This window comes from Pseudomonas sp. 58(2021) (assembly GCF_017491585.1).
Taxonomy (GTDB): domain Bacteria; phylum Pseudomonadota; class Gammaproteobacteria; order Pseudomonadales; family Pseudomonadaceae; genus Aquipseudomonas; species Aquipseudomonas fluorescens_BT.
Genome location: NZ_JAFGYZ010000012.1, coordinates 1 through 55,459, shown reverse-complemented (window position 1 = coordinate 55,459; position 55,459 = coordinate 1). Strand labels below are relative to the sequence as shown.

The window sequence follows — 55,459 nt, the reverse complement described above, 5'->3', positions numbered from 1 at the left end:
TGTCTTGCTCTAAGGCGGCATGGGCAAAAAATCACAGGCAAAAGAAAACCCGCACTTGGCGGGTTTTCTTTTTTGCCAGCGAGAAGCGGTTTATTGCTTCTTGGCAGCTTCTTCTTGCGCTGCAGCGTTCGATTCAGCCTGAGCTTTGGCAGCTTCGGCGTTTTCTTTCGCTGCGTCGTTCACTTTATCCTGAGCTTTGTTCATGTCTTGCTGAGCTTGTTCAGCATGTTGGTTGGCATCTTGAGCTTTGTCCTCGGATTTTTTATCGCAGGCAGCGAGACCGAGGGAAGCGGTCAACATCAAGGCAATAGCTAAAGTCTTACGCATGGGGTGTTTCTCCTTATGGAAAATAACTACTGGCCTTAAGAGCTCGGGCCCAAGGGTTAAGTTCCTCATTTCTCACAGATATAAGTTTGTTTTGCAATGGAACTTTTGCTGTTCTTGCCACTACCGGGAGCAGTGATTAACAAGAGTAATTATCAAATGGCCGAAAACCCTGTTTTTGAGCGCGCGACACGCTTTCTCTCGGCCCTGCGCCACTGCCAGGTACTGGGTTTGAAAGTGCACAGCGCCAGCAGCGAAGGCCTGACCGTGGTCCTGCCGTACAGCGCACAGATCGTTGGTAACCCGCTGACCGGCGTGGTTCACGGCGGGGCGATCACGTCGCTGATGGACACAGCGTGTGGCATGGCCACCCTGTGCGTGCTGCCGGAATTCGAAGTCTGCCCGACCCTTGATCTGCGCATCGACTACATGCACGCCGCCGAGCCGCATAAAGACGTCTATGGCTTCGCCCAATGTTATCGAGTCACCACCGATGTGATCTTCGCTCGCGGCTTCGCGTATCAGGATGATCCCGAGCAACCGATTGCGCATGTCGTCGGCACCTTCATGCGCATGGGCAAGGGTCTTAAAGGCACAAAAGGCTTTGGTGGCGCGATCAAGGGAGAGAACCCATGAGCGATGATTTCAAGCTGCAACTGCTAGAAGCTCACGAGAAGGGTGACTACGCGCCGCTGCTCAAACTGATTCCCTACGCCGGACTCATCGGCGTCGAGTGTTCGCGGGTCGGAGATGACCTGCTGTTCAAGCTGCCGGCCAACAAGGACAACATTGGTAACCCTTTATTGCCGGCGATCCACGGCGGAGTGATCGCCGGATTCATGGAGCTGTCTGCCGCCCTGCACTTGCTGATTTTCACCGGTGCGCCCGGTGTGCCGAAAATCATCGATTTCTCCCTCGATTACCTGCGGGCCGGGCAGTTTCGCGACACCTGGGCCCGGTGTCAGGTCTGCCGTCAGGGCCGGCGGGTGGCCAACGTCGCGGTCACGGCCTGGCAAAGCACCGAAAGTGAACCGATTGCTACCGCCCGCGCGCATTTCAAAATCGATGAGCCCTTGAAATCCTGAAGCACGCCCCCAACTCACAGAACAACCCGCCGCCGACCAGCAGGGTCGCGGCCAATGCCATCTGATTGGAGTTTGATGACCATGAGTGTGGAAACTCAAAAGGAAACCCTGGGCTTCCAGACCGAGGTGAAGCAGCTGCTGCACCTCATGATCCATTCGCTGTATTCCAACAAGGAAATCTTCCTTCGCGAATTGATCTCGAACGCCTCTGACGCCGTCGACAAATTGCGCTTCGAAGCCCTGGCCAAGCCAGAGTTGCTCGAAGGTGGCGATGAACTGAAAATCCGTGTGAGCTTCGACAAGGACGCCAAGACCGTCACCCTCGAAGACAACGGCATCGGCATGAACCGTGACGATGTGATCACCCACCTGGGTACCATCGCCAAATCCGGCACCGCCGATTTCATGAAGAATCTCTCGGGCGATCAGAAAAAGGATTCGCACCTGATCGGTCAGTTCGGTGTGGGCTTCTACTCCGCATTCATCGTTGCTGACAAAGTTGACGTGTACAGTCGTCGCGCCGGCACTGCCGCCAGCGAAGGCGTGCACTGGTCGTCGAAAGGCGAGGGCGAATTCGAAGTCGCCACCATCGACAAGCCAGAGCGCGGCACCCGCATCGTCCTGCACCTGAAACCCGGTGAAAACGAGTTCGCCGATGGCTGGCGCCTGCGCAACATCATCAAGAAGTATTCCGACCACATCGCGCTGCCGATCGAGCTGCCGAAAGAAGTGGCCGCTGCCGAAGGCGAAGAGAAGCCTGAAGTTGAGTGGGAAACCGTCAACCGCGCCAGCGCCCTGTGGACCCGTCCTCGCACCGAAGTGAAGGACGAGGAATACCAGGAGTTCTACAAACACATCGCTCATGACTTCGAAAATCCGCTGTCGTGGAGCCACAACAAGGTCGAAGGCAAGCTCGAGTACACCTCGTTGCTGTACGTGCCGCGTCGCGCACCGTTCGATCTGTATCAGCGTGAAGCGCCGAAAGGCCTGAAGCTGTACGTACAGCGCGTGTTCGTGATGGATCAGGCCGAGTCGTTCCTGCCGCTGTACCTGCGCTTCATCAAAGGCGTGGTCGACTCCAACGACCTGTCGCTGAACGTGTCGCGGGAAATCCTGCAGAAAGACCCGATCATCGACTCGATGAAGTCGGCGCTGACCAAGCGTGTGCTGGACATGCTGGAAAAACTGGCGAAGAACGAGCCTGAGCAATACAAGGGCTTCTGGAAAAACTTCGGTCAGGTCATGAAAGAAGGCCCGGCAGAAGATTTCGCCAACAAGGAAAAAATTGCCGGTCTGCTGCGTTTCGCATCGACCAACGGCGACGACGGCGAGCAGATCGTCGGTCTGGCCGAGTACCTGGCGCGCGCCAAGGAAGGTCAGGACAAGATCTACTACCTCACCGGCGAAACCTACGCGCAGGTCAAGAACAGCCCGCACCTGGAAGTCTTCCGCAAGAAAGGCATCGAAGTGCTGCTGCTGACTGACCGCATCGACGAGTGGCTGATGAGCTACCTCAACGAGTTCGACGGCAAGAGCTTTGTCGACGTCGCGCGCGGTGACCTGGACCTGGGCAACCTGGACTCGGAAGAGGACAAGAAGGCCGCAGAAGAAGTCGCCAAGTCGAAGGAAGGTCTGGTCGAGCGTCTGAAAACCGCACTGGGTGATTCCGTGGCCGAAGTCCGGGTTTCCCATCGCCTGACCGATTCGCCGGCCATTCTGGCGATCGGCGAGCAGGACCTGGGTCTGCAAATGCGTCAGATTCTCGAAGCCAGCGGGCAGAAGGTGCCGGATTCGAAGCCGATCTTCGAATTCAACCCGAGCCACCCGCTGATCGAGAAGCTCGACAACGAGGCCAGCGAAGATCGCTTCAGCGACCTGTCGCACATCCTCTTCGACCAGGCCGCGCTGGCGGCTGGCGACAGCTTGAAAGACCCGGCCGCTTACGTGACCCGTCTGAACAAGCTGCTGGTCGAGCTGTCCGCTTGATCAAACGGTAGAAAAACCCGCTTCGGCGGGTTTTTTCATTCTGGAATTCAACCAATCTGGAGTCAGAAATGAGCCAAGTCACTGTACGTTCCGTGGTCTATCAGATTGACGGCCAGCCTTATGAAGGGCGCCTGGCGTTCGACGCCGAGCACAAAGGCGCGCGTCCGGGCCTGCTGATGGCGCCGAACTGGATGGGTGTCAGCGCTGGCGCTGAAGAGATCGCCAAATCGGTGGCGGCCAAGGGGTATGTGGTGCTGATCGCTGACGTGTACGGCCAGGCCGTGCGTCCGCAGAACGCCGATCAGGCCGGTGCGGCGATGATGCCGCTGAAGAATGATCGCGCACTGCTGCGCAAGCGTATGCAGGCCGCGTTCGAACACTTGCAGAAGCAGGGCGAGGCGGCGGTCGATACCTCGAAACTGGCGGTGTTCGGTTTCTGCTTCGGCGGTTGCTGTGCACTGGACCTGGCCCGTACCGGAGCCCCGGTGAAAGCGGCGGTGTCGTTCCACGGCACACTGGATTCGCCGAACCCGGCGGACGCAAAGAACATAAAGGGCTCGGTGCTGGTGCTGCACGGTGCTTCCGATCCGTTGGTGCCGAAAGAGCAGTTGCCGGCATTCGAAGACGAGATGAACGCCGCTGGCGTGGACTGGCAGTTGTTGAGCTACGGCGGCGCGGTGCACTCGTTCACCGATCCGCACGCCAATGTGCCGGGCAAGATGATGTACGACGCGAAGACCGCAGTGCGGGCGTTCAAGTCGATGCATGACTTGCTGGATGAAGTGTTCAAGGGCTGATTCGGTTGAAAGCACTCCCACGCCTGGCGTGGGAGTGCTGGTTTAAAGCGGTGTCGGCTCGCTGCGTGATTTCGGCAGCTCGATCCGCTCGACTTCCCCCGGCACTGTCGGCCAGTCACCGGCCGCCCACTTGCGCCGCGCCTCATCGATTGCCGCCGGATCGCTCGCAACAAAATTCCAGTTGATCCGCCGTGGCCCGTCCAGTGGCGTACCGCCGAACAACACCGCGTGGCTGTCGCTCTCGGCGAACAAACTCATTTCTTCCCCGGTCGGCAATACCACAAGCGCATGGGGTTCGACCGCTTCGCCGTTCAATTGCACATCACCGCTCAAGACATACAGCGCCCGTTCTTCATGCTCGGTCGGGATCAGCAGTGTGGTCGCGGTTTGCATCTTCAGTTCGGCATAGAGCGTAGGAGAAAGCACCGGCACCGGTGATTCCAGACAAAAGCCTGACCCGGCGATCATGCGGATCTGCACGCCGAGGTTATCGCTGACCGGCAAGGTCGAGGCCGGGTGATGGCTGTAATGCCCCGGGCCTTGTTCGTGATCTTTGGGCGACGCGAGCCAGATTTGCAGGCCGTGCATCTTGAAGCTCTGATCCCATAGCGGTTCGGGTGTGCGCTCGACGTGAGCGATCGCCGTGCCGGCCGTCATCCAGCTGACATCGCCAGCACTGACCACCTGATCCGAACCCAGGCTGTCCTTGTGCTGGATCTGCCCTTCGAACAGATAGGTCAAAGTCGACAGACCGATGTGCGGGTGCTGTCGGATGTTCATGCCTTTGCCCGCCGGATAAACCGTTTCGAGCATGTGGTCGAAAAACACGAAAGGCCCGACGCTGCGGCATTTGGCTGACGGCAGCGGACGCAGGATCGGCTGGCCTTCGACGTCTTCGGCGCGCGGGCGGATGATCAGGGGTTGGGTGTCCATGGTCCATTCCAGGCTGAGCGGGTGATGCATGAAGCATAACCCGCCGGTGTCGTCGGGGTGATTACTGGCTGTCGAAGCCGACTGGCGCGTGGGTTTCGATGGTGACTTCGCTGGTGGTCATCAGCTTGTGAATCGGGCATCGATCGGCGACGCGCAGCAGTTCTTCGCGCTGGGCATCGGTGAGCACGCCCTTGAGGGTGAGGGTCACGTGCAGGGCGTATTTGCCTTTCTGTTCCTGGCTGTTGTCGCGTTTGACTTCAACACCGACGCCGGTCAGCGGGATGTCCTTTTTCTTAGCGTACAGCTTCAGGGTCAGGGCCTTGCAGGCGCCGAGGGCGGCGTCGAAGTAATCGTGCGGCTCCGGAGCCGAGCCTTCGCCGCCGGCGGTCGTCGGGACATCGGCGAACAGTTCATGTTCATCGATCTGTACAGTGTGGCGAAAACCTTCGGCAGACACGGTATTGACGGTAACGGTCATATGAACCTCGCAAGCTGTAGGAAAAGGGATTCGATCAAAAAAGACCTTGCAGGTATAGAGCATTCCCACACAGGCGCGTTCCACTTTCTTGCCGGGTGAACCCTCGTTGTCCGGCGAGGGTCTAGGCTATGCCTGTCTGCCGGAGAATGCTTGTGTCCGTGTTTCGTTTGAGTCTTGCCTGCCTGATGGTTTTCACCGGCGCCGCCAATGCCCGGGAATACATCTACAGTGACGCGCACCTGCATTACGTGGATTTTTTCCAGGAAACCGCCGGCATGCCGAAATTGCTGACGGCCATGAAGGAAAACTCCATTGAGCATGTGATGATTTCCGGCATTCCCGTGGCGAAGAAATGGCACGAAGACGAGCCGAAGCGCCCACGTTATTACGCTGGCGATGATGCCGATGCCTATTGGTACAGCGCGACTGACGTGATCGTCGCCGACGCGGTGCAGAAACTCGCCCCGGAACAGCGCCAGTACTTTCACCCGTTCCTTTCAGGCTTCAATCCCAACGACAAGAACTCCGCCGCGCACATCCAGCGCATGCTCGATCTGTATCCCGGCTTGTGGCAGGGCATCGGCGAAGTCTTCACCCGTCACGACGACCTGACCGCGCTGACCTCTGGCGACACGCCACGCGCCAACAACGAAGCCATGACTCGCATCTATCACCTGGCCGCCGAAAACGATCTGCCGGTGATGTTGCATTCCAACATCACCTCCAAGCGTGAGAAGAATCCGCTGTACCTGAAGGAAATCGAAGAGCCGCTGCGTAATCATCCGCACACCCGGTTCATCTGGGCCCATGCCGGTACCAGTGCCGAAATCCATCGTCATCAAACGCAACTGGATTTTCTGCTGCCGACCCTCGCGCGAATGCTGGAGGCGTACCCGAACCTGTTCATTGATCTGTCGTGGAGCCTGCTGACGCCTTATCTGCTGGATGAAAAGGGCCAACCGCGAGCTGAGTGGGTGCAACTGGTGGAACGTTATCCGGATCGCTTCATGCTCGGTTCGGACGTGGTCGGGCGATTCAACAAACTCGGCAAGGAAATCCACGGCTTCAAGCCGTTTCTCGACGCCTTGCCGGAAGCGGTGGCGAAAAAAGTCGCACGGGACAACTTCCTGGCGATATTGCCGCGAACAGCGCTCAAGTCCGGCAAACCCGCGCTGAATCGATAATGCCGGAGGTTCGTAGGATCAAGGCCTTTTGATATCGCGTTTTGGTCTTACGCATTTTTTAAAAGGGCCGATACCTTCTAGAGCAACCAGCTGCAGGGTTGATGCAGCGCTTTTGGAAGGAACCAGAGCAATGAGTATCCGTAGTCTCAATATTGCACCCCGGGCCGGGCTGGGTTTTGGCGTGCTGGCGCTGATGGTGTTTGCCCTTGGCGCATTCGCCCTGCTGCAGATGTCGAACATGCGAGCCCAGTCCGACGAGGTCGACAAGAACTGGCTGCCCAGCGTGATGGCCGTGGGTGAAATGAGTCAGGACATGCTGCGTCTGCGCGCCCTGACCATGCGTCTGTTGCTCAATCGCGATCCGCAGGCCCTGGACCAGAATGTGGCCAAGCTCAATGAGCTGCGCAGTGTGTTGAGCGAAGCCCAACAACGTTACGACATCCTGATCGTATTGCCCGAAGAGCGCGCGCTGTTCGACCGCTTCAAGGTCGCCGAACACAAATATCTGGAGTTTCAAGCGCAGGTGATGACCTTGTCCGCTCAAGGACGAGTGGAGGAGGCGGCCGCCATTCTCAACGGGCAAATGAGCCCGCTGGCGGATGAAATCGCAGTGACCCTGCGTGAACTGGTCGAGCTGAACAAGCACAACGCCAATCTGGCCACTGAGGCCGCACGGCTGGTGTTCACCAATTCGCGGGTCTGGGTCGGGGTGATGATCGGCATCACCGCGCTGATTACCATTGCGCTGGCGTTATTGCTGACCCGCAGCATCGTGCTGCCGCTGTCGCAATCGCTCAATGTCGCAGAGGTGGTGGCCGGTGGCGATCTGACCGGTGATATCAGCATCTCCGGCAAGGACGAACCGGCGCGGCTGCTGCACGCGCTCAAAAGCATGCAGCACAATCTGCGTGACACCATCCGCCGAATCTCGGAGTCGTCCAGTCAACTGGCTTCGGCCTCGGAGGAGTTGAGCTGCGTTACCGAAGACGCGACGCGAGGGCTGCACCAGCAGAGTCTGGAAATCGAGCAGGCCGCCACGGCGGTCAACCAGATGACCGCCGCCGTGGAGGAGGTAGCCAGCAATGCCGTCGCGACTTCCGAGGCTTCCCGTGAGTCTGATCGCATTGCCCAGCATGGTCGCGAGCAGGTGCAGCAGACCGTGTCGTCCATCGAGCTGCTGGCGGATGACGTAACCGCCAACGCTACGCAAGTTGAGGATCTGGCACAGAAGGTCTACAGCATCAGCAAGGTGCTGGACGTGATCCGCTCGATTGCCGAACAGACCAATCTGCTGGCGCTGAACGCGGCGATCGAAGCCGCGCGGGCGGGGGATGCCGGGCGGGGTTTTGCGGTGGTGGCAGACGAAGTGCGGGCGCTGGCCCATCGCACTCAGCAGTCGACCCAGGAGATCGAGCAGATGATCGGCGGCATTCAGCAGGGCACCGATTCGGCAGTCAGCTCGATGCAGCAGAGCAACATTCGCGCACGCTCGACCCTGGAGCTGGCGAAGGCCGCTGGCGTGGCGCTGGAGGAAATCGCTTCGGCGTTTACCTTGATCAACGAGCGCAATCTGGTGATCGCCAGTGCGTCGGAAGAGCAGGCCGCCGTGGCGCGGGAAGTGGACCGCAACCTGATGAACATCCGCGATCTGGCGATGCAGACTTCGGCGGGGGCCAATCAGACCAGCGCTGCGAGCCAGGAGCTGTCGCGGCTGGCGGTGGACCTGAACAGCATGGTGGCCAGGTTCTCGGTCTGATCAGCGTTCGACAGGCGAAAAAAGCCCCGCGTTTGCGGGGCTTTTTGTTGAATCAGCTGCCTTTGACTGTTTTGCCGTTGACCGTGCCGTCCTGGAGCATGATGTTGTACTCCTTGCCGTCGGTCTCGACCTGTTGCAGGCGAACCAGCAGGTAATCCCAATCCTTGGCGAACCACATGACAGTGGTGCGCTTGCTTTGTGTCGGATCACGCACGCGTTCGACCTTGATCGCATCGATCTGGCCGGCTTTGGTTTCGACCTTCTCCGAACCCAGCACACGGAAGTCGTAGGTATCGACTTCGCCATCATCGACTACCTGATAGCTCATGCTTTTCTTGCCGGCGGCCACGTCATGCTGCAGCGCCAATTGATAGGTGGACTTGTCGACCATGCCGCGGTTGAGCGGGACTTTCACCGCGTCGCCACGGTCGGTGCCGGTGACGAGCTTGTTGTTCCAGTCGAAGTCCAGATCAGCCTTTTTCGCCTTGCCCAGGCCACCACGTTCGAAGTGGTAGGACTGTGGCAGCAGGGTGTCCTTGTCCAGGGTCAGGGTGCTTTCTTCAGTCAGGCTGGCGATCATCATCGAAGCCTTGAAGCTGAGTTTCCAGACGCCGTTCGCTTCCTTGGTCAGGCTGCGTTCGGCGGTTCCGCTCATGGGCAGCTGCTTCCAGTCGGCGGTGTAGCTGGCGGAGAACGGTTGAAGGTCTGCCGCCTGCGCAAAAGGCAGGGTGAGCAGAGCGCAAGCGAAGAGCAGGGCGCGACGCATAAAATCTCCTAGTTTCGAATCAAGTGACCGCTGGCCCCGAGTAACTGGCCATCCAGTAAAGCACCTTGCTCGCCGAGGGCCAGCCGTCCTTCGGCAAACCAGTGTACGGCCATCGGGTAGATCAGGTGCTCCTGAACATGAACCCGTTGCGCCAGACTCTGTGGCGAATCGTGCAACTCTACCGGTATTACTGCCTGTACGACCAGTGGCCCGCCATCGAGTTCCTCGGTGACGAAGTGCACGGAACAGCCGTGTTCGGCGTCGCCGGCTTCCAGCGCGCGCTGATGAGTGTGTAACCCTTTGTATTTGGGTAGCAGCGAGGGGTGGATGTTGAGCAGGCGACCCTGGTAGTGACGGACGAAGTCAGCGCTGAGAATGCGCATGAAGCCTGCCAGTACCACGAGTTTCGGATTGAATTCGTCGATCAGTTCGATCAGGGCGGCATCGAAGGCCTCGCGACCTTCGAAACCCTTGTGATCCAGCGAGCGGGTGGCGATACCCGCGTCACTGGCGCGTTGCAGGCCATAGGCGTCGGCGCGGTTGGAAATCACCGCAGCGATGCGGACCGGGCTGTCGCCGGTCCGCGTGCTGTCGATCAGGGCCTGCAAGTTACTGCCGGTGCCGGACAACAGCACCACGACATCACAGGTATTAGGCATTAGTGAGCCTTGAGGTTTTTCAGCTCGACCTGGGCCGCGCCTTCGGCAGCGACACCGATCTGGCCGATGACCCAAGGCTGTTCGCCGGCTTCACGCAGGTTGCTCAGTGCAGATTCAACGTGCTCCTGAGCCACGCAGATGACCATGCCCACGCCGCAGTTCAGTACGCGGTGCATTTCGGTTTCGTCGACGTTGCCTTGCTCTTGCAGCCAGTCGAAGACGGCCGGGCGAGTCCAGCTGGCCACGTCAACCACGGCTTGAGCGCCTTTTGGCAGAACGCGCGGGATGTTGTCCAGCAGGCCGCCACCGGTGATGTGGGCCATGGCCTTGACGGCGCCGGTGTCCTTGATCAGCTTGAGCAGCGGCTTCACGTAGATGCGGGTCGGGGCCATCAGCAGATCGGTCAGCGGCTTGCCGTCGAGCTGAACGGTTTCGATGTCGGCGCCGGAGACTTCGATGATCTTGCGGATCAGCGAGTAGCCGTTGGAGTGCGGGCCGGACGATGGCAGGGCGATCAGGGCGTCACCGGTGGCGACTTTCGAGCCGTCGATGATTTCCGCTTTTTCTACAACGCCGACGCAGAAGCCGGCCAGGTCGTAGTCTTCGCCTTCGTACATGCCAGGCATTTCAGCGGTTTCGCCGCCCACCAGCGAGCAGCCAGCCAGTTCGCAGCCTGCGCCGATACCGGTGACGACGGTGGCGGCAACGTCGACGTTCAACTTGCCGGTGGCGTAGTAATCGAGGAAGAACAGCGGCTCGGCACCGCATACCACCAGGTCGTTGACGCACATGGCGACCAGATCCTGGCCGATGCTGTCGTGCTTGTTCAGGTTCAGTGCCAGACGCAGTTTGGTGCCGACGCCGTCGGTGCCGGAAACCAGTACGGGCTGTTTGTAGCCGGCCGGGATTTCGCAGAGGGCGCCGAAACCGCCCAGTCCGCCCATGACTTCCGGGCGCGCAGTGCGCTTGGCGACGCTCTTGATGCGTTCGACCAATGCTTCACCGGCGTCGATGTCTACACCGGCGTCCTTGTAGCTCAGGGAGGGTTGCTTGCTCATGATCCAGGCCTTTAGGGGAGGGGATTCAGGGGTAACGACCGAGTCCAGCGGGAACGCCGAAACCGACGGGGGCGATTGCCTCACGCGAATTTCGATGTGCCCGGCTGTTGCCGGTCTGCGAAGGCGCGCGATTTTATCAGGCTTGAGGGGCAGCGGCCATCCTCGCGCCGACGGGCAGGGCCATATCGGCCGAAAAATTTTGCAATTGAAGCTGTGGGTGACATCACGGGTGCCTGTATAAGGAACCGTCTATCGTTAGGACTGTGCAAAAACTTACCGCCAGCGTGTGAATGTTTTGCAACGGCTTGTGGTCACAGGCTTGCTCTATCCGGTTCACGCGGCCTGTTCCAGCCGCTCTTGTCGACGGGAATTCTCCATGCGTTTGTGTAAATTGCTGTTTGTGGGCTGCTTGTCTCTCATCAGTCTGGCGAGCCAGGCTGAAAACCTCAAAGGTCTTTATCAGGTTCGCGAGCCGGTTAATGGCCAGTCGCCCGAGGAGCGTGATCGCGCTACCCAGGCTGCACTGGATACGCTGGTGTTGCGTCTGACCGGTGACCCGAAGGCGCCACAGAACCCCGGCCTGGCGCCGATTCGCAAGGATCCGCAGCAGATCATCAGTCAGTTCGGTTTCGATGCCGGGCCGCCGGAAGTATTGAAGGTCGATTTCGACCCGGCTACCACCGAGCAGGCGCTGCGCCGTGCCGGGTTGTCGCTGTGGGGCGCCAGTCGGCCGTCGATCCTGGGCTGGTGGCTGAACGACTCCGCTGAGGGGGCGAGTCTTGTGGGTGATGGTCAGGCCAGTGCCGCGCCGTTGCGACGTGCCGCCCAACACAGAGGTTTGCCATTGCGTTTGCCGCTGGCGGACCTGAGTGAGCAATTGGTTGCAACCGCTCCGACGCTCGAAGGTTCCGACCCCGCGCCGCTGAATGCCGCGTCGGAACGTTACAGCGCCGATGCACTGCTCGCCGTGCATGCCCGTGAAGAAGGCGGTCAGTGGCAGGCCAAGTGGCATTTGTGGCTGGGGGATCAAAAAGAGGCGGGAAGCGTGCAGGGGGCTGATCAGGCCGCTGTTGCCGATGCTGTGATGCTGGCGGTCGCCGAGCGCCTGGCGCCTCGCTTTGTCGCCAAACCGGGTGCCTCGGGGCAGCAGACTCTGGAAGTGCAGGGCATGAATCTGGAGCATTACGCAACGTTGCTGCGGATGCTCGAACCCTTTGGTGTGCGGCTGCAGAGTGTCGATGCCGATCGTATCGTCTATCGGGTCAACGGCAGTGCCGATCAGTTGCGGGCGCAGTTGTCGCTGGCGAAGTTACAGGAAATGCCGGCCGAGGCGCCGGCTCCGGTGGCTCCGCAGCCTGCGGTGCCAGGCGGTGCGCCTGCCGTTACACCGGCACCGGTTCCTGCGGCGCCGTCGTTGCGATTCCGCTGGTAGGTTTTTCTTTCATATATAGAAGCAATGGAGTGTTACATGGCCGATACGCGGCGTTGGTTCTGGCTCGGTGGGGTGCTCCTGCTTTGCGCGTTTGTCTGGTTGCTGCATCCGATCCTCACGCCGTTTCTGGTGGCGCTGTTGCTTGCGTATCTGTTCGACCCGCTGGTGGACCGTCTGGAGCGCCTCGGACTGTCCCGCACCTGGGGCGTGATCGCGGTATTTGCCGTGTTCACTCTGATCGTCACCACGTTGTTGCTGGTGCTGGTGCCGATGCTCGCCAAGCAACTGCTGCGTCTTTACGAGCTGGCACCGCAGATGCTCGACTGGCTGCAGCACACGGCGCTGCCTTGGGCGCAGTCGAAGCTGGGGCTGGCGGATGGCTTCTGGAAGTTCGACAAGGTCAAGGCTGCGATCACCGAGCACATGGGCCAGACCACCGACATCGTCGGCGTGGTGCTGAGTCAAGCCACAGCCTCCAGTCTGGCCCTGATCGGCTGGCTGGCGAATCTGGTGTTGATCCCGGTGGTCAGTTTCTATCTGCTGCGCGACTGGGACGTGATGATGGCCAAGATCCGCAGCCTGTTGCCGCGTGATCGTGAAGAGCGCGTGGTGGCGCTGGCGGGTGAATGTCACGAGGTGCTCGGCGCTTTCGTGCGGGGGCAGTTGCTGGTGATGCTGGCGCTGGGCGTGATCTATGCGGCGGGCCTGATGATTGTCGGTCTGGAACTGGGCCTGTTGATCGGCCTGATCGCCGGGCTGGCGGCCATTGTGCCTTATATGGGGTTTGTGATCGGGATCGGCGCGGCGCTGATTGCCGGGCTGTTCCAGTTCGGCGGCGACCTGTACCCGATGATCGGGATTGTCGCGGTATTCATGGTGGGGCAGGCCCTGGAGGGTATGGTGCTGACGCCATTGCTGGTCGGTGATCGAATCGGCCTGCATCCGGTGGCGGTGATCTTTGCCATTCTGGCTGGCGGCGAGCTGTTCGGTTTTACCGGTGTGTTGCTGGCGTTGCCTGTGGCGGCGGTGATCATGGTGCTGGTGCGTCACGTTCATGACTTGTACAAGGACTCTGACATGTACAGCGGAGTGGATGATCCGAAGCTGTAACGTGAGGGAGGGCCGCCCGGTGGATTGCCGGGTTGGCCCGTCTCGTGCAAGCAATGCTGACGCCTGTGCGCCAAAGAAACTGTCATAAAACCAGCGTGTTAACGCAAACCTTTGATTTTGCTTGGGGTCTGTCGCATTGTGCGCTCCGCTTCACGGGTATAAACTTCGCACACTTTACACAGAGGCCACTAACGGTTCCTTGGGAACTGTTCAGTCAGCATGAAACCGATTCAGCTGCCCCTAGGTGTGCGTCTGCGTGACGACGCCACCTTCATCAACTACTACCCAGGCGCCAATGCCGCTGCACTCGGCTATGTCGAGCGTCTATGCGAAGCCGACGCCGGCTGGACCGAAAGCCTGATCTATCTGTGGGGCAAACACGGGGTGGGGCGTACGCATCTGTTGCAGGCCGCGTGCCTGCGTTTCGAACAGATGGGCGAACCGGCGGTGTACCTGCCGCTGGCCGAGTTGATGGATCGCGGCATCGAAATCCTCGACAACCTCGAACAGTACGAGCTGGTCTGCCTGGATGACCTGCAGGTGATTGCCGGCAAGCCCGATTGGGAAGAGGCGATGTTTCACCTGTTCAACCGTCTGCGTGACAGCGGTCGCAGGTTGCTGATTGCCGCCTCCACCTCGCCACGTGAATTGCCGGTGAAACTGGCGGACTTGAAATCGCGCCTGACCCTGGCGCTGATTTTCCAGATGCGTCCTCTCTCCGATGAAGACAAATTGCGCGCCCTGCAATTGCGCGCATCCCGTCGCGGTCTGCACCTGACCGACGAAGTCGGGCATTTTATTTTGACTCGCGGTACCCGCAGCATGAGCGCGCTGTTTGACCTGCTCGAGCAGCTCGATCAGGCCTCTTTGCAGGCTCAACGCAAGCTGACCATTCCCTTTCTGAAAGAAACCCTGGGCTGGTAAAACCGGGGCTCTCAGCCGGTTTCGGCATATTTCAGGCGCCAGAAAATCCGCTTTCCTGTGCATTGCGCAGGCCGCGTCTCGATTCAAATAGGCTTAAGCGCTTAGATGTAAACGAGAAACCGAGAAGTCACAAAAAGATCGATTGAATTTGCAAATGAGGCTGATAGCGGGCATAGTCTCGGCTTCTTTACAACTATCAGCCACGGTCGTGCCCATGCTAAAGCGCTTCGCACCCCTCGTGCCTCTCGCACTCGTCACCCTGTTGTTCGGTTGCGCTGCTCATTCACCTGTTACTCAAGAGCAGCAACAGCAGGCTAAAAATTCTGCTACCGCCCAGTCTTCCGTTATTTATCAGGAAGAGCTGGACACCGAAAAGGAACTGGCCGACTTCAACGGCAAGAAGCCTTACCAGCTTCCGGTTCTGGCCGACAGCATTCTTGAACGCGGCATGTCTCTGATCGGTACCCGTTACCGTTTCGGCGGCACCTCTGAAGCCGGGTTCGATTGCAGCGGTTTCATCGGCTACCTCTTCCGCGAAGAAGCCGGCATGAACCTGCCACGCTCCACTCGCGAAATGATCAACGTGGATGCCCCGCTGGTTTCGCGCGGCAACCTCGAGCCGGGCGATCTGCTGTTCTTCGCCACCAATGGTCGTCGCGGTCGTGTAAGCCACGCCGGGATCTATCTGGGCGACAATCAGTTCATCCACTCCAGCAGTCGTCGCAGTGGCGGTGTCCGTATCGACAGTCTGGGTGACAGCTACTGGAGCAAGTCCTTCATCGAAGCCAAACGTGCTTTGGCGAACGCTCCAACCGTGGTTACCGCTCGCAAGTAATAACGCCTATGTCGCCACGCTCGTGGCGACAAGCGGTCCTTCAGGGGCAATAGACTTAAACTTTACAAGGTGAAGTTAAAGTCTTACTTGAAGTTTGCCGCGTAGCCGCTAGAATCCTGATCTATATTGATGGCAAACCGCCTGCGTTCCCCCGCAGGCGGTTTTGTTTTCTGTCGAATCGGCAGTAAAAGCCGCAGCCAGATCAGGATGTTCTGCTTATGACGATGACGGCCCGCCTTGCCCTGATGTTCTTCGCAGCGCTGCTCAGCGCTTGCGCCAGTCGCACTCCGCCGCCAGCCCCCGTGGTTCGCGCGCCGGTTGTGTTCGGATCCTCCCAGGCTTTTTCTCCCGCTGCCGAAGACGTGCTGTTCCGTGCGCTCGGGCTGGTTGGGACGCCTTATCGCTGGGGCGGCAACACGCCGGATTCCGGTTTTGATTGCAGCGGCCTGATTGGCTTCGTCTACCGCGATGCTGCCGGCATCAGCCTGCCGCGCTCTACCCGCGAGATGATCGTCATGCAGGCGCCGAATGTCGGCAAGGAAGGGCTGCAGACCGGCGACCTGATCTTCTTCGCTACCAATGGCGGCTCCCAGGTCAGTCATGCGGGGATTTACGTCGGGGAGGGGCGCTTCGTTCATGCGCCAGCCACCGGCGGTACCGTGAAGCTGGACAGCCTGTCGAAGGCCTATTGGCAGAAGGCCTATCTGAGTGCCAAGCGCGTTCTGCAGCCGGAGCATCTGGCGCATAACCCTTAGTCATTCGAAGCAATAAAAAAACCTGTGGGAGCGCATCGGCTCTCACAGGTTTTTTTGTTTCAGGGTCGGGCTATTTGGCTGCCGACACTCGCCAGACCTTGTTCCCGACGTCGTCTGCCACCAGTAAGTCGCCTTGTCGATCAATCACCACGCCAACAGGGCGTCCCAGGGCGTTTTCATCCTTGTCGAGGAAGCCTGTCAGTACGTCTACAGGTGTTCCATTCGGCTTGCCGGCGCTAAACGGTACGAAGATCACCTTGTAGCCACTGTGGGGCTTTCGGTTCCACGAGCCGTGCTGACCGATGAACGCGCCTTCCTTGAATTGGGCCGGCAGCGTGTTGCCCTCGGCAAAGGTCAGGCCCAGTGAGGCGGTATGCGGACCGACGGCGTAATCCGGGGCGATGGCCTTGGCCACCAGGTCCAGGTTTTGTGGCTCGACGCGGACATCGACGTGCTGGCCGTAATAGCTGAACGGCCAGCCATAGAAACCACCGTCCTTTACCGAGGTGATGTAGTCCGGCACCAGATCGCTGCCGATCTCGTCCCGCTCGTTTACCGCTGTCCACAGCGCGCCGCTTTTCGGTTCCCAGGCGAGGCCGTTGGGGTTGCGAATGCCTGAAGCGAAGATCCGGTGATTGCCGGTGGCGCGGTCCACTTCCCAGATCGCCGCGCGGCCCTCTTCCTGATCCAGGCCGTTTTCGCCGACGTTGCTGTTCGAGCCGACGGTGACGTAAAGCTTGCTGCCGTCCTTGCTGGCAATGACGTTCTTGGTCCAGTGATGGTTGAGCGGGCCGCCCGGCAGGTCCACGACCTTGATTGGCTGGCTCTTGATTTCTGTTGCCCCGGGTTCGTAGTGGAAGCGTAACAAACGGTCGGTATCAGCGACGTACAGGTCATTGCCGACCAGTGTCATGCCGAACGGCGAGTTCAGGTTCTGCAGAAACACTGTGCGCGTTTCCGCCACGCCGTCGTGGTCGGCATCGCGCAGCAGGGTAATGCGGTTCGGGCTGGGAACCCCTGCGCCCGCACGGCCCATGACTTTCTTCATCACCCAGCCGCGTATGCCCTTGCTGTCGTCCGGTTTCGGCGGGGCATTGGTTTCCGCCACCAGTACATCACCGTTGGGCAATACGTAGAGCCAGCGCGGGTGATCGAGGTTTTCGGCGAATGCGGCCACTTGGGTGCCGGCGGCTCCCGTTGGTTTCGCACCGGCCGGCCAGCCGATCGCCGGGGCGATGTTCACCGTCGGAATCAGGGTTTTATTCGGTTCGGGCAGTTTGGGGGATGGGCCGGTGCCGTCCGAGACTTGCAGGCTGGAGGATTCACCACAGGCGGTGAGCCCTCCGGCGAGTGCGATGACGAAAACGAGCTGGGGCTTGCGCATTACTGATCTTCCCTATGAATGCATTCCTAATCATAGAGAAGTGCGCGAGCCCGATGGTTCAACCGCTCAGCCGCGCGCCTCCTTGAACAGCACGGCAATGCCGGGATGGTAGTTGCCGGCCTCGCTGCGCAATTTGCGGTAGGCGTAGGGGAAGTACCAGGCGACGGCGCACGTGTGTTCCTTTTGCAGGTCGTCGACCATGTCCTGCAGTTCTTCCGGGCTGGCGCTGTGCTGGGCTTTCTGTGGAGCGACGAACAGGCAGCCGAGTTTGAGATCGCTGGCGTAGCTGATGCGCTTGGCATCGCTGGTGATATCGGCCAGGGCCTGAGTCAGATTCAGGTTGTTGACGCGCGGCCAGCGTTGGGTTGCCTGAATGTAAGCGCGATCTTCGGCGCCGGCCAGGAACAGGTCGGCACGGGCATTGCGTTCGCCTTCCTCATTTTGTTTGCGGGTGGCGGTGTCACGCAGGGTGACCAGTTCGGCCATCCATGCGGCGGCGGACAGCAGGCCGAGGTTGGCTTTTTCGTCGTGCCAGTAGGGCGTGTCGTTGTCGCCACGCACGGTGTTGTAGCGGTCGATACAGTCAAACCAGCGTTCCAGCACCGGGCGCAGGAATTCCAGCCGCGGATTGCTGATGATCATGCCTTGCATGGTGCTCTCCCTTGTTATTGTGATGTGCTCTCTGCAGTCAAAAAGCATGGCTCTTTGATATCACTGCTGGCAGTGTGGCACAAGATTGGCGTCAGTTAATTGATCGGCGGCAGTTATTCGCCGCACAAGCCCCTCTTCAATTGACGCTCCACCCCCAACCCTCTAACCTTCGCGGCTTGTTTCAGGTGCTCTGTGGCGCATGTCGACAGAGTGAAACAGGGAAGCCGGTGAGGCGGGTCTTCAAGTGATGAACCCTCACGATCCCGGCGCTGCCCCCGCAACGGTAAATGAGTAAAAGCTGCGTCGGATGCCACTGCTTAACAGCGGGAAGGCGCGCAGCCAGGCACCAGCCGCTCATGAGCCCGGAGACCGGCCTGATCCATCCAGCGGCATCACGGTGGGCGATGCCAGGCTTGTTGCCGTCTGTTCTTGTGCCTGCCCGCCGTTATCCAGCCTCAACGGAGAGCTTCCCCATGACTGATTCCCCCGAACGCGACGAGCGTCACCTCGCGCGCATGCAGCGTAAAAAAGCCGTGATCGACGAGCGCATCGCCAATTCGCCAGACGAATGCGGCCTGGTGCTGGTGCTGACCGGTAATGGCAAAGGCAAAAGCAGCTCGGCATTCGGCATGCTCGCCCGCGCCATGGGTCACGGCATGCAGTGCGGTGTTGTGCAGTTCATCAAGGGCCGCAACAGCACCGGTGAGGAACTGTTCTTTCGCCGCTTCCCGGAGCAGGTGCGCTTCCATGTGATGGGTGAGGGATTCACCTGGGAAACCCAGGACCGCCAGCGTGACATCGCCGCCGCCGAAGCTGCATGGGAAGTGTCCCGCGAGCTGCTGCGTGATCCGTCGATCGGTCTGGTGGTGCTCGATGAACTGAACATCGCCCTCAAGCACGGTTACCTCGATCTGGATCAGGTGCTCAGCGATCTGCAGGCCCGCCCGCCGATGCAGCACGTGATCGTCACCGGTCGCGCCGCCAAGCCGGAAATGATCGAGATGGGCGACACCGTCACCGAAATGGGCATGATCAAGCACGCCTTCCAGGCCGGCATCAAAGCGCAGAAAGGCGTCGAACTTTGAATCAACCACGTCACTGCCCGGCGGTACTGATCGCCGCGCCGGCCTCCGGTCAGGGCAAGACCACCGTCACCGCCGCGCTGGCCCGTTTGCATCGCAATCAGGGGCGCAAGGTTCGCGTGTTCAAGTGCGGTCCGGACTTTCTCGATCCGATGATCCTCGAGCGCGCCAGCGGTGCGCCGGTCTATCAACTGGACATGTGGATGGTCGGCGAGCAGGAAAGTCGACGTCTGTTGTGGGAAGCCGCCGCTGAAGCGGATCTGATCCTGATCGAAGGCGTGATGGGTTTGTTTGACGGTACGCCGTCGAGCGCCGATCTGGCGCGGCATTTCGGCGTGCCGGTACTCGGCGTGATCGATGGTACCGCGATGGCCCAAACGTTCGGCGCACTGGCCCTGGGCCTGGCGCGTTATCAGCCGGACCTGCCGTTCGCCGGGGTACTGGCCAACCGCGTTGGCACCGTGCGCCATGCGCAATTGCTCGAAGGCAGCCTGACCGAAGGCCTGCGTTGGTACGGCGCGCTGTCCCGTGAAACCGGGATCGAACTGCCAAGCCGTCATCTCGGTCTGGTGCAGGCCAGCGAACTCAATGACCTCGACGTGCGCCTCGACGCCGCCGCCGAAGCGCTGGCCGGCACCTGCGAGGTAGCGCTGCCGCCGGCCGTGGAATTCGCCGCGCCAGAAATCGTTGAGACTGAAAAGTTGCTCGAAGGCGTGCGAATTGCCGTTGCCCGTGACGAAGCCTTCGCGTTCACCTACGGTGCCAGTCTCGATCTGTTGCGGGCGATGGGCGCCGAGTTGAGTTTCTTCTCGCCGATCCGCGATGCGCAATTGCCCGACGCCGACAGCTTGTACCTGCCCGGCGGCTACCCGGAATTGCACCACGTTGCCTTGTCGCAGAACGCCGACATGCTCAACGCGATCCGCGCGCATCACGCCGCTGGCAAACCGCTGCTCGCCGAATGTGGCGGCATGCTGTACCTGCTCGGCTCGCTGACCGATGTCGAAGGCACCCGCGCTGACTTGGTCGGCCTGTTGAGTGGCGATGCCGTAATGCAAAAGCGCCTCGCCGCGCTGGCCTTGCAAGAGGTCGACCTGCCGGAAGGCCTGTTGCGCGGCCACACCTATCACCACTCCCTGACCACCACCGAACTGACGCCAATCGCCCGTGGCCACAGCCCCAATGGCGGGCGCGGTGCCGAAGCGGTGTATCGGCAAGGGCGGATGACCGCCTCGTACGTGCATTTTTACTTTCCATCGAATCCGTCGGCGATTGCCGCACTGTTGGTGCCATGACCGACAACGCATTCACTGAAACCGAGCGCGAAGCGGTCTACCGCGCCATCGCCGAACGCCGCGACATGCGCCACTTCAGCGGTGGCACGGTCGAGCCTGAGCTGTTGCGTCGTTTGCTGGAGGCCGCGCATCAGGCGCCGAGCGTCGGCCTGATGCAGCCGTGGCGCTTTATCCGCATCAGCGACCGCGCTTTGCGTAGCCAGATCCAGAACCTGGTTGAAGAAGAACGCGTGCGCACCGCCCAAGCCCTGGGCGAGCGCAGCGACGAGTTCATGAAGCTCAAGGTCGAAGGCATCAATGACTGCGCCGAAGTGTTGGTCGCCGCATTGATGGATGATCGCGAGCGGCATATTTTCGGCCGTCGCACGCTGCCGGAAATGGACATGGCCTCATTGTCCTGCGCGATCCAGAACCTGTGGCTGGCCGCGCGCGCCGAAGGCCTGGGCATGGGCTGGGTGTCGCTGTTCGAGCCGCAGGCGCTGGCCGATCTGCTGAAACTGCCGGCCGGGGCCAAGCCGCTGGCAGTGCTTTGCCTGGGGCCGGTCAAGGAATTCTATCCGGCGCCGATGCTGGTACTCGAAGGGTGGGCGGAGGCGCGTCCGCTCAATGAGCTGCTGTATGAAAATTTCTGGGGAGTGAGTCAATGAGTGTGGCGTTGTTGAGTGTCGCCGCGGTCGCGCTGGATGCGCTGCTGGGTGAACCGAAGCGCTGGCATCCACTGGTGGCGTTCGGCAATTTTGCCGGGCGCATCGAGCAACGTTTCAACACCGGCGGGCGTGGGTGGCGCAGCCATGGTGTCACTGCTTGGGTGATCGCGGTGCTGCCATTGACGTTAATTGCCACGGCATTGTCCTGGGCGCCTTATGTGGGCTGGGTTGTCGAGATCATCGCGCTGTATTGCGCCCTCGGCATGCGCAGTCTCGGTGAGCACGTCGAGCCGGTGGCCAAGGCTTTGCGCAGCGATGACCTGGAAGAGGCGCGCAAGCGCGTGGGTTACCTGGTCAGCCGTCAGACCAGTGAGCTGGACAGCACGGCTGTCGCCCGTGCCGCCACCGAGTCGGTGCTGGAAAACGGCAGCGATGCGGTGTTCGCTGCAATCTTCTGGTTTGTCGTGGCCGGTGTTCCGGGCGTGGTGCTCTATCGTCTGAGCAACACCCTCGACGCGATGTGGGGTTATCGCAACGAACGCTTCGAGCGTTTCGGCTGGGCCGCGGCAAAAATCGACGATGTCCTCAACTACATTCCCGCGCGGCTTGTGGCGTTGACCTACGCGCTGCTCGGCAACACCCGACTCGCGCTGAAATGCTGGCGCACCCAAGGCCCGAAATGGGACAGCCCGAACGCCGGCCCGGTGATGGCCGCCGGCGCAGGTGCCTTGGGCGTGGAGCTGGGCGGGCCGGCGATCTATCACGGCGAGCTGCACGAGCGTGCGCAACTGGGCGAGGGTGCGCCGGCGGATGCCGATTCCATCGATCGCGGCTGGCAATTGGTTCAGCGCGGGGTATGGTTATGGCTGCTGATTCTCTGCGTGGGGGCTGAATTCTATGCTTGAGCACGGTGGCCGGCTGCGCAGGGCGGCGCTTGAATACGGCATCGCGGAAGAAGACTGGCTCGACTTGTCCACCGGTCTGGCGCCGTGGCCGTTTCCGGTTCCGGAAATTCCGCTGCGGGCCTGGGCGCGCTTGCCGGAATCCGATGACGGTCTGGAGCAGGCCGCGTGCGACTACTACGGCGCCGCGCAGGTTTTGCCGGTGGCCGGTTCGCAGATGGCCATCCAGTTGTTGCCGCGATTGCGCCGGGCCGGCAAGGTTGGCGTGCTGTCGCCGTGTTATGCCGAGCATGGCGAAGCCTGGCGGCGCAGCGGTTACATCGTCCGCGAAGTGTTGGAGCAGGAAGTCGATTTCTTCCTCGACGGCCTCGACGTGCTGGTGGTGGTCAACCCGAACAATCCCACCGGCCTGAGCCTGACTCCGGCGCGCCTGCTCGACTGGCACGCACGGCTGGCCCAGCGCGGCGGCTGGCTGGTGGTTGATGAAGCGTTCATGGACAACACGCCGCAGTTAAGCCTTGCCCCGCATGCGCATCAGGTGGGGTTGATCGTGTTGCGCTCGTTCGGCAAGTTTTTCGGTCTGGCCGGTGTTCGACTCGGGTTCGTGCTGGCGGAGCGCAAGCTGCTCAGATTGCTGGCCGAGCAGGTCGGGCCCTGGGCCGTCAGCGGGCCGACCCGGGTATTGGGGCAGGCCTGCCTGCAAGACACTGAAGGTCATACCCGCCAGCGGATCCGCAGTGACGAAGCCAGCGAACGGCTGGCTGCACTGCTCGAACGCTATGGCTTCAAGCCTCAGGGCGGCTGTGCGCTGTTTCAGTGGCTGATCACCGAGCATGCTCACGCACTGCACGAATTCATGGCCCGTCGCGGCATCCTCCTGCGTCTCTTCACGCACAACAGCAGCCTGCGTTTCGGTCTGCCCGCCAATGTCGCCGATGAAGCGCGTCTTGAGCAGGCCCTGCAAGCGTTTGCCATGGACCGCTCTATGGACAAGAAACCCGCATGACTACGTTAATGGTGCAAGGCACCACCTCCGACGCCGGCAAAAGCACGCTGGTGACGGCGCTGTGCCGTTGGGCAACCCGTCAGGGCGTTGCCGTAGTGCCGTTCAAACCGCAGAACATGGCGCTCAACAGCGCAGTGACCGCCGACGGCGGCGAGATCGGCCGGGCGCAAGCGGTGCAGGCGCAGGCGGCGTTTCTCGAGCCACACACCGACATGAATCCAGTGCTGCTCAAGCCCAACAGTGACACCGGTGCCCAGGTCATCATCCATGGACGTGCGGTCACCAGCATGAACGCCGTCGCCTATCACGACTACAAAGCCATCGCCATGCAGGCCGTACTGGCCTCTCACGAGCGCTTGAGCGCTGCGTATCCGCTGGTGATGGTCGAGGGCGCGGGCTCGCCGGCGGAGATCAATCTGCGCGCCGGTGACATCGCCAACATGGGCTTCGCCGAAGCGGTGGATTGCCCGGTGCTGTTGATCGCGGACATCAACCGGGGCGGCGTGTTTGCCCATCTGGTGGGCACGCTGGAACTGCTGTCGCCGAGCGAACAGGCACGGGTGAAGGGCTTCATCATCAACCGCTTCCGTGGCGATATCGCCTTGCTGCAACCGGGCCTCGACTGGCTGGAGCAGCGCACCGGCAAACCGGTGGTGGGCGTGCTGCCGTACGTGATGGACCTGCATCTGGAAGCCGAGGACGGCATCGACCAGCGCCAGATCGACAAGGCCGAGCAAGTCTTGAAAGTGGTGGTGCCGGTGCTGCCGCGCATCAGCAATCACACCGATTTCGATCCCCTGCGACTGCATCCGCAGGTTGACCTGCAATTCATCGGCCCGGGGCAAACGATTCCGCCGGCCGATCTGATCATCCTGCCGGGATCGAAAAGCGTGCGCAGTGACCTGGCGTATTTGCGCGCCAATGGCTGGGAAACCGCCATCCGCCGTCATCTGCGCTATGGCGGCAAGCTGCTGGGGATTTGCGGCGGTCTGCAAATGCTCGGCGAGCAGGTGCATGATCCGCTCGGCCTGGAAGGCGCACCGGGCTCCAGCGCCGGTCTGGGGCTGCTGGCGTTTGAAACGCAGCTCGAAGCCGAGAAGCAATTGCGCAATGTGCGCGGGCGTCTGGCGCTGGAAGATGCCGAGGTCAGCGGCTACGAAATCCATGCTGGCGTGACGACAGGGGCTGCGCTGGAAAACGCTGCCGTCCATCTGGATGACGGCCGCTGTGATGGCGCGCAAAGTCTCGACGGGCAGATTTTCGGTACCTACCTGCATGGCCTGTTCGAATCGCCGGCGGCCAGTGCGGCGCTGTTGCGCTGGGCCGGTCTGAACGATGTGCAGGAGGTGGATTACCACGGCCTGCGCGAACGCGATATCGAGCGCTTGGCGGATCTGGTGGAGAAGCACCTGGATACCGGGCTGTTGTGTGAACTCTGTGGTATCCAGGCCGGATGTGATGACCTCTTCGCGGGCAAGCCCGCTTCCAAAGGGTGTTGAGGTGTACTCAAGTGCCATGTCCGGCCGACATCCATTGTGGGAGCGGGCTTGCCCGCGAAGAGGTCAGTTGTCTCAACGAATTTTTTTCAGGATGCCTCCATGCTCCAGTTGATCCTCGGCGGCGCCCGCTCCGGCAAAAGTCGCCTGGCCGAAAAGCTCGCCACTGACAGCGCGCTGGCCGTGACGTACATCGCCACCAGTCAGCCGCTGGATGGCGAGATGAATGAACGCGTCGCCCATCACCGTGCCCGTCGTCCCGCCGAATGGGCGTTGATCGAGGAGCCGCTGGAGCTGGCCCGGGTGCTGCGCGAGAACGCCAGTGCCGAGCGTTGCCTGTTGGTAGATTGCCTGACGCTGTGGCTGACCAATCTGCTGATGCTCGAAGACGCCGAACGCCTCGCCGCCGAGCGCGAAGCCCTGCTTGAATGCCTGGCGTCGCTGCCGGGTGAAATCATTTTTGTCAGCAACGAGACCGGAATGGGTGTCGTGCCGCTGGGCGAATTGACTCGCCGCTACGTCGATGAAGCCGGTTGGCTGCATCAAGCTCTGGCCGAGCGTTGTCAGCGAGTCGTCCTGACCGTCGCCGGCCTGCCCCTGACTCTGAAAGGACCTGCGTTATGACTCAAGCCTGGTGGCTGAACCCGTGCAAGCCGGTGGATACGGACGCCGTTGAAAGCGCGGCAGCCCGTCAACAGCAATTGACCAAACCCGCAGGCTCCCTCGGGCGACTGGAATCTGTAGCAGTGCAACTGGCCGGATTGCAGGGGCAGATCAAGCCGAAACTCGATCAGGTCTGGATCGCGATTTTTGCCGGCGACCATGGCGTTGTCGCCGAAGGGGTTTCCGCGTTTCCGCAGGAAGTCACCGGGCAGATGCTGCTGAATTTCGTCAGCGGCGGCGCGGCGATCAGCGTGCTGGCGCGGCAGCTCGGTGCGCAACTGGAAGTGGTGGATCTGGGTACCGTGACCCCGTCGCTGAACCTGCCGGGCGTGCGCCACTTGAATATCGGCCAGGGCACGGCGAATTTCGCCAAGGGTGCGGCGATGACTCGGGCACAGGGCGAACTCGCCTTGCAGGGCGGTCGCGACAGTGTGCTGCGCGCGAAGGCGGCGGGCGCGCAATTGTTCATCGGTGGCGAAATGGGCATCGGCAACACCACGGCCGCCAGTGCGCTGGCCTGTGCGCTGCTCGATTGCCCGGTGGCACACCTGACCGGTCCCGGCACCGGGCTGAATGCCGAAGGCGTCAGTCACAAGGCGCAGGTGATCGAGCGGGCGCTGGCGTTGCACGCGGCGCAGCGTGGGGACGTGCTGCAGACCCTGTTCAATCTCGGCGGCTTCGAGATTGCGGCTTTGGTCGGCGCGTATCTGGCCTGTGCTCAGGAAGGTGTGGCGGTGCTGGTGGACGGCTTCATCTGCACGGTCGCTGCGCTGGTGGCAGTGCGTCTGAATCCGGCTTGCCGTGAGTGGCTGCTGTTCGGTCATCGCGGCGCCGAGCCGGGCCATCGTCATGTGTTGGAAACTCTGAGTGCCGAGCCGCTTCTTGAACTGGGCCTGCGTCTGGGCGAGGGCAGCGGCGCTGCGCTGGCGGTGCCGTTGTTGCGTCTGGCCTGTGATCTGCACGGCCAGATGGCGACCTTCGCCGAGGCCGCGGTGGCGGATCGTCCGGCATGACCTTGCGTCTGGATCTGCTGCGCCACGGTGAAACCGAACTCGGCGGTGGCCTGCGCGGCAGCCTCGACGACGCGCTGACCGAAAAAGGCTGGGCGCAGATGCGCGAGGCGGTGAGCGGGCAGGGGCCGTGGGATCGGCTGGTCAGTTCGCCGTTGCAGCGTTGTGCGCGGTTTGCTGAAGAGCTGAGCGCGCAGCGGGATCTGCCAGTATCTCTGGACAAGAATCTGCAAGAGCTGCATTTCGGTGCCTGGGAAGGGCAGAGCGCGGCGGCGCTGATGGAAACCGATGCCGAAGCGCTTGGGCTGTTCTGGGCGGATCCGTATGGGTTTACCCCGCCGCAGGGTGAGCCTGTCAGCGAGTTTTCTGCGCGGGTGCTGGCGGCGGTCATGCGACTGCATGCGGCGCACGCGGGGGAGCGGGTGTTGCTGATCAGCCATGGCGGCGTGATGCGTCTGTTGCTGGCCCGGGCCCGTGGTTTGCCTCGTGAGCAGTTGCTGAATGTCGAAGTGGGTCACGGCGCGCTGTTTTCGCTGATCGTCGAGGCCGACGGTTCGCTCAGGGAAGTGTGCTGACATGCTGCCCCTGTGGATCGCTCTGCAATTTCTCAGCAGCTTGCCGATTCGCCTGCCGGGCATGCCGGCGCCCGAAGAACTCGGCCGCTCGCTGCTGTTCTATCCGCTGGTGGGCTTGCTGTTCGGGGTGATTCTCTGGGCACTGAACATTGCCTTGGCCGGCACGCCATTGCTGTTGCATGCCGCGTTGTTGCTGACGGTTTGGGTGCTGCTCAGCGGTGCTTTGCACCTTGATGGGCTGGCGGACAGCGCCGATGCGTGGCTCGGCGGTTTCGGTGATCGCGAGCGTACGCTGACAATCATGAAGGACCCGCGCAGCGGGCCGATTGCCGTGGTGACGCTGGTGCTGGTGTTGTTGCTCAAGTTTGCCGCGTTGCTGGCGTTGATCGAACAACAGCAGGGCATGGCATTGATCATCGTGCCGCTGATCGGGCGGGCGGCGCTGCTCGGGCTGTTCCTCACCACGACTTATGTGCGGGCCGGCGGGTTGGGTCAGGCGCTGGCCGATCATCTGCCGCGCAAGACGGGTTGGCAGGTGCTGGCGGTGAGTGCGGCGGTGTGCGTGGTGATTGCCGGGTTCAATGCTGTCGTGGCGTTGCTGCTGGCGGTCGTCGTGTTCATCTGGCTGCGACATTTGATGGTGCGGCGCCTGGGCGGAACCACGGGCGATACGGCCGGTGCGCTGCTGGAATTATTGGAAATGTCGGTGCTGGTCGGGCTGGCCTTGTTTTGATCTGTAACTTGATTTGACAGACTCGCGGGTATATACACGCATCATGCTTCCTTCTCAGTGTTTGTGCATCAACCTGCGTCGCGCCGCTCGTGGCGTCAGCAGGCATTACGACGGCGCTCTCGACGGCTTCGGGATCAACGTTGCCCAGTATTCTCTGCTGTGCAATCTGCAGCGGCTGGATCAGCCGAGCATCTCCGAGCTGGCCGAAGCGATGGGCCTGGATCGCAGCACTCTCGGACGCAATCTGCGGGTACTGGAAGGCGAAGGGCTGGTGGCGCTGGCTGAGGGCGAAGACATGCGCAACCGCATTGTCCGGCTCACCGAAACCGGTGCGCAACGCCTGGCAGCAGCCCTGCCGGCCTGGGAAGCGGCGCAGCAGCGGTTGATCGACCGACTGGGTGCCGAGAAGCGTGAAACCTTGCTGCGGCTATTGGATGAACTGGCCTGAGGGCCGGTTTTTTCCGAATCTAAGCGGGTATATACCCGCGACTGGAGAATAACAATGAGTTCGATGTGGCGTACGTGCGGTTGGGTGTTGCTGGGGAGTGCGCTGATTCTGGCGTTGTCGTTGGGCGTGCGGCACGGCTTCGGTTTGTTTCTTTCGCCGATGAGCGCCCAGTTTGGCTGGGGCCGTGAGGTGTTCGCTTTCGCCATCGCCTTGCAGAACCTGATCTGGGGGCTGGCGCAACCGTTCACTGGCGCGCTGGCCGACCGCTTCGGCGCGGCGAAAGTGGTGTTGATCGGCGGTGTGCTCTACGCCTTGGGCCTGGTGTTCATGGGCCTGTCGGAAACCGCTTTGGGCTTGTCCCTGAGCGCCGGTCTGTTGATCGGTATCGGACTGTCCGGGACCTCGTTCTCGGTGATTCTCGGTGTCGTCGGCCGCGCCGTGCCGCCGGAGAAACGCAGCATGGGCATGGGCATTGCCAGCGCCGCCGGATCCTTTGGCCAGTTCGCGATGCTGCCGGGCACCCTCGGGCTGATTGGCTGGCTCGGCTGGTCGGCGGCATTGCTTGTGCTGGGCCTGCTGGTGGCGCTGATCGTGCCGCTGGTGAGCATGCTCAAGGACAAGCCGCTGCCGGTGCTCGGCCACGAACAAACCCTGTCCGAAGCCCTGCGCGAGGCCTGCTCGCATTCCGGGTTCTGGCTGCTGGCGTTCGGTTTCTTCGTCTGCGGTTTTCAAGTGGTGTTTATCGGCGTGCACCTGCCGGCCTATCTGGTCGACCAGCATCTGCCGGCCACCGTCGGCACCACGGTGCTGGCGTTGATCGGGTTGTTCAATATCTTCGGCACCTACACCGCCGGCTGGCTCGGCGGGCGCATGTCCAAGCCGCGACTGTTGACCGGCCTGTACCTGCTGCGCGCGGTGGTGATCGTGCTGTTCCTGTGGCTGCCGGTGACGACCACATCGGCTTATCTGTTCGGTATGGCCATGGGCTTCCTGTGGTTGTCGACGGTGCCGTTGACCAACGGTACGGTGGCGACTCTGTTTGGCGTGCGAAACCTGTCCATGCTCGGGGGGATCGTGTTCCTGTTCCATCAGTTAGGTTCGTTCCTCGGCGGCTGGCTGGGCGGGGTGGTGTATGACCGGACCGGGAGTTATGACTTGATCTGGCAAGTGGCGATTCTCTTGAGCCTGTTGGCGGCCGCGCTGAACTGGCCGGTGCGCGAGCGCCCGGTCGCGCGTCTGCAGGTCCGTACGAGCGCAGCATGAAGCGGATCTGGCCGCAAGTCGCTATCACTGCACTGGGCGCCGCGTTGCTGGCGCTGGTGTGGTGGGGCTGGCACCAGGGTGGCCTGGCACTGATGCAGTTGGGCATGGGTGCTTGCCTGTAGGCTTTGGTGGCGAGTAACGTCGGGTTCTGACGACTCTCAAGGATGCCCGACATGCTCAAGCGCTGGTGTGCTGTTCCTGTGTTGCTGATGGCGTTGACCGGACTGGCCCAGGCCGCGGACTGTCCGGATCTGTTGCAAGGTTCGTTGCCCAGGTTGCGGGCCAAGGAATCCATCGACCTGTGCCAGCGCTACGCCGACAAGCCGCTGGTGGTGATCAACACCGCCAGCTTCTGTGGTTTCGCCCCGCAATTCGAAGGCCTCGAAGCGCTCAATCAGCGCTACAAGGCGCAAGGGCTGGAAATGCTCGGCGTGCCCTCCAATGACTTCAAGCAGGAGTCCAAGGACAGCGCCGAGACCGCCAAGGTCTGCTACGCCAACTACGGCGTGACGTTCACCATGACCGAGCCGCAGAAGGTGCGGGGTGACGATGCGACTCACTTGTTCCAGGTGCTGGCAAAACAGAGCAGCGCACCGAAGTGGAATTTCTACAAATACGTGGTTGATCGCCAGGGCAAGGTGATCGCCAACTTTTCCAGCCTGACCAAGCCGGATGATCCGGAGTTTCTCGCGGCTATCGAGAAAGCCATCGCCTCAAAACCCCTGAAACCCTGATCGACGCCCACTAAAAAGCCCCGCCTCTGTGAAGAGAGCGGGGCTTTTTAATGGGCGAGGCCTCAAATGGTAAAGAGCTCAGCCTCGCCGTACAGTATCAGAAGCGGTAGGTCGCGCCGACACCGAAACCGTTTGCCGAGTTTTCATACTTGGCATCGTAGGTCTGGCCACGATTGTTTTCGTTGTGGACCTTGACGGCCTCTTCCTTCAGGTACGAGTACGCGACGTCGATGGTCAGGTCGTCAGTCGGGCTCCAGCCGGCACCGATGCTGAAGATGGTCCGGTCACCGGTAGGGATGCGCGGCGAACGGTCGACGTTGTTGGTCGGCGACTGGTCGAAGGTCAGACCGGTACGCAGTACCCATTCCTTGTTCAACTGGTAGGACGTACCGATGGCGTAAGCCCAGCTGTCATGCCAGTTCTGCTCTTCGGTGATTTCGCCAAACTGGCCGGCCAGCAGCGGCTGGACACCGGAGTTCTTGACGGTGATCTTTTCCAGCTGGCTCCAGCGGGTCCAGGTGGTACCGGCATAGACGTTCCAGCGATCGTTGATCGCCTGGGTAACCGAGAAGTCCACGGATTCAGGCGTGGTGATCTTCAGCGAAGCGTCGTACTTCTGGCTGGCACCCAGACCGACTGCGGCCAGTGCGCCGTAGTTGACCTTGGTGTTGCCTTCGAGCTTGTAGTCGACCTTGGAATGGTAGGTCAGACCCAGTCGAGTGGTGTCGGTCGCTTGTACCAGCACACCGATGTTGTAGCCCAGCGCGGTGTCATCACCCTTGATCTTGACCTTGCCGTCCGGCAGGGCCTGAGTGATCGACAGGTTCGATTCCAGGGTGCCGTCGATACGGTTGATGGTCGGACCGAAACCGACCGATACCACATCGTTGAACTTGTAGCTGACGGTTGGCTGGAAAGTGATGACCTGTACTTCGGACTTGCTGCCGAAGTAGCGGCCGGCGAAACCTTTTTCATAGTCGGTAATCAGGCCGAAGGGTACGTACACACCCAGGCCGAATGCCCAATGCTCATCGATTGGCTTGACGTAGAAACCCATAGGAACTGAGGTGAAGGGCACCATGTCGCCTTTGTTGCTGCCGCCGTTGGGGCTGGAGCTGGCGTCGCTGATATCGGTCTTGGCATCGAGGAATGCAACACCACCGGTGACTTGTTCGCGAGTGAGACGCGACATGCCGGCAGGGTTGCCATAAACAGTGCTTGCATCGTCGGCAGAAGAAGATCGCCCGGCGTACCCAGTCCCCATCCCGCTGATGCTGTGCTCGTTGATGGCAAAGCCAGCGGCGAAAATCTGCGTGGATGCCAGGGAAACGGCGAGGCTGATGGTGGTTTTGAGCATTACTTTTTTCATTATTAGAACTCCTGGTGATCACCGGGGCGGAAATTACCAACATTTTCGTCCCAGCGCTATAGTCCCTAAAGCCTGAGTTAGAGCGGTTTTGTAGGACAATCCGACCAGATTCGCGACCCGTTGGACGATCTTGCGAAACTGACGAGTCAGCACGCGACCTGATTCAGCGGTGAAACACAGGTCTGCCAGGCACAGGTGAAGTCACGCAGACGACCCTGGGGTTGAAAGGTCTGGCGCCAGATGCGGGCCATTGCGAGCAGGTCGTCCGGGTCGGGGAGGGTGGGGGTCTGTTCTTCCACCAGCAGCCAGGCGATGGCGGTGGCGTAACGCAGGTTGACGGTCAGTTCGAGGTGCGGACTGCTGAGAAAGGCATGCTGGCTGGCCAGGCCGCGAACCAGGCTGGCGCGCTCCGGATCGAGCGCCAGGTAATGGTCCCAAAGGGCCTGGTGGCGATGCTCGGCAATCCGGTACAGGCCGTGGCCACGGCGGTCATGCAGGGCGGAACCCAGGGCGGACTGACTGGCGGCGATGCCCAGCAGCAGGGATTCGGCGGTGGCGCAGTGACGTCCCAGATAAATCAGCGTTGGACGGATCACATAGCGGCACAGTTCGCTGGCAGCGATACCCATAAAACCCTCGGTTCTTGTTATTGGGCGGCGAGGCCTGAAGGGGAGCTTGGCAGCTGTGAATCGAATCAGGCCCGCCGAAAGCGGATCAAGCCGCTTGAGTTGAAGTGTAGTGTCATATTCGCGCCGTAAAGGCCTGTTTTTAAAATATTTCCGGCGAGCAGTTATAACCGTTATATCGGTTGGTGCTTAACCGTGAGCGGTAAAAAGAGAAACATCGGGCAATAAAAAGCCCCGCGTTTCAAGCGGGGCTTTTGCTTTTGCAGCCACTTCGGCCTCTCAGGCGATCAATGCCTGACGCGTGCGATCGATCACGGCCTGCAGCGGTTCGGCGCTGGAGTACTGATCGGGGTACAGACGCTCGCTGTGGCGGGCGATCCCGTGTTCATTGACCACGGTGAAGCTGAAGCAGCCTTTGCGAGCGGCCATGATCAGGCAGTTCATTGGAGCAAAAGCGTTGGTTAGGGTGCGAATGGCATCCTGAGTCTGGATTTGAGTAGACATAGTTATTAGGTGTTCCTACAAATGACACGGATAAGAACCGTGCAACGTTAAAACGTTCCAGTAACGCAGACCACCATTGGTCGAACGAAGAACCCGACTGGAACAAAGCAGCCAGTTTGAAGCGCTGAAAAGTTGGCGCGCTTGGGCTGGCAGGTAGGTACTTAGGAGGACAGGCAACACATCGAGGGCAGAGGTTCTGGGCCCGGGGTGAAGATCCTGATCAATTTGCAGGTTGGTTCGGTCAGAGTAAGTGGTCTTCGCAACACCCTTTGTATTCGATTCAAAGGCTGTGTCGTCGCAAGATTTACCTGGAAACCATCGAGGGGTCGGACCCGCTTTTATCGGTGGAGGCTTCTGTGAAGGAAGGCTGACCGTGGGGGTTTGTTCGACCGGAATTGACTTTCAGCTTGGTACTAACGCCGCGGATACTAACGGAACGCATCGAGGAAGGCAAACCTCATTTCTAAAATGAACCTGCGGGATGTTCTTCCGGCACCGGCCGCGCCCCGATTTGGCTCACATCCCGACCGTCGGTCGTCTAGCGGGGGCGGCGAAGTGGTTGCATCGCAGCCGCTTATCCCCAATCAGAATGCCGGAACGACCCGAAAAAGCGCATCGATATAACCGCGTAACAGGTACTTGTGCACATTAGTTGCGCAGACGGTAACCACACTGTCACATCGTTCCTGACCCCGATGGCTGCCTGTAACGAAAGTTTAAGTCAATGAAAAACATCGCTTTTTTTTACTGGTGAAAAAATCGTCAGTTTGACTGCGGGCCCCATTCCACAAGGCTTTGCGGCGTGTCGAGAGGGGTTGTCCACTGAGTTATCCACAGCTTCTGTGGATTGTCCCGAGCGCTTGCTCTAGTACGGGCGTGCCGGGATTTTTTTCGACTTTACCTGTGCGAAAAAAAGAGTAGAGTGGCGCGCCTTCCGATCTGCCCCACAGTGCTTTATGAAGTTTCGCTCAGCTCCAGATTCTGTTACTTCCCAACCCCCTCGTGTTACCGCCCCCAAGCGATTTTCCGTACGTGTGGCCGAATGGCTGCTCGACAGCCCGCGCCTGAGCGACAGCCAGAATGCCAAGCACCTCGCCGGCCGACTGCTCAAGCAACCGGCCCGCGAAGGCGTGATTGTGGCGCAAAGCCGTCTCGGACAGTTGATGTGTCGTGAGTGCGGCAATGCCCGGGATCGCCGCATCGGGCAGGACCTGCTGCGTCAGGCCGCCCGTGCGGGTGACCGGCGTGCACAACAGGAACTCGGCCTGATCGAAGACTGAGCTGTCCAAGACCTGACGCCTTGGTTAACCTTCAGGCTTTATCGGATCGGCGGGAATGACTATGGCGATGGACTTGACCAGCATCTTGCTCGGGTTGGCAGGCGCGGCCTTGCCGCTGCTGGCGCTGGCCTGGCAACTGCAGCGCCGGGCCAGTCATGGCGAGTCTGAAGTTGCGTTGCTCGAAGAGCGACTGGCCATGGCGCAAATGGCCCAGGACGGCCTCAATGCCCAGCTTGAAGCCTGTCGCGACGAAATCGCCGACCTTGGCCAGGCCAATGCCTCCAAACAAGCCGATCTCGCGGCCGTGCGCCGGGAAGTCGAACTGTTGCAGATCGAGCGCGACGACGCCCGTGACGCCGCCCATGCCTGGAATCTCGAGCGCGCCAGCAAGGAAGCCGAGCTGCGACGTCTGGACGCTCAGGCCGCTTCACTGAATGCCGAATTGCGCGAGCAGCAGGAAAGCCATCAACAACGTCTCGATGACCTGCAAGGCTCCCGCGACGAGTTGCGCGCCCAGTTCGCCGAACTGGCGGGCAAGATCTTCGACGAGCGTGAACAGCGTTTCGCCGAAACCAGCCAGCAGCGCCTCGGGCAGTTGCTTGATCCTTTGAAAGAACGCATCCAGTCCTTTGAAAAACGGGTCGAGGAAAGCTATCAGGCCGAAGCCCGCGAGCGCTTCTCCCTGGCCAAGGAGCTTGAGCGTCTGCAACAACTGAACCTGCGCCTGAGCGATGAGGCGACCAACCTGACCCGTGCCCTGAAAGGCCAGAAAACCCAGGGTAACTGGGGCGAACTGATTCTGGAACGAGTGCTGGAACATGCCGGGCTGGAGAAGGGCCGCGAGTACCAGACACAGGTCAACCTCAAGGGCCCGGACGGCGAGCGCTTCCAGCCGGACGTGATCATTTACCTGCCGGGCGACAAGCAGGTAGTGGTCGACTCCAAGGTCAGCCTCACGGCGTATCAGCAATATGTGGCGGCCGACGACGATGCCATCGGCCAGATCGCCATGAAGCAGCATGTGCTGTCGCTGCGCAGCCACGTCAAAGGCCTGGCAGGCAAGGACTACAAGCGTCTTGAAGGGCTGCACAGCCTCGATTTCGTCTTGCTGTTTGTGCCCATCGAAGCGGCGTTTTCCGCGGCGCTGCAAGCCGAGCCGGCGCTGTTTCAGGAAGCCTTCGACCGCAACATCGTGATCGTCAGCCCGACCACGCTGCTCGCCACCCTGCGGGTCATCGACAGCCTGTGGAAACAGGAACGCCAGAGCCAGAACGCCCGGGAAATCGCCGAGCGAGCCGGATGGCTGTACGACAAGTTCGTGCTGTTCATTCAGGATCTGGACGAAGTCGGCAATCGTCTGCAGCAACTGGATAAAGCCTACAGCGCAGCACGAAACAAACTGACAGAGGGGCGCGGCAACCTGGTCAGTCGCAGTGAACAGCTGAAATTGCTCGGCGCACGAGCGAGCAAGAGCCTGCCGGCGGATCTGCTGGAGCGCGCCATGACCGATTCCGACGGCCTGGTCGAACTGCCTGAATAAGCCACTCTTTTAGAGCGGCAAATAGCGGCTCAACAACGCCCGCAACGCCGCCGGTTTCACCGGTTTGGCCAGATAATCCAGCCCGGCCGCGTGCACCAGGGCCACGGTTTCCGGATGCCCGTCGGCGCTGATTACCACCCCGGGCACCGGTTCGCCCAGTCTCGTACGCAACCAGGCCATCAGGTCGGTGCCGGTTTCACCGTGATCGAGGTGGAAGTCCACCAGCGCCAGTTGCGGCCGCACGCCATCGTTGAGCAGCGCCGCACATTCTTCGCGGTTGCGCGCCGTCCACACATGACAACCCCAGCGCGTGAGCAGGCTGTTCATGCCGATCAGGATGCTGTCTTCGTTGTCGATGCACAGCACCCGTGCGCCGCTGTGCAGTTTGCCGTTGAGTTCGACCGCAGCGCCCGGCTGCGCGGTTTGCGTCTTTGCCAGCGGCACCCGCACACTGAACACACTGCCGCGCCCCGGCCATGAACGCACGCGCAAGGTGTGCCCGAGCACCCGGCATAAGCCGTCGGCGATCGCCAAGCCCAGGCCCAGGCCTTTTTCGGCGCGGGTCTGATGGCTGTCGAGGCGTTTGAATTCTTCGAAAATCACTTGTTGCTTGTCTTCCGGAATCCCTGGACCGCGATCCCACACCTCCAGGCAAATCTCGCCCTGTCGCCGGCGTACGCCCAGCAAGACCGGGCCTTTGGCGTAGCGGAAGGCGTTGGTCAGGAAGTTTTGCAGGATCCGTCGCAGCAACTTGATGTCGCTGTCGATGCGCAAATGACTGCCGCGGACCCGGAAGCTCAGGCCCTGTTCCTGCGCGAGCGCCTTGAATTCGGCACCGAGGGTGTCGAACAGCTCATTGACCGCGAACGGCTTGCGATCCGGATTGATCTTGCCGTTCTCCAGACGGGAAATGTCCAGCAGGTCGCTGATCAGGTCTTCGGCCGAGCGCAGCGAGCTGTCGAGATGCTGCACCAGTTTCTGTGCTTCACCGCTCAAGCCGTCCTCTTGGTGGGAGAGGGCGGCGGAGAACAGCCGTGCGGCGTTCAACGGTTGCATCAAGTCGTGGCTGACCGCCGCGAGGAAGCGGGTTTTCGACTGGTTGGCCGCCTCGGCATTGCCCTTGGCCTCAGTCAGCGCGACGTTGAGTTGCGACAGTTCCTGAGTCCGCTCGCTGACCCGTTGTTCCAGCCCTTCGTTAGCCTCGGTCAGTGCCTGTTCGGCTTCGCGGAACGCGGTGATGTCGGTGAAACTCATGACGAAACCGCCGCCGGGCATCGGGTTGCCGATCAGTTCTATCACCCGGCCGTTAGGGAACAGGCGTTCGGAGGTGTGGGCGCGGCCCTGACGCATCCAGTGCAGGCGCCGGGCAACGTGAACCTCTGCCTCGCCGGGGCCGCACAGACCGCGTTCGGCGTTGTAGCGAATGATGTCGGCAATCGGTCGGCCAACGCTGATCAAGCCGTCCGGATAATTGAACAACTCCAGATAACGCCGGTTCCAGGCCACCAGTTTCAGCGACTGGTCGACCACACTGATGCCTTGGGTGATGTTCTCGATGGCGCCTTGCAGTAGGGCGCGGTTGAACTGCAACACTTCCGAGGCTTCGTCGGCGATCCGGACGACATCCTCCAGTTGCATCTCCCGACCTTCAATGGCGGCTTTTACGACAGCCCGTGTCGAAGAAGCACCCAGGACACCGGCCAGCAAACGCTCGGTATGGGCGATCCATTCACCGTCGGCGTTCTGATTCGGGTTGAAGCCTTTGCCCTGGCGGTAGGCGAAACGAATGAAGCTCTGCCGCGCACGTTCTTCACCGACAAAGCGCGCCGCCAGTTGCAGCAAGTCGTCGATCTGTACCGCCAGCATCGAGCGTGCGCTGGGTCGGGCGCTGATTTCCTGGCCGATGAAGCGTCCGGCCTGCCAGTGTTCCGACACCCGGGTGCGCGACAGTACCGAGACCCAGGCGAACAATGTGAAGTTACCCGCCAGCGATAGCACGACGCCTTGGGTCAGCGGGGTAATCGGTAGGTTCAGTGGATTGCTGTGCAGCCAGGCCAGACCGGGGAAAGTGTCCAGCGACCAACCGAGACTGCGCGCAGCGATCGGCAGGATCAGGGTGTAGAACCACAGGAATGTGCCGGCGGCGAGGCCGGCGAACACGCCGCGGCGGTTGGCCTGTTTCCAGTACAACGCGCCGAGCATCGCCGGCGCCAGTTGGGTCACGGCGGCGAACGCGATCTGGCCGATGGTCGCCAGGCTCGCGGTAGAGCCAAGCAGGCGATAGCTGACGTAAGCCAGCAACAGAATCACCACGATGCTGACCCGACGCACCGACAGCATCCACTGGCGGAACACTTCAAACGGCCGCTCGGCATTGTTGCGGCGCAACAGCCATGGCAGCAGCATGTCGTTGGACACCATGGTCGACAGCGCCACGCTTGCCACGATCACCATGCCGGTGGCCGCCGAGGCGCCGCCGATAAACGCCAGCATGGCCAGCGCCGGGTGAGCCTGGGCCAATGGCAGGCTGATCACGAAGGAGTCGGGGATGACCGAACTGGGCAGCATCATCTGACCGGCCAGAGCGATCGGGACTACAAACAGCGCAGCCAGTGCGAGGTAGGCCGGGAACACCCATTTGGCCAGGCGCAGATCCTGCGGGTCGATGTTCTCCACCACCGTCACGTGGAACTGCCGGGGCAGGCAGATGATCGCCATCATCGCTACGCCGGTCTGTACCACCATCGACGGCCAGTTGATGGTTTCTTTCCAGTATTCCTCAAGGCGCGGGGCGAGCATTGCCTGATTGAACAGGTCGTCGAAGCCGTCATACAGGCCATAAGTGACGAAGGCGCCGACGGCGAGGAAGGCGAACAGCTTGACCAGCGACTCGAATGCAATCGCCAGCACCATGCCCCGGTGGTGTTCGGTGGCGTCGAGGTTGCGCGTACCGAAAACGATGGTGAACAACGCCAGCACCAGTGACACGATCAGTGCCGTGTCCTGGGCGCGGGTGCCCATGGCATCGGCACCGGCGCCGATCAGCAGGTTCACGCCCAGGACGATGCCCTTGAGCTGCAAGGCGATGTAAGGCAGGACGCCCACCAGACAAATCAGCGCCACGACCACCGCCAGCGATTGGGATTTGCCGTAACGGGCGGCGATGAAGTCGGCGATGGAGGTGATGTTCTCCTGCTTGCTGATCATCACCATTTTTTGCAGAACCCACGGCGCACCCAGCAACAGCAGGATCGGCCCGAGGTAAATCGGCAGGAATGACCATAGCTGTTCGGCGGCCTGACCGACCGCGCCAAAGAACGTCCAGCTGGTGCAGTAGACTGCCAGCGACAGGCTGTACACCCAGGCACGCATCCGCGGCGGCAACGGTGCGCTGCGGCGGTCGCCGTAGAAGGCGATGGCGAACATGATGGCCATATAGGCCAGGGCGACGGCGGCGATCAGCCCGGTGGACAACGACATGGAACACTCCCGACAGAAAACGACCGGACTTGCGCCCGGTCAGACAGTCTCGCACGGGCGCGGCGGTTAGTCAGTGTCGACCAAGGTCGTGGCGTGGCGGGGTGTCGCAGGAACAGAGCCGGGCAGTTCTGTGGTCAGTCCGGTTTGAGCGCGATGTCGATCAAACGGTGCAGTTCTTCGACTTCCAGCGGCGCTGCCGAAAACAGAATGCGGAACACCACCGGGGACACCACCAGATTGATCAGCCGATCCACGCTCGGCGCCGTTTCCTCGGGGTGGCGTCCAATGATGGTCTGCAATTGCTCGCCGATGATCGTTACGCAATAACCCGGGGTCGCACTCGCCTGCACGTCGCGCATCATGTTGCGCCCGGGCTCCGAACTCATTTCGTCGAGATATTGTTCAGCCCAGGCACGGATATCGCTGCGCAAGCTGCCGGTTTGCGCCGGCTCGCTGTCGGGGCGCATGCGGGCGAGGGCGACGTCGGCCAGCAAGGCGGCCAGATCGCCCCAGCGCCGGTAAATCGTCGACGGCGTCACCCCGGCGCGCGCCGCGATTTGCGGGACGGTCACCGTTGAGCGCTCCTGTTCTTGCAGAAGCGCGCGGACTGCCGAGTGAATCGACTCCTGCACCCGGGCACTGCGACCGCCCGGGCGTAAACCTTCTTTAATAGCCATGCGGCAGACCTTAACACAAAGAATTTGCTTTAAGCGCAAGCCGAGAGCACACTCCGCAAAAGCAAAAAATTAGCTTTTGCGGAGTGTGCCCATGACCAGCCTTGCTTCCAACCGTTCCAGCCTGTGGTTTCTGGCGATCACCTTACTGAGTTTTCTCGCCGCTTCCACTGCGCCGACGCCGTTGTATCACCTGTATCAGGATCAGCTGCATTTTTCGGCAGCGGTGCTGACCCTGATCTTCGGCGTCTACGCCCTCAGTTTGCTGGCCGCGTTGCTGACGGTCGGTTCGCTGTCGGATCACCTGGGACGCAAACCGGTGATCTTCACTGCCGTGACGCTCAATGCGCTGGCGATGCTGCTGTTTATCTACGCCGACAGCGTGGGCTGGCTGATCGGCGCGCGAGTGCTGCAAGGTTTCGCCACCGGGATGGCCACCGCCGTGTTGAGCGCGACGCTGCTGGACACTGATCGCCAGCAAGGGCCGTTGATCAACAGCGTTGCTCCGTTGCTCGGCATGGCATTGGGCGGCATGGGCTGCGGCTTGCTGGCCGAGTTCGCCCCGGCGCCGTTGCAGTTGACCTATTGGTTGCTGCTCGCGCTGTTTGTGTTGCAGGGCATCTATGTTTGGCGCCTGCCGGAAAGCGTCTCGCCGCAGGCCGGGGCATGGGCCTCGTTGCGGCCGACCCTGCATGTGCCGGTTCAGGCGCGCTCGACGCTGTGGCGAGTGTTGCCGCTGAATACCGCGACCTGGGCGCTCGGCGGTTTTTATGCCTCGCTGGCACCGTCGCTGGTGCGCACGGCCACCGGTTCCACCTCCAACCTGATCGGCGGCGCAACCGTGGCGGCGCTGACCGTGACCGGTGCGTTGATGATCTTCACGTTGCGCAATCGTCCTGCCTCCCGCGCGCTGCAACTCGGGGCGAGCCTGCTGCCGGCCGGTATCGTGCTGATTCTGTTGGGTGTGCACAGCGCCAGTCTGTCGCTGTTCTTCTTCGGCACGCTGGTGGCCGGTTGTGGCTTTGGCTCCGGTTTTCTCGGTGCGGTGCGCAGCCTGGTGCCGCTGGCATTGCCCCACGAGCGTGCTGGTTTGATGTCGGCGTTTTATGTACTGAGTTACCTGGCGTTCTGCCTGCCGGCGTTGCTGGCCGGGCACTTCACCCACAGTGTGGGCCTGCTGGCCACCACCGATGTGTACGGCGCGGTGCTGATCGTGCTGGCGGTGGGTGCACTGCTGATGAGTTTCCGCGCGCAAGCGGCAAAGACCTGCAGCGCGCCATAAGCCTGCGGATTCGGTTAGCCTTGGCCAGCCCATTCTTCTCACGGATCGACGCATGAAGATTATCCGCAGCAATACCTTCACCGCCGAGCGCGCCTGGGGCGCGCTCGACATCGCCAACATGAACGGCATCACCACGCGTCTGCACTGGACCGATCAGCCCTACAAATGGCACGTCAATGACGGCGAAGAAGTGTTCGTGGTGCTCGACGGTCAAGTGCTCATGCACTATCGCGAAGAAGGCGAAGAAAAGCAGGCCTTGCTCGACGTTGGCGATATTTTCTACGCGTCCATCGGCACCGAACATGTCGCTCATCCTCAGGGCGCGGCGCGGATTCTGGTGATTGAAACGGAAGGCAGCGTCTGATTGCATATCTACGAAACAGATAACAGTTAGAGAAATTACCCGTTATATAGATATTCGATTCGGTTCTACCATGAGCTCAACCTCACCTGAGGACAGGAGTTCATGATGATTTGCCCCAATAGCGCCAAACCCGGCATCAAGCCATTCAGCCAGCTTCAGCATCCGCGTGAAGTGATCCGCCAATTCACCCCGAACTGGTTCGCCGCCACCATGGGCACCGGCGTACTGGCGTTGGCGCTGGCGCAATTGCCCGTCTCCATTCCCGGTCTGCACGCCGTGGCCGAAGGGCTGTGGCTGTTCAACATTCTGTTGTTCGTGCTGTTTACCGCTGCCTACGCCGCCCGCTGGATTCTGTTCTTCGACGAAGCGCGGCGGATCTTCGGACATTCCACGGTTTCGATGTTCTTCGGCACCATTCCCATGGGCCTGGCGACCATCATCAACGGCTTTCTGTTGTTTGGTCTGCCGCGCTGGGGAGAGGCCGTCATTCATCTGGCCGAAGTGCTGTGGTGGCTGGACGTTGCGATGTCGCTGGCCTGCGGTGTGCTGATTCCCTACATGATGTTTACCCGTCAGGAGCACAGCATCGATCAGATGACCGCCGTCTGGCTGCTGCCGGTGGTGGCCGCAGAAGTGGCGGCGGCCAGCGGTGGACTGCTGGCGCCGCACCTGGCCGACGCGCACTCGCAACTGGTAGTGCTGACGACCAGCTACGTGCTCTGGGCTTTTTCCTTGCCGGTAGCGTTCAGCATTCTGACCATCCTGCTGCTGCGCATGGCGCTGCACAAATTGCCCCACGAAAACATGGCCGCTTCGAGCTGGCTGGCCCTGGGGCCGATCGGCACCGGCGCTCTGGGCATGTTGCTGCTGGGCGGCGACGCCCCGGCGATCTTCGCGGCCAATGGTCTGCCAGGCATCGGCGAAATCGCTTCCGGCCTGGGGCTGGTCGCCGGGATCACGCTGTGGGGCTTCGGTTTGTGGTGGATGCTGATGGCGCTGCTGATCACCGTGCGCTACCTGCGTGACGGCATCCCGTTCAACCTCGGCTGGTGGGGATTCACCTTCCCGTTGGGCGTGTATTCGCTGGCAACCCTGAAACTGGGCAGCACGTTGCACCTGACGTTCTTCAGTGTGGCCGGTTGTGTACTGGTGACGTTGCTGGCGGTGATGTGGCTGATCGTCGGTAAACGCACGCTGCAAGGTGCATGGCGCGGCGAGCTGTTTGTTTCACCGTGCATTGCAGGTTTGAAGAAATAACCTGCAAAGATTAGGTAATGTGTGGCCTGGATCGCGGTTCGAGATTCTTATAAGCGTAGCCAGGCCACTCGCTACCTTCTCTTTCCAAAAACAACAGGGTCACACGGAAGATGAGTCACCCCTCACAGTTCAACCTGCTGCGCACCCGGCGCTTCCTGCCGTTCTTCATCACCCAGTCGCTGGGCGCGTTCAACGACAACGTGTTCAAGCAGTCGCTGATCCTCGCCATTCTCTACCGGCTGACTATCGAAGGTGACCGCTCGATCTGGGTCAACCTGTGTGCGCTGCTGTTTATTCTGCCGTTCTTCCTGTTTTCGGCGTTGGCCGGGCAGTTCGGGGAAAAATTCGCCAAGGATGCGTTGATCCGTCTGATCAAACTGGCAGAAATCGCCATCATGGCGGTGGGATCCGTCGGCTTCCTGTTCGATCACCTGTCGCTGATGCTGGTGGCACTGTTCGCCATGGGCACCCACTCGGCGCTGTTCGGGCCGGTGAAATATTCGATCCTGCCGCAGGCTTTGCGGGAAGACGAATTGGTCGGTGGCAACGGACTGGTGGAAATGGGCACGTTCCTGGCGATCCTGGCCGGGACCATTGGCGCCGGGGTCATCATGTCTTCGTCGCAGTATGCGCCGCTGGTGTCGACCGCGATTGTCGGCATCGCCGTACTCGGTTACCTCGCCAGCCGCAGCATTCCCCGGGCGGCGGCCGCTTCGCCGGAAATGCGCCTGAACTGGAACATTTTCAGCCAGTCCTGGGCCACGCTGAAGCTCGGGTTAGGCCAGACGCCGGCGGTGTCACGCTCGATTGTCGGCAACTCGTGGTTCTGGTTCGTCGGGGCGATTTATCTGACACAGATCCCGGCTTACGCCAAGGAATGGATGCATGGCGACGAAACCGTGGTCACCCTGATTCTGACGGTGTTTTCGGTCGGTATCGCGCTGGGTTCGATGCTGTGCGAAAAGCTTTCCGGGCGCAAAGTCGAGATCGGCCTGGTGCCGTTTGGCTCGTTCGGTCTGACCGTTTTCGGGCTGTTGCTGTGGTGGCATTCCGGTGGAATTCCGGAGAGCGCGCTCGGCCATAGCTGGACTGAAGTGCTGAGTTTCGGCCATGCCTGGGCGGTGCTGATCGATGTGCTGGGCCTCGGGATCTTCGGCGGTTTCTACATCGTGCCGCTGTACGCATTGATCCAGTCGCGCACCGCCGAGAACGAGCGGGCGCGGGTGATTGCTGCCAACAACATTCTTAACGCGCTGTTCATGGTGATTTCGGCGATTGTCACCATCGTGTTGTTGAGCGTGGTCAAACTGTCGATTCCACAGCTGTTCCTGGTGGTGTCGCTGCTCAACATCGGCGTCAACGCCTACATCTTCAAGATCGTCCCCGAGTTCAGCATGCGTTTCATGATCTGGCTGCTCAGCCATTCCATGTACCGCGTCGAGCATCGCAACCTTGAGGCGATTCCCGATGAGGGCGCGGCGTTGCTGGTGTGCAACCACGTGTCGTTCGTTGATGCCTTGCTGATCGGCGGCGCGGTACGTCGGCCGATTCGCTTTGTCATGTACTACAAGATCTACAACCTGCCGGTACTGAATTTTATCTTCCGTACGGCGGGGACCATTCCTATCGCCGGACGCCAGGAAGACATCCAAATCTACGAAAAGGCCTTCACCCTGATTGCCCAGTATCTGAAGGAAGGGGAGCTTGTGTGCATCTTTCCGGAAGGCAAGTTGACCGCTGATGGCGAGATCAACGAATTCAAGGGCGGGCTGACGCGGATTCTCGAAGAGACGCCGGTGCCGGTGATTCCGCTGGCGTTGCAGGGGTTGTGGGGGAGTTTCTTCAGCCGCGATCCCGATAAGGGGTTGTTTCGCCGGTTATGGTCGCGGGTGACGCTGGTGGCGGGGTCGCCGGTGGCGGTTGAAGCGGCGCAGCCTGCCGAGTTGCAGGCGCTGGTCGGGGCGTTGCGCGGGACTGTCAGGTAGTTGCTTATAAAGCCGCCATCCTTGACGGATGGCGGCAACGGCTCAGGCGCTGACCTTGAGCCCGATCAACCCGGTGACGATCAGCGCGACGCTGGCCAGCCGAATCAATGCCATCGACTCACCGAACAGAATGATCCCGGCAATCACCGTGCCCACGGCACCGACGCCCGTCCAGATCGCGTAAGCCGTGCCCAGCGGCAATTCCTTCATTGCCAGGCCCAGCAAGCCCAAGCTGACTGCCATGGCGGCAACGGTGAGAACGGTCGGAAGCGGACGGGTGAAGCCATCGGTGTATTTGAGGCCGACGGCCCAGCCGACTTCGAACAGGCCGGCAAAAAACAGAATGATCCAGGACATGAAAGACCTCCATCGATTGACGGGGCCGTCCCCAGATTGAAAACTCGATTGAGCCGCAGGGTCGTCCCTGCGTGGCGCACATACTACCTAAAAATGTGCGCCGCGCCTTGATACGGGATCAGTCGGCCGCCTGTTGCGCCAACGTTTCACGGTCTTCTTTTTCGCTCATCCGTCGGAAGTACGTCGAAAGCAGCGCCCCGGAAATGTTGTGCCACACACTGAACAACGCGCTCGGCACCGCCGCCAGCGGCGAGAAGTGCGCACTGGCCAGCGCAGCACCCAACCCCGAGTTCTGCATGCCGACTTCCAGTGCCAGGGATTTGCGCTGCGGCAGCGGCAGGCCGAACAGGCGTCCGGTGAAGTAACCCAGCAAATAGCCGAAGCTGTTGTGCAACATCACCACGGCCATGATCAGCAGGCCGGATTCGGCGATTTTCGCCTGGCTGGCGGCAACCACGGCGGCAACGATGATCACGATGCTGATCACCGACACCAGCGGCAGTACGTCCACCGCGTGGCGTACTTTGTCCCCAAGCAAACGTTGCGCGACCACGCCGAGGACGATCGGCAGCAGCACTACTTGCAGGATCGACCAGAACAACTCCATGAACGAGACCGGCAACCACGCCGAGGCCAGCAGCCAGATCAGCGCCGGTGTCAGCAGCGGGGCGAGGAGGGTGGTGACGGCGGCGATGGCCACCGACAGCGCCAGGTCGCCACGGGCCAGCCAGGTCATGACGTTCGATGAAGTGCCGCTCGGGCAGCAACCGACCAGAATCACCCCGACGGCGATTTCCGGTGGCAGGTGAAAAACCTGGCAAAGCAGCCATGCCATCCCCGGCATGATCACGAAATGTGCAACCACGCCCAGCGCCACGCGCCAAGGATGACGCGCGACGGCGGCGAAGTCGTCGAGTTTGAGGGTCAGGCCCATGCCGAACATCACCAGCCCGAGCAACGGCACGATCGCGCCTTTGAGGCCGAGGAACCAGGCCGGTTGCAGGAAAGCGATCACCGCGAAAATCAGAACCCAGTAAGCGAAGGTATTGCCGACAAAACGACTCAGTGCAGCCAGTGCGCGCATGGCCTGTTCCTTATTATGTGAAAACGCCACCGAAGCGGTGGCGTTTGAAGATAACTCAAAGACTGCGCAGAGGCTTAGATCCCCTGCGGAGTCTCTTCGCCGCCCAGTGCTTCAACCAGCGCCGGCAGGAAGTCGCCGAACGTCAGCATCATCAGGGTGAAGCTGGCGTCCAGTTGACCGAGGGCTTCGTCGCCGCCGTCCTGTTCCGCCTGATCCTGCAACAGGTCTTCGAATTTCAGGCGTTTGACGGTCATCTTGTCGTCGAGCATGAACGACAGTTTGTCCTGCCAGGCCAGCGACAGTTGAGTCACAACCTTGCCGGTGCTCAGGTGCAGCTGGATTTCTTCGCTTGTCAGGTCCTGACGCTTGCAACGCACGATGCCGCCGTCTTCGTGGGTGTCACGCAGTTCGCACTCGTCCAGGACGAAGAAGTCCGGAGCGGCCTGCTGGGTGGTGACCCATTCGGTCATTACGGCAGTCGGTGCGGTTTTCACGGTCAGCGGGCGAACCGGCAAGGTGCCGATCACTTCACGCAGGGTGGAGAGCAGGTCTTCGGCGCGTTTCGGGCTGGCCGAGTTGACCAGGATCAGGCCCTGTTTCGGCGCGATGGCGGCGAAGGTCGACGAGCGGCGGATGAAGGCGCGCGGCAGGAACGCCTGGATGATTTCATCCTTGATCTGATCGCGTTCCTTCTTATAGACCTTGCGCATCTGCTCGGCTTCGATCTCTTCGACCTTTTCCTTTACGGCATCGCGTACGACGCTGCCCGGCAGAATGCGTTCTTCTTTACGGGCGGCGATCAGCAGGAAGTCACCGCTGACATGCACCAGTGGCGCATCTTCGCCTTTGCCGAACGGCGCGACGAAACCGTAGGTGGTCAACTCCTGGCTTGCACATGGACGCGCCAGTTTGGTGGCCAGTGCAGTTTCCAGCGCCTCGGCATCGACAGGCAGGTCTTGGGTCAGGCGATAGATAAGCAGGTTTTTGAACCACATGGGGTGAGTCTCTCCTTTATACAAAGGGGGGCATTATTGTCTTCGCCGGGTCATAGGCCAACCCTTCTCTAAGCCTTTGGAAGGGCTAAGAAAATTAATTAAAAAAGTGCTTGCCAGAGGTTGGGTCGCTCCGTAGAATGCGCGCCACACCGAAGCGAAGGGTGATTAGCTCAGCTGGGAGAGCGTCTGCCTTACAAGCAGAATGTCGGCGGTTCGATCCCGTCATCACCCACCATTCGTTTCCAAGTGTTTAGCGCAGCGGTAGTTCAGTCGGTTAGAATACCGGCCTGTCACGCCGGGGGTCGCGGGTTCGAGTCCCGTCCGCTGCGCCATATTCGGTAATCTGGAACACTGAACGCCAGGTCACCACGGAAAAACCCGCCAAGGCGGGTTTTTTTCTGCCTCGAGTTGTACATGCGGGATGTGTCGTTTCACCGGTTTTCGGATTTATTTGAAAAAAAACTTCAATTAAATCAACACATTACGAAAATCTGTGGCATAATGCGCCCCGTAACGAAGCGAAGGGTGATTAGCTCAGCTGGGAGAGCGTCTGCCTTACAAGCAGAATGTCGGCGGTTCGATCCCGTCATCACCCACCATTCGTTTCAAGCGTTTCGCGCAGCGGTAGTTCAGTCGGTTAGAATACCGGCCTGTCACGCCGGGGGTCGCGGGTTCGAGTCCCGTCCGCTGCGCCATATTCGATAACCTGGAACACTGAACGCCAGGTCATCACAGAAAGCCCGCCCAGTGCGGGCTTTTTGCTGTCCGGGATTTGGCTTTTGCCGGGCCTGACCACCAGAAAGCGACCTTTGACGGTCGCTTTTTTCGTTTCTGGCGCTGCTATTGCGCCGAGTTGCGACTGTGCCGGTAATCACTCACCGCTTCATACACCGCCTTGCGCAAGCGGTTGATCCCGCCAATCGGGCGATGGGCTTCGATGCCGAACCAGGGATTGAACGACAGGTTGTCGCATTGCAGGTTCAAGGCCGGGGTATCGAAGTCCTGCGGGGGCAGGGTGATTTTGGCTACGGTCTGGAATGGACTGTCCTGTTCGCGCCATTCGATGCTGGTGTCTTCGATCGGCATGAACCGATTGGCGTCCTGGCGCTGGATCTGCAACACAAAACACGCAGGCACCCGATCCGTGGACAGTTGTTGATTCAGCGCACTGCGCAAAAAGTTCGGCAGATCCTGGTTTTGCTTCGGCAGTGTGTAGGCCGGGCAGTTGTCCGGATCCGGCATCACCCGAAACTTCGCATTGGCCTCGCCGAACTTGTAGGGCGAAACCGAAAAGTAGGTCGTACGTGTCGGGCTCTCTGGCGGCGGAGAAAGCGTTGCCAGCGCAATGAACAAATGCCTGACCTGCCAGGTTCTCGGGTCCCAGCCTGGAAAAAACGCCATGACCTTCTTGCCGTCAGCCTGCGCCGCCACATTCTGACGATACTCGGCGACATCGCTGACAAAGAAGTTCGGGTGACTGAACATCACGAAATCCTGCTCGTGCAGGCCCTGACGGTCGCCCAGCAACTGTTTGCCGGACACATCGAGCAGTTTGATTGCCATGCCCCGGGCATCGCGGATGCTGTCGAACTGCGGGTAGGCGTTGCCGTTGGACAGGCGCATCGTTGCCTGCCATATCTTGCCCGGCTCGCTGAAAACACCTCGGCGCAGGTCCTGAGTCAGATCCGGCAGCACTTGCACGTCGGCATTCACGCAACCGTGGGCCTTGGCATGGGCGTCGCGCAGAAAACGCGTGCTTTCCCGATGCTGATCGACAATTCGCACGGCAGTCTGGATCACGTCTTGCGTCATCGCTGCTTCTCCGTCCGGAATCTGCTCCAGTGCCGATACCGGCCCCCGGTGCTGCCAGGCGAACCAGGCGGTTGCCAAAGCCCAGCCGATCAGGCCGATCACCAGCAAAAGCAGCAGGGTTTTGCCCAGCAACCGTCCCAGCCACAACCAAAAACGTGACAGCATCGATGGCTTTTTGAACGAATTGAAGATCATGGCAGTTGCGCCTCCAGCGGTCCGCCCAGCACTTTCAAATATTCCAGCAGCGCCCAGCGCTCCTCCGGCTGTAACAGCCGCCCGATAACCCCGTTACCGCGCTCGCCGGCGCGGAATTCGTGCCCGCTGTTGTGGTTGCCGGTAATGCGGGTGTCGAACAGGAACGCGTTGGTAAAGGCTTCGGTGCGGTAGCCCAGATGCCGAGGGTCGTATTCCAGAGTGCCTTTATAGAAAGTCGTGGAGCGTTCATCTTGCGGCGACAGCAGTTGATACAGGCTCGGCACCGAGCCGTTGTGCAGGAAGGGTGGGGTGGCCCACACGCCAGCGAGCGGGCGAGCCTTATAGGCGACTTTCTCGCGTACGCCGATGGGCAGACCGAAACCGTCGAGTTTTGGTTTTTCCTCCGCTGTGACGCCCGCTTCACGATAAGCGCGGTTTTCAACGAATGCCGTCACGTAAGCCAAGCCCTTGGCCACGGATAACTGGCTGAGGTCCAGCGGCTCCTTGGGCGCGGGATGCAGTTTCACGTCCATCTGCTCAAGTTCTGCCGGATTCCATTGCAGGGCTGTCAGGTCGAAACGGTGGTTGGCGATGTTGTTGGCCGCGTTCGGATCGGTGCCGATGACGTCGACGGGCAACATGGGCAGATGCTTGACCCAGCGTTCGCCTTCTTGCGTCGCCCGTGGGACGTGGCAGCCAGCACAGTTTTCGGCAAACAGGGCGCGTCCCTTGGCTGCCAGTGGTTTGTCGACCTTTCCAAACAGTTCTTCCGGCCATTCGGGTGGCTGAAGTTTTTGCAGGGTTTCTTCGATCTTGTGCAGATCGCGCACGCGCACGCTCGATGCATAACGTTCATCGCCCTGCAGCGGCTGGCCATTGGCATCGAAGAAATTCAGGGTCGCGCCAACCCCCAGTGCCTCGCCGATATTGCGTGCCATCGGCTGTTGCGCCGAGCCGTTCCACTGCACCCAGTCGAACGTCCACATGTCCCACAGTTGCGGGTAATCCACGGGAGCGTTGGCCACGCGGTAATTGATCGGGGAAATCGCGTCGCCGAAGGTCGCATTGGCGATGCGACCGAATGCATCGGTGCGTCCCGGGCCTTCCTCGGTGGGATAGAGGCCGCGGTGAGTGTCGTTCCATGCCACTTTGAGGAAGGTGTTCAGCGATCCTTTGAAGTCTTTGCGCAGTTGCTCGTGGCGCGCGTCGTATTCTTCGCCGAGAACGGTGCGGGCGAATCGTTCGAATTTCCAAGGGTTGTAGTAAGTGGAGGCCAGACTGGCGACCAATGCCTGTCCGAAACTGCCGCCACGCAATGTAGGAACGCTGGAAGGCAGCACATGCTGAGCCGAGCCGCCGTCGATGCGCAGGGCCTGACCGTTGAGATGCAGTTCACCGGTGTGGCAGGCCGCGCAGGTGATGTCCAGATATTGCTCGGCGCTGCCGGGATTTTGATGCCGGGTGAATCCCACCGGGAGATTCCCCGGGTTACTTGGCGTGGCTTTCTGCTGCGGATCGACCAGAAAACCGAAGCGTGCAAGGTATTCCGGCGAGGCGAAACGTTGCGGCGAAAACGGCAGCTCCAGTGCCTGGAACCACTCATAACGCAGGCCTTTTACCTGAGTGCCTTGCGGCGTGAAATAGTAGGTCTGGCGCTCTTCGTCGGTCCACTGGTTCAGGTAATGCACCTGTTTTGCAGGCGCTGGGAAGGGCAATCTCGGATTGGCGACATAGTAGAGAACCACCGCCAGGACCAGTCCCAGCAGTACCACGATCAGCGTCAGCACACGGAATAAGAGGCGCAAGATGAACATCCTTGTCGAGTTGTTGCGCTGTTATGCCTCAGCCGAGTGCTGTGCGGCAAGTGGCCATTACGCCAAGTGTTGTGGGAAGGGGCGTCGGTCACTGTCAGGGCAAGATGACAGAAGCTTCACCCTGCCTTTGCTCAAATGCTTTTTAATCCCTGAACTTATCGGAAGATTCCTGCTCTCATGCCGGTAGCCATTGGTCGTGGCGGCCTGATAAGCTCGCGGCTTTACTCGATTGCCCTTTCGGCGCATGAACAAGGAAATAGCATGAAACAGCATCGGTTGGCGGCGGCGGTAGCCCTGGTTAGCCTGGTACTCGCGGGTTGTGATTCGCAGACCAGCGTGGAGCTGAAAACCCCGGCGCAAAAAGCTTCCTACGGCATCGGCCTGAACATGGGCAAGAGCCTTGCTCAGGAAGGCATGGATGATCTGGACTCCAAAGCGGTAGCCCAGGGCATCGAAGATGCCGTCGGCAAGAAAGAACAGAAGCTGAAAGATGAAGAACTGGTCGAAGCTTTCGCTGCGCTGCAAAAGCGCGCCGAAGAGCGTATGGCCAAGATGAGCGAAGAGTCGGCAGCCGCCGGCAAGAAATTCCTCGAAGAAAACGGCAAGAAGGCCGGCGTGACCACCACCGCTTCCGGTCTGCAGTACGAAGTGATCAAGAAAGCCGACGGCCCACAGCCTAAGCCTACCGATGTCGTGACCGTTCACTACACCGGCAAGCTGACCAACGGCACCGTATTCGACAGCTCCGTCGAGCGCGGCAGCCCGATCGATCTGCCGGTCAGCGGTGTGATCCCGGGTTGGGTCGAAGGCCTGCAACTGATGCACGTTGGCGAGAAGTACAAGCTGTACATCCCTAGCGATCTGGCTTACGGCGCACAATCGCCAAGCCCGGCGATCCCGGCCAACTCGGTTCTGGTCTTCGACCTGGAACTGCTGGGTATCAAGGATCCAGCCAAGGAAGACGCCGCAGCCAAGTAATTGGCCTCGGTTTCGATAACAACGCCTCGCTAATGCGGGGCGTTGTTGCATCTGGTCGACGCCCGGCGTAAACAGAGCGAACCGACAGGCGTCATGACAGTCCTAGACTTTGTGGCTACCCGCTAGACGCCCTGAGCCGCCAAGTCAATGAAATATTGGGGTTTTTTATGTGAGTAAAAAACGCCCGATCTGAGCGCAGCCCTTATGAAACGGGGCTCTCAGCGTTGAAATGCAGCTCTGTTCACAAGGTTATCCACAATTTGTGTGGATAACATTTCAACGGGAGAAATAGATGAAAGCTCCGTGGAATTTCGCCCGATTCCTGCCATTGGCCGGACGACTCCTGGCCCGTGGCCGTTTGCCGACGCTGTTGTTTGCCGTGGCCAGCAAAGGCGCCGCTCAAGGCAATCGTCTGGGCAAGTTGAAGGATGACCTGCGTCTGCTTCAAGCACTGTGCTTGGCGTACTGGCGGGGTGAGTATCGCGCGATCAGTCCCAAGGCCATCGTTTCGGTCGTTGCGGGCCTGATGTACTTCCTCAGTCCGGTGGATGCGATCCCGGATTTCATTCCCGTTTTCGGCATGCTCGATGACATTGCCGTCCTTGCCTGGCTAATGAAAACCCTCGACGACGAACTCAGTGCATTCCGTTTGTGGCGCCAACGGCAGGCACCGGAAAAGCTCAGGGTTGTCGAGCGTCTGCCCGATACGCCCGAACAACTTCAGCTTCAGGGGCCGAAAAAGTCCTGAATCGCGACAGCCTCTTATACAGATAGATACCCCCCACGACCTTGGCCGCTGTTAGGATTACACTTCTAGGGAAAAGTGCCGACTCGCTAAGTGTTGTTGTCCTACGGGGTAGTCATGGATATTCAGATAATTGCACGCGATGGCGAGCCCGAGTATGCGGTTCTGCCATGGGCTCAGTATCAGGCTCTACTGAAAGCAGCAGGCATTAACGAAGCACCGTCGCAACCGGCTCCAGCGCCGCTTGCGGCCACACCGGACCCGATTCTTCCAGGTCTGGATCAGTTACGCAGTTTGCGCGAAGGGAAGGGCATCGCCATCGAGGCGCTCGCCCGCACGGTAGGCATCAGCCCGTCTTACCTGGCCATGATCGAAAGCGGAGAGCGTCTGCCCGACGCTGCAATTCGCCGCAGCCTGGCCTGGGAGTTGACGGTGCCAGGGTGGAGGGAACAATCGTGAGCGTACGCATCAGTCGTCAACATTGGGACGGATTGCTGGGGGAGCTGGACCAGGCGCGCAGGCAGCGCCATCTTCTGACCTATCGAGCCTTGCTCGAGCGTCTGCAATTGCCCACGCCGGCGATGCAGACACTGACCGCTGCACTGGAGCATCTCGCCGCTCTGGACGCGAAAGCAGAACAACCGTTGCGCAGTTCGCTGGTGATCAGCCAGGGCGCCAGTCGCCTGCCACGCACCGGTTTCTTTGAATGTGTCGAGCGTCTTGGGCGCTTTTCCGGGCCGTCCGATGGTGTTGCCGCTGCTTCATGGCATGCCTCGGAAGTGGTGCGGGTCTTTGAGTACGAATACCCGGAATCGGCGGAGGCCTGAGTGTTTTTACGACTCAAGGCGCGGGTCAGTTACTGGCTCGCCCGCAGGCTCTTTCACTGGTCTTGGTTTGTCCGTCAGCCCCGAGGCTGGCGCTGGCTCGAAGGGCAGTTTGCGCGCATGGCCAACCTGGGCGATGTCGGCGCGCAAAGTTTTTACGGGCACATCCTGACGTTTCGCGGCGTGGGCCTGGGTGCGCGTGAAGAAGGTGTGCGGTTGTTGCGACTGGCGGCGCTGGCCGGTGATGGCAAGGCGGCGTATCAAGTAGGTGTCATCAGTCTTGCAGGTACGCCGAGCAAAGCGCCAGATCCTTCGGAGGCCGCTCGTTGGTGGACCATGGCCGCGCAGGCCGGGCATCCGCTGGCCGAGCTCAAGTTGAAAGAACTGGTCGGCCGGGACGCTTCTCGATAAACAAATCCGGTGTTCCGTGAACGGGGCGTGAGGGAAACCTCCCGCCCCGTTCTTGCGTCAGCTGTTCGATAAAGATCAGTTACAGACTTCTCCTACATCCCTCGCCTACTCGCCTGACTTCTTTTCTGATTGATCCCCCGCAAAGTCCTTCGCCTGATTTTTGCGCGAGGGAACGCACATGCTCGACCCGGTTTTTCGTTTCGCCATGCGCATGGGAATGCGCTGATGGATGCCGTCACCCGCATCGAGCAAGAACTCGACAGCTTTCCCCGCACCCTCGATCTCTATCGTGACCAGCTCAGGCACTGGTTCAGCCGCTCGGCAGACGGCGTCAGTCATGCGGCTGATCTGCCGTCGCTGATGGGGATGGAGCGGATCATCCGTTTCGGCGAGCACAGCACGGCGGTCGCGATTGACGACAAGCGTTTCTCTTCGGCTGTCGTGCAATGCCCGGCAACCGGGCGAATGGAGATCGAGAGCAAGTTCGAGTCGGTGTACGACATTCCGTTGGGCGACATCGTTGTTGATGTCGTGGCGGTGGATGGCGGCCAGGTCAAGTCCGTCACGCTCGATGCTCAGGGCAAGGGTTTGTTTACCGGTGAGGCAGGCAAGTTCTACCGGGTAGTGGTGCACGGCGAGGCCAGCGAGAAGCAGGTTGATGCGCTGTTCGAGTCCTACGATGGTCTGACCCGACAGCTGGATAGCTGGCTGCGCAGCGAGTGGCAGGGCTTCAAGCCGCAGTGGTCGCAGTCGGTGGCGACGGCGGCGGGCAACGGCATGCTGGCCGGGAGCTGGGCGGCGATCGAGGGGGCGTGGGACAGCATCGGGTTGCTGTCGGAGATTCTCAAGGATCCTCTCGAGTTTGGTGGTCGTCTGGGAGACAGCGCGACAGCGTTGGCCGAGTTCGCGGTATCGATGCCCGAAAAGATGGAGCAGCTCCAACTGCTCGTCAGTGACGAGGCGGCGCTGTGCCTGTTGCTGCGTACTGCCAGCCTCTGGCTGGAGATGCTGCCACCTAATGAAATTGCCGGGAAAACCGCCGAGGCGGTTTCGATGGTGGTGGTGCAACTGCTGATCGATGTGTTGATCGGTGTTGTGCTGACCTTTGTCGGCGCCGGGGCGGGGATTGCGTATCTGACCTTGCGTCTGGTGGATCGTGGCGCTCAGTTGCTGTCGGCTGTGACACGTCTGATGAAGGCGATGTTCGGCATCGTCAGCACCTTCATCGGCTATGTGAACCAGTACAAATCCGTCGCCGCACGGGGCATCGCCGCCGGGGTGAAAAAGGGGCGCATGCAATTGCGCTGGGATGCTCGGCGCAATGCCTCCCTGAAAAAAGACGAGCCCCACGACGACACGCCGGAGCAGGCTAAAAACCCCAACGGCGCCAGCGCCGATTGTGCGCCGCGGACCTGCACCAACGGCTGTCCGGTGTCGATGGTCACCGGTGAGGAATTGCTGACGCTGACAGACGGCGTGCTCGACGGGCTGTTGCCGTTCGAGTTCAGCCGCTTGTATCGCACCAGTGCAGCCGAGATCGATGTCGGGCTGGGGTTTGGCTGGAGTCATTCGCTGGCGCATCGGCTGGAGGTCGAGGGTGCTTCGGTGGTCTGGGTTGACCATGAGAACCGGCGCACGCGGTTTCCATTGCCGAGCGTCGAGCGGCCGGCGATTCACAACAGTTTGTCGCGGGCGGCGATTTTTCTCGGGGACGAGCCGGAGGAACTGATCGTCGCGCTGGCGGGGGACGCGGCGCGGTTTTATCACTTTCGGGCTGGACGTCTCACCGCTGTCAGCGATGCCTATGCGAATCGTCTGACGGTGCATCGGGATCATTCCGACCGGATTCAGCGCCTGGATAACGGGGCCGGTCGTTCGCTGCTGCTGCGTTACGAGCGGGCGCATCTGGTCG

The 55,459-nt window shown here is 60.7% G+C and carries 56 protein-coding genes, 4 tRNA genes and 1 riboswitch (1 of these 61 cut by a window edge); of the genes, 42 read left to right on the top strand and 18 right to left on the bottom strand.

The features are described from left to right. Positions 1–13: the end of an MAPEG family protein gene (locus J5M72_RS15545; RefSeq protein WP_169429453.1), read on the top strand. It extends 389 nt beyond the left edge of the window; 13 of the gene's 402 nt are visible here — the last part of the coding sequence; its start codon lies off the left edge, out of view; it ends in the stop codon at positions 11–13. Positions 14–90: 77 nt separating this feature from the next. Here J5M72_RS15545 and J5M72_RS15540 read toward each other — a convergent pair whose 3' ends face one another. Continuing rightward, positions 91–327: a hypothetical protein gene (locus J5M72_RS15540; protein WP_007959016.1), complete on the bottom strand. Its 237-nt coding sequence runs from the start codon at positions 325–327 to the stop codon at positions 91–93. 156 nt (positions 328–483) lie between these two features. Between J5M72_RS15540 and J5M72_RS15535 the strand changes: the two genes are divergently transcribed. The 4 genes from J5M72_RS15535 (at position 484) to J5M72_RS15520 (ending at position 4,192) form a co-directional block, all read left to right on the top strand. Then, positions 484–960: a PaaI family thioesterase gene (locus J5M72_RS15535; RefSeq protein WP_085710556.1), complete on the top strand. Its 477-nt coding sequence runs from the start codon at positions 484–486 to the stop codon at positions 958–960. Then, on the top strand, positions 957–1,409 hold the full coding sequence (locus J5M72_RS15530; RefSeq protein WP_207866264.1) for a PaaI family thioesterase: 453 nt from the start codon (positions 957–959) through the stop codon (positions 1,407–1,409). Before J5M72_RS15535 ends, J5M72_RS15530 begins: the two co-directional genes overlap by 4 nt. Positions 1,410–1,490: 81 nt before the next feature. Beyond that, positions 1,491–3,395: a molecular chaperone HtpG gene (gene htpG, locus J5M72_RS15525; protein WP_207866262.1), complete on the top strand. Its 1,905-nt coding sequence runs from the start codon at positions 1,491–1,493 to the stop codon at positions 3,393–3,395. Positions 3,396–3,463: 68 nt separating this feature from the next. Then, complete coding sequence (locus J5M72_RS15520) at positions 3,464–4,192, top strand: dienelactone hydrolase family protein (RefSeq protein WP_207866260.1); 729 nt, start codon at positions 3,464–3,466, stop codon at positions 4,190–4,192. A 42-nt stretch (positions 4,193–4,234) separates the two neighbouring features. Here the strand turns inward: J5M72_RS15520 and J5M72_RS15515 are convergent, their stop codons facing one another. Both J5M72_RS15515 and J5M72_RS15510 read right to left on the bottom strand, forming a co-directional pair. Next, positions 4,235–5,125, bottom strand: coding sequence for a pirin family protein (locus tag J5M72_RS15515; protein ID WP_169429457.1), 891 nt, complete (start codon positions 5,123–5,125; stop codon positions 4,235–4,237). 61 nt (positions 5,126–5,186) lie between these two features. Then, entirely contained in the window at positions 5,187–5,603 is a 417-nt protein-coding gene (locus J5M72_RS15510) for an OsmC family protein (RefSeq protein WP_007959010.1), read from the bottom strand. 128 nt (positions 5,604–5,731) lie between these two features. Between J5M72_RS15510 and J5M72_RS15505 the strand changes: the two genes are divergently transcribed. After that, entirely contained in the window at positions 5,732–6,787 is a 1,056-nt protein-coding gene (locus tag J5M72_RS15505; RefSeq protein WP_207866258.1) for an amidohydrolase family protein, read from the top strand. 130 nt (positions 6,788–6,917) lie between these two features. Then, entirely contained in the window at positions 6,918–8,543 is a 1,626-nt protein-coding gene (locus J5M72_RS15500; protein ID WP_169429459.1) for a methyl-accepting chemotaxis protein, read from the top strand. 52 nt (positions 8,544–8,595) lie between these two features. On the opposite strand, the gene J5M72_RS15495 is transcribed toward J5M72_RS15500, so the two are convergent. From J5M72_RS15495 to purM, 3 genes are read right to left on the bottom strand one after another with little or no spacing between them, the layout of a single operon-like run. After that, positions 8,596–9,309 (bottom strand): DUF3108 domain-containing protein, encoded by a 714-nt coding sequence (locus tag J5M72_RS15495; protein ID WP_169429460.1) that lies wholly within the window; start codon positions 9,307–9,309, stop codon positions 8,596–8,598. Between the two features lie 8 nt (positions 9,310–9,317). After that, the gene (gene purN / locus J5M72_RS15490) at positions 9,318–9,968 is read right to left on the bottom strand and encodes a phosphoribosylglycinamide formyltransferase (protein ID WP_207866257.1); all 651 of its coding nucleotides are present in this window, start codon (positions 9,966–9,968) and stop codon (positions 9,318–9,320) included. Continuing rightward, complete coding sequence (purM, locus tag J5M72_RS15485; RefSeq protein WP_169429462.1) at positions 9,968–11,026, bottom strand: phosphoribosylformylglycinamidine cyclo-ligase; 1,059 nt, start codon at positions 11,024–11,026, stop codon at positions 9,968–9,970. The genes purN and purM overlap by 1 nt, the downstream gene beginning before the upstream one ends. A 376-nt stretch (positions 11,027–11,402) precedes the next feature. Between purM and J5M72_RS15480 the strand changes: the two genes are divergently transcribed. The 5 genes from J5M72_RS15480 to J5M72_RS15460 all read left to right on the top strand — a co-directional run bounded on the left by J5M72_RS15480 (position 11,403) and on the right by J5M72_RS15460 (position 16,082). Further along, positions 11,403–12,458: a DUF2066 domain-containing protein gene (locus J5M72_RS15480; protein WP_207866256.1), complete on the top strand. Its 1,056-nt coding sequence runs from the start codon at positions 11,403–11,405 to the stop codon at positions 12,456–12,458. A gap of 36 nt (positions 12,459–12,494) precedes the next feature. Further along, positions 12,495–13,568, top strand: a complete 1,074-nt coding sequence (locus J5M72_RS15475) for an AI-2E family transporter (RefSeq protein WP_169429464.1) — start codon at positions 12,495–12,497, stop codon at positions 13,566–13,568. Between the two features lie 219 nt (positions 13,569–13,787). After that, positions 13,788–14,492, top strand: coding sequence for a DnaA regulatory inactivator Hda (hda, locus tag J5M72_RS15470; RefSeq protein ID WP_025111852.1), 705 nt, complete (start codon positions 13,788–13,790; stop codon positions 14,490–14,492). Between the two features lie 214 nt (positions 14,493–14,706). Further along, positions 14,707–15,327: an NlpC/P60 family protein gene (locus J5M72_RS15465; RefSeq protein WP_207866254.1), complete on the top strand. Its 621-nt coding sequence runs from the start codon at positions 14,707–14,709 to the stop codon at positions 15,325–15,327. A gap of 218 nt (positions 15,328–15,545) precedes the next feature. Further along, the gene (locus J5M72_RS15460; protein ID WP_169429467.1) at positions 15,546–16,082 is read left to right on the top strand and encodes a C40 family peptidase; all 537 of its coding nucleotides are present in this window, start codon (positions 15,546–15,548) and stop codon (positions 16,080–16,082) included. 70 nt (positions 16,083–16,152) lie between these two features. On the opposite strand, the gene J5M72_RS15455 is transcribed toward J5M72_RS15460, so the two are convergent. Both J5M72_RS15455 and J5M72_RS15450 read right to left on the bottom strand, forming a co-directional pair. Beyond that, positions 16,153–17,466, bottom strand: a complete 1,314-nt coding sequence (locus tag J5M72_RS15455; protein ID WP_207866252.1) for a sorbosone dehydrogenase family protein — start codon at positions 17,464–17,466, stop codon at positions 16,153–16,155. Between the two features lie 66 nt (positions 17,467–17,532). Continuing rightward, positions 17,533–18,117 (bottom strand): hypothetical protein, encoded by a 585-nt coding sequence (locus J5M72_RS15450; RefSeq protein ID WP_169429469.1) that lies wholly within the window; start codon positions 18,115–18,117, stop codon positions 17,533–17,535. Between the two features lie 166 nt (positions 18,118–18,283). After that, positions 18,284–18,510: riboswitch (cobalamin riboswitch) on the top strand. Positions 18,511–18,590: 80 nt separating this feature from the next. Here J5M72_RS15450 and cobO point away from each other — a divergent pair. The 14 genes from cobO (at position 18,591) to J5M72_RS15385 (ending at position 29,971) form a co-directional block, all read left to right on the top strand. Beyond that, the gene (gene cobO, locus J5M72_RS15445) at positions 18,591–19,202 is read left to right on the top strand and encodes a cob(I)yrinic acid a,c-diamide adenosyltransferase (RefSeq protein ID WP_007950401.1); all 612 of its coding nucleotides are present in this window, start codon (positions 18,591–18,593) and stop codon (positions 19,200–19,202) included. Then, positions 19,199–20,494, top strand: coding sequence for a cobyrinate a,c-diamide synthase (locus J5M72_RS15440; RefSeq protein ID WP_169429470.1), 1,296 nt, complete (start codon positions 19,199–19,201; stop codon positions 20,492–20,494). Before cobO ends, J5M72_RS15440 begins: the two co-directional genes overlap by 4 nt. Continuing rightward, positions 20,491–21,141 (top strand): 5,6-dimethylbenzimidazole synthase, encoded by a 651-nt coding sequence (gene bluB / locus J5M72_RS15435; RefSeq protein ID WP_207866250.1) that lies wholly within the window; start codon positions 20,491–20,493, stop codon positions 21,139–21,141. Before J5M72_RS15440 ends, bluB begins: the two co-directional genes overlap by 4 nt. Further along, complete coding sequence (gene cbiB, locus J5M72_RS15430; RefSeq protein WP_207866248.1) at positions 21,138–22,046, top strand: adenosylcobinamide-phosphate synthase CbiB; 909 nt, start codon at positions 21,138–21,140, stop codon at positions 22,044–22,046. The genes bluB and cbiB overlap by 4 nt, the downstream gene beginning before the upstream one ends. Next, a complete protein-coding gene (cobD, locus tag J5M72_RS15425; protein WP_207866246.1) occupies positions 22,039–23,049 on the top strand; it encodes a threonine-phosphate decarboxylase CobD in 1,011 nt (336 codons plus the stop codon). The genes cbiB and cobD overlap by 8 nt, the downstream gene beginning before the upstream one ends. Further along, positions 23,046–24,548 carry a cobyric acid synthase gene (locus J5M72_RS15420; RefSeq protein ID WP_207866244.1) on the top strand — a complete coding sequence of 501 codons (1,503 nt, stop codon included), beginning with the start codon at positions 23,046–23,048 and terminating at the stop codon, positions 24,546–24,548. Before cobD ends, J5M72_RS15420 begins: the two co-directional genes overlap by 4 nt. 99 nt (positions 24,549–24,647) lie before the next feature. Next, positions 24,648–25,169, top strand: a complete 522-nt coding sequence (gene cobU, locus J5M72_RS15415; protein ID WP_207866242.1) for a bifunctional adenosylcobinamide kinase/adenosylcobinamide-phosphate guanylyltransferase — start codon at positions 24,648–24,650, stop codon at positions 25,167–25,169. Next, a complete protein-coding gene (gene cobT, locus J5M72_RS15410) occupies positions 25,166–26,221 on the top strand; it encodes a nicotinate-nucleotide--dimethylbenzimidazole phosphoribosyltransferase (protein WP_207866240.1) in 1,056 nt (351 codons plus the stop codon). The genes cobU and cobT overlap by 4 nt, the downstream gene beginning before the upstream one ends. Then, positions 26,218–26,793, top strand: coding sequence for an alpha-ribazole phosphatase family protein (gene cobC, locus J5M72_RS15405; RefSeq protein WP_207866238.1), 576 nt, complete (start codon positions 26,218–26,220; stop codon positions 26,791–26,793). The genes cobT and cobC overlap by 4 nt, the downstream gene beginning before the upstream one ends. Before the next feature lies 1 nt (position 26,794). Then, complete coding sequence (locus J5M72_RS15400; RefSeq protein ID WP_169429478.1) at positions 26,795–27,526, top strand: adenosylcobinamide-GDP ribazoletransferase; 732 nt, start codon at positions 26,795–26,797, stop codon at positions 27,524–27,526. Between the two features lie 43 nt (positions 27,527–27,569). Beyond that, positions 27,570–27,974, top strand: a complete 405-nt coding sequence (locus J5M72_RS15395; RefSeq protein WP_169429479.1) for a MarR family transcriptional regulator — start codon at positions 27,570–27,572, stop codon at positions 27,972–27,974. Positions 27,975–28,028: 54 nt separating this feature from the next. Next, positions 28,029–29,237: an MFS transporter gene (locus J5M72_RS15390; RefSeq protein ID WP_169429480.1), complete on the top strand. Its 1,209-nt coding sequence runs from the start codon at positions 28,029–28,031 to the stop codon at positions 29,235–29,237. Then, positions 29,234–29,359 carry a hypothetical protein gene (locus J5M72_RS29170; RefSeq protein ID WP_279382170.1) on the top strand — a complete coding sequence of 42 codons (126 nt, stop codon included), beginning with the start codon at positions 29,234–29,236 and terminating at the stop codon, positions 29,357–29,359. The genes J5M72_RS15390 and J5M72_RS29170 overlap by 4 nt, the downstream gene beginning before the upstream one ends. A gap of 51 nt (positions 29,360–29,410) precedes the next feature. Next, a complete protein-coding gene (locus J5M72_RS15385) occupies positions 29,411–29,971 on the top strand; it encodes a glutathione peroxidase (protein WP_169429481.1) in 561 nt (186 codons plus the stop codon). 97 nt (positions 29,972–30,068) lie between these two features. Here the strand turns inward: J5M72_RS15385 and J5M72_RS15380 are convergent, their stop codons facing one another. The 3 genes from J5M72_RS15380 to J5M72_RS15370 all read right to left on the bottom strand — a co-directional run bounded on the left by J5M72_RS15380 (position 30,069) and on the right by J5M72_RS15370 (position 32,470). Continuing rightward, positions 30,069–31,340: an outer membrane protein transport protein gene (locus J5M72_RS15380; protein ID WP_169429482.1), complete on the bottom strand. Its 1,272-nt coding sequence runs from the start codon at positions 31,338–31,340 to the stop codon at positions 30,069–30,071. A gap of 146 nt (positions 31,341–31,486) precedes the next feature. Further along, positions 31,487–31,969, bottom strand: coding sequence for a hypothetical protein (locus J5M72_RS15375; protein ID WP_085710598.1), 483 nt, complete (start codon positions 31,967–31,969; stop codon positions 31,487–31,489). Between the two features lie 276 nt (positions 31,970–32,245). Then, entirely contained in the window at positions 32,246–32,470 is a 225-nt protein-coding gene (locus tag J5M72_RS15370) for a hypothetical protein (protein ID WP_007950419.1), read from the bottom strand. Positions 32,471–33,426: 956 nt separating this feature from the next. Between J5M72_RS15370 and J5M72_RS15365 the strand changes: the two genes are divergently transcribed. Together J5M72_RS15365 and rmuC are read left to right on the top strand one after the other, a co-directional pair. Further along, positions 33,427–33,750: a sel1 repeat family protein gene (locus J5M72_RS15365; protein ID WP_207866236.1), complete on the top strand. Its 324-nt coding sequence runs from the start codon at positions 33,427–33,429 to the stop codon at positions 33,748–33,750. Between the two features lie 175 nt (positions 33,751–33,925). Further along, positions 33,926–35,290 (top strand): DNA recombination protein RmuC, encoded by a 1,365-nt coding sequence (gene rmuC / locus J5M72_RS15360; RefSeq protein ID WP_207866384.1) that lies wholly within the window; start codon positions 33,926–33,928, stop codon positions 35,288–35,290. A 9-nt stretch (positions 35,291–35,299) separates the two neighbouring features. Here rmuC and J5M72_RS15355 read toward each other — a convergent pair whose 3' ends face one another. Beyond that, positions 35,300–38,770, bottom strand: coding sequence for a PAS domain-containing hybrid sensor histidine kinase/response regulator (locus J5M72_RS15355; RefSeq protein ID WP_207866234.1), 3,471 nt, complete (start codon positions 38,768–38,770; stop codon positions 35,300–35,302). Between the two features lie 134 nt (positions 38,771–38,904). Next, entirely contained in the window at positions 38,905–39,447 is a 543-nt protein-coding gene (locus J5M72_RS15350) for a TetR/AcrR family transcriptional regulator (RefSeq protein WP_207866231.1), read from the bottom strand. Positions 39,448–39,538: 91 nt separating this feature from the next. On the opposite strand from J5M72_RS15350, the gene J5M72_RS15345 reads away from it, so the two are divergent. The 4 genes from J5M72_RS15345 (at position 39,539) to J5M72_RS15330 (ending at position 44,332) form a co-directional block, all read left to right on the top strand. Further along, complete coding sequence (locus tag J5M72_RS15345) at positions 39,539–40,726, top strand: MFS transporter (RefSeq protein WP_085655481.1); 1,188 nt, start codon at positions 39,539–39,541, stop codon at positions 40,724–40,726. A 52-nt stretch (positions 40,727–40,778) separates the two neighbouring features. Further along, positions 40,779–41,090, top strand: coding sequence for a cupin (locus tag J5M72_RS15340; protein ID WP_207866229.1), 312 nt, complete (start codon positions 40,779–40,781; stop codon positions 41,088–41,090). Positions 41,091–41,195: 105 nt separating this feature from the next. After that, positions 41,196–42,347 carry a TDT family transporter gene (locus tag J5M72_RS15335; RefSeq protein WP_169429488.1) on the top strand — a complete coding sequence of 384 codons (1,152 nt, stop codon included), beginning with the start codon at positions 41,196–41,198 and terminating at the stop codon, positions 42,345–42,347. Positions 42,348–42,457: 110 nt separating this feature from the next. Beyond that, positions 42,458–44,332 (top strand): MFS transporter, encoded by a 1,875-nt coding sequence (locus J5M72_RS15330; RefSeq protein ID WP_207866226.1) that lies wholly within the window; start codon positions 42,458–42,460, stop codon positions 44,330–44,332. Positions 44,333–44,374: 42 nt separating this feature from the next. Here J5M72_RS15330 and sugE read toward each other — a convergent pair whose 3' ends face one another. From sugE to rdgC, 3 genes are all read right to left on the bottom strand, one after another. Beyond that, complete coding sequence (gene sugE / locus J5M72_RS15325) at positions 44,375–44,689, bottom strand: quaternary ammonium compound efflux SMR transporter SugE (protein ID WP_039769847.1); 315 nt, start codon at positions 44,687–44,689, stop codon at positions 44,375–44,377. A gap of 118 nt (positions 44,690–44,807) precedes the next feature. Continuing rightward, positions 44,808–45,773 (bottom strand): bile acid:sodium symporter family protein, encoded by a 966-nt coding sequence (locus tag J5M72_RS15320; protein ID WP_207866224.1) that lies wholly within the window; start codon positions 45,771–45,773, stop codon positions 44,808–44,810. Between the two features lie 74 nt (positions 45,774–45,847). Then, the gene (rdgC, locus tag J5M72_RS15315; RefSeq protein WP_169429491.1) at positions 45,848–46,768 is read right to left on the bottom strand and encodes a recombination-associated protein RdgC; all 921 of its coding nucleotides are present in this window, start codon (positions 46,766–46,768) and stop codon (positions 45,848–45,850) included. 159 nt (positions 46,769–46,927) lie between these two features. On the opposite strand from rdgC, the gene J5M72_RS15310 reads away from it, so the two are divergent. The 4 genes from J5M72_RS15310 (at position 46,928) to J5M72_RS15295 (ending at position 47,463) form a co-directional block, all read left to right on the top strand. Continuing rightward, positions 46,928–47,003, top strand: a tRNA-Val gene (locus J5M72_RS15310). A 20-nt stretch (positions 47,004–47,023) separates the two neighbouring features. Further along, positions 47,024–47,100, top strand: a tRNA-Asp gene (locus tag J5M72_RS15305). 191 nt (positions 47,101–47,291) lie between these two features. Continuing rightward, a tRNA-Val gene (locus J5M72_RS15300) sits at positions 47,292–47,367 on the top strand. A 19-nt stretch (positions 47,368–47,386) separates the two neighbouring features. Further along, a tRNA-Asp gene (locus tag J5M72_RS15295) sits at positions 47,387–47,463 on the top strand. 145 nt (positions 47,464–47,608) lie between these two features. Here J5M72_RS15295 and J5M72_RS15290 read toward each other — a convergent pair. Together J5M72_RS15290 and J5M72_RS15285 are read right to left on the bottom strand one after the other, a co-directional pair. Further along, the gene (locus J5M72_RS15290) at positions 47,609–48,745 is read right to left on the bottom strand and encodes a catalase family protein (RefSeq protein ID WP_207866222.1); all 1,137 of its coding nucleotides are present in this window, start codon (positions 48,743–48,745) and stop codon (positions 47,609–47,611) included. 26 nt (positions 48,746–48,771) lie between these two features. Beyond that, positions 48,772–50,580, bottom strand: coding sequence for a di-heme-cytochrome C peroxidase (locus J5M72_RS15285; RefSeq protein ID WP_207866220.1), 1,809 nt, complete (start codon positions 50,578–50,580; stop codon positions 48,772–48,774). A gap of 270 nt (positions 50,581–50,850) precedes the next feature. On the opposite strand from J5M72_RS15285, the gene J5M72_RS15280 reads away from it, so the two are divergent. From J5M72_RS15280 to J5M72_RS15255, 6 genes are all read left to right on the top strand, one after another. Continuing rightward, positions 50,851–51,567 (top strand): FKBP-type peptidyl-prolyl cis-trans isomerase, encoded by a 717-nt coding sequence (locus tag J5M72_RS15280; RefSeq protein ID WP_169429493.1) that lies wholly within the window; start codon positions 50,851–50,853, stop codon positions 51,565–51,567. A 292-nt stretch (positions 51,568–51,859) separates the two neighbouring features. Continuing rightward, complete coding sequence (locus tag J5M72_RS15275; protein ID WP_065260414.1) at positions 51,860–52,315, top strand: YkvA family protein; 456 nt, start codon at positions 51,860–51,862, stop codon at positions 52,313–52,315. A gap of 114 nt (positions 52,316–52,429) precedes the next feature. Further along, positions 52,430–52,771 carry a helix-turn-helix transcriptional regulator gene (locus J5M72_RS15270; RefSeq protein WP_007950435.1) on the top strand — a complete coding sequence of 114 codons (342 nt, stop codon included), beginning with the start codon at positions 52,430–52,432 and terminating at the stop codon, positions 52,769–52,771. After that, on the top strand, positions 52,768–53,139 hold the full coding sequence (locus J5M72_RS15265) for a hypothetical protein (protein ID WP_003223109.1): 372 nt from the start codon (positions 52,768–52,770) through the stop codon (positions 53,137–53,139). The genes J5M72_RS15270 and J5M72_RS15265 overlap by 4 nt, the downstream gene beginning before the upstream one ends. Further along, positions 53,140–53,547 carry an SEL1-like repeat protein gene (locus J5M72_RS15260; RefSeq protein WP_169429494.1) on the top strand — a complete coding sequence of 136 codons (408 nt, stop codon included), beginning with the start codon at positions 53,140–53,142 and terminating at the stop codon, positions 53,545–53,547. 225 nt (positions 53,548–53,772) lie between these two features. Beyond that, on the top strand, positions 53,773–55,459 hold a 1,687-nt coding region (locus tag J5M72_RS15255), incomplete at its 3' end, for a DUF6531 domain-containing protein (protein WP_243433351.1).

Coding starts and splice junctions, on each gene's coding strand:
- purM (WP_169429462.1), bottom strand. CDS start 11,026: ATGAGCAAGCAACCCTCCCTGAGCTACAAGGACGCCGGTGTAGACATC.
- purN (WP_207866257.1), bottom strand. CDS start 9,968: ATGCCTAATACCTGTGATGTCGTGGTGCTGTTGTCCGGCACCGGCAGT.
- J5M72_RS15460 (WP_169429467.1), top strand. CDS start 15,546: ATGACGATGACGGCCCGCCTTGCCCTGATGTTCTTCGCAGCGCTGCTC.
- J5M72_RS15475 (WP_169429464.1), top strand. CDS start 12,495: ATGGCCGATACGCGGCGTTGGTTCTGGCTCGGTGGGGTGCTCCTGCTT.
- J5M72_RS15330 (WP_207866226.1), top strand. CDS start 42,458: ATGAGTCACCCCTCACAGTTCAACCTGCTGCGCACCCGGCGCTTCCTG.
- J5M72_RS15365 (WP_207866236.1), top strand. CDS start 33,427: ATGAAGTTTCGCTCAGCTCCAGATTCTGTTACTTCCCAACCCCCTCGT.
- J5M72_RS15500 (WP_169429459.1), top strand. CDS start 6,918: ATGAGTATCCGTAGTCTCAATATTGCACCCCGGGCCGGGCTGGGTTTT.
- J5M72_RS15395 (WP_169429479.1), top strand. CDS start 27,570: ATGCTTCCTTCTCAGTGTTTGTGCATCAACCTGCGTCGCGCCGCTCGT.
- J5M72_RS15385 (WP_169429481.1), top strand. CDS start 29,411: ATGCTCAAGCGCTGGTGTGCTGTTCCTGTGTTGCTGATGGCGTTGACC.
- cobC (WP_207866238.1), top strand. CDS start 26,218: ATGACCTTGCGTCTGGATCTGCTGCGCCACGGTGAAACCGAACTCGGC.
- bluB (WP_207866250.1), top strand. CDS start 20,491: ATGACCGACAACGCATTCACTGAAACCGAGCGCGAAGCGGTCTACCGC.
- J5M72_RS15350 (WP_207866231.1), bottom strand. CDS start 39,447: ATGGCTATTAAAGAAGGTTTACGCCCGGGCGGTCGCAGTGCCCGGGTG.
- J5M72_RS15390 (WP_169429480.1), top strand. CDS start 28,029: ATGAGTTCGATGTGGCGTACGTGCGGTTGGGTGTTGCTGGGGAGTGCG.
- J5M72_RS15455 (WP_207866252.1), bottom strand. CDS start 17,466: ATGCGCAAGCCCCAGCTCGTTTTCGTCATCGCACTCGCCGGAGGGCTC.
- cobD (WP_207866246.1), top strand. CDS start 22,039: ATGCTTGAGCACGGTGGCCGGCTGCGCAGGGCGGCGCTTGAATACGGC.
- J5M72_RS15520 (WP_207866260.1), top strand. CDS start 3,464: ATGAGCCAAGTCACTGTACGTTCCGTGGTCTATCAGATTGACGGCCAG.
- J5M72_RS15420 (WP_207866244.1), top strand. CDS start 23,046: ATGACTACGTTAATGGTGCAAGGCACCACCTCCGACGCCGGCAAAAGC.
- hda (WP_025111852.1), top strand. CDS start 13,788: ATGAAACCGATTCAGCTGCCCCTAGGTGTGCGTCTGCGTGACGACGCC.
- J5M72_RS15450 (WP_169429469.1), bottom strand. CDS start 18,117: ATGCAAGGCATGATCATCAGCAATCCGCGGCTGGAATTCCTGCGCCCG.
- J5M72_RS15335 (WP_169429488.1), top strand. CDS start 41,196: ATGATTTGCCCCAATAGCGCCAAACCCGGCATCAAGCCATTCAGCCAG.
- J5M72_RS15280 (WP_169429493.1), top strand. CDS start 50,851: ATGAAACAGCATCGGTTGGCGGCGGCGGTAGCCCTGGTTAGCCTGGTA.
- J5M72_RS15275 (WP_065260414.1), top strand. CDS start 51,860: ATGAAAGCTCCGTGGAATTTCGCCCGATTCCTGCCATTGGCCGGACGA.
- J5M72_RS15270 (WP_007950435.1), top strand. CDS start 52,430: ATGGATATTCAGATAATTGCACGCGATGGCGAGCCCGAGTATGCGGTT.
- J5M72_RS15355 (WP_207866234.1), bottom strand. CDS start 38,770: ATGTCGTTGTCCACCGGGCTGATCGCCGCCGTCGCCCTGGCCTATATG.
- J5M72_RS15345 (WP_085655481.1), top strand. CDS start 39,539: ATGACCAGCCTTGCTTCCAACCGTTCCAGCCTGTGGTTTCTGGCGATC.
- cbiB (WP_207866248.1), top strand. CDS start 21,138: ATGAGTGTGGCGTTGTTGAGTGTCGCCGCGGTCGCGCTGGATGCGCTG.
- htpG (WP_207866262.1), top strand. CDS start 1,491: ATGAGTGTGGAAACTCAAAAGGAAACCCTGGGCTTCCAGACCGAGGTG.
- J5M72_RS15530 (WP_207866264.1), top strand. CDS start 957: ATGAGCGATGATTTCAAGCTGCAACTGCTAGAAGCTCACGAGAAGGGT.
- J5M72_RS15495 (WP_169429460.1), bottom strand. CDS start 9,309: ATGCGTCGCGCCCTGCTCTTCGCTTGCGCTCTGCTCACCCTGCCTTTT.
- J5M72_RS15540 (WP_007959016.1), bottom strand. CDS start 327: ATGCGTAAGACTTTAGCTATTGCCTTGATGTTGACCGCTTCCCTCGGT.
- cobO (WP_007950401.1), top strand. CDS start 18,591: ATGACTGATTCCCCCGAACGCGACGAGCGTCACCTCGCGCGCATGCAG.
- J5M72_RS15515 (WP_169429457.1), bottom strand. CDS start 5,125: ATGGACACCCAACCCCTGATCATCCGCCCGCGCGCCGAAGACGTCGAA.
- J5M72_RS15370 (WP_007950419.1), bottom strand. CDS start 32,470: ATGTCTACTCAAATCCAGACTCAGGATGCCATTCGCACCCTAACCAAC.
- sugE (WP_039769847.1), bottom strand. CDS start 44,689: ATGTCCTGGATCATTCTGTTTTTTGCCGGCCTGTTCGAAGTCGGCTGG.
- J5M72_RS15290 (WP_207866222.1), bottom strand. CDS start 48,745: ATGCTGTCACGTTTTTGGTTGTGGCTGGGACGGTTGCTGGGCAAAACC.
- J5M72_RS15465 (WP_207866254.1), top strand. CDS start 14,707: ATGCTAAAGCGCTTCGCACCCCTCGTGCCTCTCGCACTCGTCACCCTG.
- J5M72_RS15480 (WP_207866256.1), top strand. CDS start 11,403: ATGCGTTTGTGTAAATTGCTGTTTGTGGGCTGCTTGTCTCTCATCAGT.
- J5M72_RS15375 (WP_085710598.1), bottom strand. CDS start 31,969: ATGGGTATCGCTGCCAGCGAACTGTGCCGCTATGTGATCCGTCCAACG.
- J5M72_RS15505 (WP_207866258.1), top strand. CDS start 5,732: ATGCCTGTCTGCCGGAGAATGCTTGTGTCCGTGTTTCGTTTGAGTCTT.
- J5M72_RS15380 (WP_169429482.1), bottom strand. CDS start 31,340: ATGAAAAAAGTAATGCTCAAAACCACCATCAGCCTCGCCGTTTCCCTG.
- J5M72_RS15400 (WP_169429478.1), top strand. CDS start 26,795: ATGCTGCCCCTGTGGATCGCTCTGCAATTTCTCAGCAGCTTGCCGATT.
- J5M72_RS15320 (WP_207866224.1), bottom strand. CDS start 45,773: ATGCGCGCACTGGCTGCACTGAGTCGTTTTGTCGGCAATACCTTCGCT.
- cobT (WP_207866240.1), top strand. CDS start 25,166: ATGACTCAAGCCTGGTGGCTGAACCCGTGCAAGCCGGTGGATACGGAC.
- J5M72_RS15510 (WP_007959010.1), bottom strand. CDS start 5,603: ATGACCGTTACCGTCAATACCGTGTCTGCCGAAGGTTTTCGCCACACT.
- rdgC (WP_169429491.1), bottom strand. CDS start 46,768: ATGTGGTTCAAAAACCTGCTTATCTATCGCCTGACCCAAGACCTGCCT.
- J5M72_RS29170 (WP_279382170.1), top strand. CDS start 29,234: ATGAAGCGGATCTGGCCGCAAGTCGCTATCACTGCACTGGGCGCCGCG.
- J5M72_RS15340 (WP_207866229.1), top strand. CDS start 40,779: ATGAAGATTATCCGCAGCAATACCTTCACCGCCGAGCGCGCCTGGGGC.
- J5M72_RS15535 (WP_085710556.1), top strand. CDS start 484: ATGGCCGAAAACCCTGTTTTTGAGCGCGCGACACGCTTTCTCTCGGCC.
- cobU (WP_207866242.1), top strand. CDS start 24,648: ATGCTCCAGTTGATCCTCGGCGGCGCCCGCTCCGGCAAAAGTCGCCTG.